The 54,451-nt window shown below is 73.1% G+C and carries 65 protein-coding genes, 1 tRNA gene, 1 pseudogene and 1 riboswitch (2 of these 68 cut by a window edge); of the genes and pseudogenes, 15 read left to right on the top strand and 52 right to left on the bottom strand.

Annotated elements, in window-relative coordinates; all coding sequences use genetic code 11:
- The 3 genes in view from dnaG to AC2H4J_RS10045 are tightly spaced (at most 9 nt apart) and all read right to left on the bottom strand, a layout consistent with a single transcriptional unit that may run on beyond the window.
- Positions 1-972, bottom strand: partial view of a DNA primase gene (gene dnaG, locus AC2H4J_RS10055; RefSeq protein ID WP_487464721.1) — the 5' portion only. 912 nt of this gene lie to the left of the window's left edge; only the first 972 of its 1,884 coding nucleotides appear in the window; the start codon lies at positions 970-972; its stop codon lies off the left edge, out of view.
- Positions 972-1,478 (bottom strand): hypothetical protein, encoded by a 507-nt coding sequence (locus AC2H4J_RS10050; protein ID WP_487464720.1) that lies wholly within the window; start codon positions 1,476-1,478, stop codon positions 972-974. The genes dnaG and AC2H4J_RS10050 overlap by 1 nt, the downstream gene beginning before the upstream one ends.
- Positions 1,479-1,487: 9 nt before the next feature.
- The gene (locus tag AC2H4J_RS10045) at positions 1,488-2,117 is read right to left on the bottom strand and encodes a YdcF family protein (RefSeq protein ID WP_487464719.1); all 630 of its coding nucleotides are present in this window, start codon (positions 2,115-2,117) and stop codon (positions 1,488-1,490) included.
- A gap of 134 nt (positions 2,118-2,251) precedes the next feature.
- On the opposite strand from AC2H4J_RS10045, the gene AC2H4J_RS10040 reads away from it, so the two are divergent.
- Entirely contained in the window at positions 2,252-2,632 is a 381-nt protein-coding gene (locus AC2H4J_RS10040) for a RidA family protein (RefSeq protein ID WP_487464718.1), read from the top strand.
- Positions 2,633-2,634: 2 nt separating this feature from the next.
- Here the strand turns inward: AC2H4J_RS10040 and AC2H4J_RS10035 are convergent, their stop codons facing one another.
- The 10 genes from AC2H4J_RS10035 to AC2H4J_RS09990 all read right to left on the bottom strand — a co-directional run bounded on the left by AC2H4J_RS10035 (position 2,635) and on the right by AC2H4J_RS09990 (position 11,793).
- Positions 2,635-2,967, bottom strand: coding sequence for a hypothetical protein (locus AC2H4J_RS10035; protein WP_487464717.1), 333 nt, complete (start codon positions 2,965-2,967; stop codon positions 2,635-2,637).
- A 42-nt stretch (positions 2,968-3,009) separates the two neighbouring features.
- On the bottom strand, positions 3,010-5,709 hold the full coding sequence (gene ppdK, locus AC2H4J_RS10030; RefSeq protein WP_487464716.1) for a pyruvate, phosphate dikinase: 2,700 nt from the start codon (positions 5,707-5,709) through the stop codon (positions 3,010-3,012).
- Positions 5,710-5,893: 184 nt separating this feature from the next.
- On the bottom strand, positions 5,894-6,349 hold the full coding sequence (locus AC2H4J_RS10025) for a hypothetical protein (RefSeq protein ID WP_487464715.1): 456 nt from the start codon (positions 6,347-6,349) through the stop codon (positions 5,894-5,896).
- On the bottom strand, positions 6,346-7,506 hold the full coding sequence (gene dusB / locus AC2H4J_RS10020; RefSeq protein WP_487464714.1) for a tRNA dihydrouridine synthase DusB: 1,161 nt from the start codon (positions 7,504-7,506) through the stop codon (positions 6,346-6,348). The genes AC2H4J_RS10025 and dusB overlap by 4 nt, the downstream gene beginning before the upstream one ends.
- Positions 7,507-7,580: 74 nt before the next feature.
- The gene (locus tag AC2H4J_RS10015; RefSeq protein WP_487464713.1) at positions 7,581-8,189 is read right to left on the bottom strand and encodes a response regulator transcription factor; all 609 of its coding nucleotides are present in this window, start codon (positions 8,187-8,189) and stop codon (positions 7,581-7,583) included.
- Complete coding sequence (locus tag AC2H4J_RS10010; protein WP_487464712.1) at positions 8,186-8,914, bottom strand: sensor histidine kinase; 729 nt, start codon at positions 8,912-8,914, stop codon at positions 8,186-8,188. Before AC2H4J_RS10010 ends, AC2H4J_RS10015 begins: the two co-directional genes overlap by 4 nt.
- A complete protein-coding gene (locus AC2H4J_RS10005; RefSeq protein WP_487464711.1) occupies positions 8,818-9,372 on the bottom strand; it encodes a hypothetical protein in 555 nt (184 codons plus the stop codon). The genes AC2H4J_RS10010 and AC2H4J_RS10005 overlap by 97 nt, the downstream gene beginning before the upstream one ends.
- 71 nt (positions 9,373-9,443) lie before the next feature.
- Entirely contained in the window at positions 9,444-10,217 is a 774-nt protein-coding gene (locus tag AC2H4J_RS10000) for an ABC transporter permease (RefSeq protein ID WP_487464710.1), read from the bottom strand.
- Entirely contained in the window at positions 10,214-11,155 is a 942-nt protein-coding gene (locus AC2H4J_RS09995; protein ID WP_487464709.1) for an ABC transporter ATP-binding protein, read from the bottom strand. Before AC2H4J_RS09995 ends, AC2H4J_RS10000 begins: the two co-directional genes overlap by 4 nt.
- Before the next feature lie 68 nt (positions 11,156-11,223).
- Entirely contained in the window at positions 11,224-11,793 is a 570-nt protein-coding gene (locus AC2H4J_RS09990; protein ID WP_487464708.1) for an SRPBCC family protein, read from the bottom strand.
- A 111-nt stretch (positions 11,794-11,904) separates the two neighbouring features.
- Here AC2H4J_RS09990 and AC2H4J_RS09985 point away from each other — a divergent pair, with 111 nt between their 5' ends.
- Positions 11,905-12,780 (top strand): hypothetical protein, encoded by an 876-nt coding sequence (locus tag AC2H4J_RS09985; RefSeq protein WP_487464707.1) that lies wholly within the window; start codon positions 11,905-11,907, stop codon positions 12,778-12,780.
- Here the strand turns inward: AC2H4J_RS09985 and AC2H4J_RS09980 are convergent.
- The 6 genes from AC2H4J_RS09980 to AC2H4J_RS09955 form a co-directional block, all read right to left on the bottom strand.
- Positions 12,750-14,153, bottom strand: a complete 1,404-nt coding sequence (locus AC2H4J_RS09980; protein WP_487464706.1) for a glycine--tRNA ligase — start codon at positions 14,151-14,153, stop codon at positions 12,750-12,752. The genes AC2H4J_RS09985 and AC2H4J_RS09980 overlap by 31 nt on opposite strands.
- A gap of 86 nt (positions 14,154-14,239) precedes the next feature.
- The gene (locus AC2H4J_RS09975; RefSeq protein WP_487464705.1) at positions 14,240-14,920 is read right to left on the bottom strand and encodes an NADPH-dependent F420 reductase; all 681 of its coding nucleotides are present in this window, start codon (positions 14,918-14,920) and stop codon (positions 14,240-14,242) included.
- Positions 14,921-14,963: 43 nt separating this feature from the next.
- Positions 14,964-15,308, bottom strand: coding sequence for a hypothetical protein (locus AC2H4J_RS09970; RefSeq protein ID WP_487464704.1), 345 nt, complete (start codon positions 15,306-15,308; stop codon positions 14,964-14,966).
- A gap of 77 nt (positions 15,309-15,385) precedes the next feature.
- The gene (locus AC2H4J_RS09965; RefSeq protein WP_487464703.1) at positions 15,386-15,742 is read right to left on the bottom strand and encodes an HNH endonuclease; all 357 of its coding nucleotides are present in this window, start codon (positions 15,740-15,742) and stop codon (positions 15,386-15,388) included.
- Positions 15,743-15,862: 120 nt separating this feature from the next.
- Complete coding sequence (locus tag AC2H4J_RS09960; RefSeq protein WP_487464702.1) at positions 15,863-16,249, bottom strand: low affinity iron permease family protein; 387 nt, start codon at positions 16,247-16,249, stop codon at positions 15,863-15,865.
- A gap of 91 nt (positions 16,250-16,340) precedes the next feature.
- The gene (locus AC2H4J_RS09955) at positions 16,341-16,658 is read right to left on the bottom strand and encodes an antibiotic biosynthesis monooxygenase family protein (RefSeq protein WP_487464701.1); all 318 of its coding nucleotides are present in this window, start codon (positions 16,656-16,658) and stop codon (positions 16,341-16,343) included.
- 80 nt (positions 16,659-16,738) lie between these two features.
- Here AC2H4J_RS09955 and AC2H4J_RS09950 point away from each other — a divergent pair, with 80 nt between their 5' ends.
- Positions 16,739-17,167, top strand: coding sequence for a Fur family transcriptional regulator (locus tag AC2H4J_RS09950; protein WP_487464700.1), 429 nt, complete (start codon positions 16,739-16,741; stop codon positions 17,165-17,167).
- Here AC2H4J_RS09950 and AC2H4J_RS09945 read toward each other — a convergent pair.
- The 15 genes from AC2H4J_RS09945 to hrcA form a co-directional block, all read right to left on the bottom strand.
- Positions 17,128-17,799, bottom strand: a complete 672-nt coding sequence (locus tag AC2H4J_RS09945) for a hypothetical protein (RefSeq protein WP_487464699.1) — start codon at positions 17,797-17,799, stop codon at positions 17,128-17,130. The genes AC2H4J_RS09950 and AC2H4J_RS09945 overlap by 40 nt on opposite strands.
- A gap of 102 nt (positions 17,800-17,901) precedes the next feature.
- Complete coding sequence (locus AC2H4J_RS09940; RefSeq protein ID WP_487464698.1) at positions 17,902-18,666, bottom strand: isoprenyl transferase; 765 nt, start codon at positions 18,664-18,666, stop codon at positions 17,902-17,904.
- Positions 18,663-19,409, bottom strand: a complete 747-nt coding sequence (recO, locus tag AC2H4J_RS09935; protein WP_487464697.1) for a DNA repair protein RecO — start codon at positions 19,407-19,409, stop codon at positions 18,663-18,665. The genes AC2H4J_RS09940 and recO overlap by 4 nt, the downstream gene beginning before the upstream one ends.
- Positions 19,406-20,323 carry a GTPase Era gene (era, locus tag AC2H4J_RS09930; RefSeq protein WP_487464696.1) on the bottom strand — a complete coding sequence of 306 codons (918 nt, stop codon included), beginning with the start codon at positions 20,321-20,323 and terminating at the stop codon, positions 19,406-19,408. The genes recO and era overlap by 4 nt, the downstream gene beginning before the upstream one ends.
- 62 nt (positions 20,324-20,385) lie before the next feature.
- Positions 20,386-20,832, bottom strand: coding sequence for a VOC family protein (locus tag AC2H4J_RS09925; protein WP_487464695.1), 447 nt, complete (start codon positions 20,830-20,832; stop codon positions 20,386-20,388).
- Positions 20,829-21,356, bottom strand: a complete 528-nt coding sequence (locus tag AC2H4J_RS09920; protein ID WP_487464694.1) for a nucleotidyltransferase domain-containing protein — start codon at positions 21,354-21,356, stop codon at positions 20,829-20,831. The genes AC2H4J_RS09925 and AC2H4J_RS09920 overlap by 4 nt, the downstream gene beginning before the upstream one ends.
- Positions 21,357-21,401: 45 nt before the next feature.
- On the bottom strand, positions 21,402-21,734 hold the full coding sequence (locus tag AC2H4J_RS09915; protein WP_487464693.1) for a cytidine deaminase: 333 nt from the start codon (positions 21,732-21,734) through the stop codon (positions 21,402-21,404).
- A gap of 6 nt (positions 21,735-21,740) precedes the next feature.
- The gene (locus AC2H4J_RS09910) at positions 21,741-23,099 is read right to left on the bottom strand and encodes a hemolysin family protein (RefSeq protein ID WP_487464692.1); all 1,359 of its coding nucleotides are present in this window, start codon (positions 23,097-23,099) and stop codon (positions 21,741-21,743) included.
- The gene (ybeY, locus tag AC2H4J_RS09905) at positions 23,096-23,599 is read right to left on the bottom strand and encodes an rRNA maturation RNase YbeY (protein ID WP_487464691.1); all 504 of its coding nucleotides are present in this window, start codon (positions 23,597-23,599) and stop codon (positions 23,096-23,098) included. The genes AC2H4J_RS09910 and ybeY overlap by 4 nt, the downstream gene beginning before the upstream one ends.
- Before the next feature lie 2 nt (positions 23,600-23,601).
- On the bottom strand, positions 23,602-24,582 hold the full coding sequence (locus AC2H4J_RS09900; RefSeq protein ID WP_487464690.1) for a PhoH family protein: 981 nt from the start codon (positions 24,580-24,582) through the stop codon (positions 23,602-23,604).
- 245 nt (positions 24,583-24,827) lie between these two features.
- Positions 24,828-25,649 (bottom strand): enoyl-CoA hydratase/isomerase family protein, encoded by an 822-nt coding sequence (locus AC2H4J_RS09895; protein WP_487464689.1) that lies wholly within the window; start codon positions 25,647-25,649, stop codon positions 24,828-24,830.
- Positions 25,650-25,692: 43 nt separating this feature from the next.
- Positions 25,693-26,052, bottom strand: a complete 360-nt coding sequence (locus AC2H4J_RS09890) for a histidine triad nucleotide-binding protein (RefSeq protein WP_487464688.1) — start codon at positions 26,050-26,052, stop codon at positions 25,693-25,695.
- Positions 26,053-26,218: 166 nt separating this feature from the next.
- Positions 26,219-26,980, bottom strand: coding sequence for a 16S rRNA (uracil(1498)-N(3))-methyltransferase (locus tag AC2H4J_RS09885; RefSeq protein ID WP_487464687.1), 762 nt, complete (start codon positions 26,978-26,980; stop codon positions 26,219-26,221).
- A 1-nt stretch (position 26,981) separates the two neighbouring features.
- Positions 26,982-28,115 carry a molecular chaperone DnaJ gene (dnaJ, locus tag AC2H4J_RS09880; RefSeq protein ID WP_487464686.1) on the bottom strand — a complete coding sequence of 378 codons (1,134 nt, stop codon included), beginning with the start codon at positions 28,113-28,115 and terminating at the stop codon, positions 26,982-26,984.
- A 15-nt stretch (positions 28,116-28,130) separates the two neighbouring features.
- Positions 28,131-29,153, bottom strand: a complete 1,023-nt coding sequence (gene hrcA, locus AC2H4J_RS09875; protein WP_487464685.1) for a heat-inducible transcriptional repressor HrcA — start codon at positions 29,151-29,153, stop codon at positions 28,131-28,133.
- 238 nt (positions 29,154-29,391) lie between these two features.
- Here hrcA and AC2H4J_RS09870 point away from each other — a divergent pair, with 238 nt between their 5' ends.
- Positions 29,392-29,769, top strand: a complete 378-nt coding sequence (locus AC2H4J_RS09870; RefSeq protein WP_487464895.1) for a type II toxin-antitoxin system VapB family antitoxin — start codon at positions 29,392-29,394, stop codon at positions 29,767-29,769.
- On the opposite strand, the gene AC2H4J_RS09865 is transcribed toward AC2H4J_RS09870, so the two are convergent.
- From AC2H4J_RS09865 to hemW, 5 genes and pseudogenes are all read right to left on the bottom strand, one after another.
- Positions 29,766-30,233 (bottom strand): YdeI/OmpD-associated family protein, encoded by a 468-nt coding sequence (locus tag AC2H4J_RS09865; RefSeq protein WP_487464684.1) that lies wholly within the window; start codon positions 30,231-30,233, stop codon positions 29,766-29,768. The genes AC2H4J_RS09870 and AC2H4J_RS09865 overlap by 4 nt on opposite strands.
- 47 nt (positions 30,234-30,280) lie before the next feature.
- A complete protein-coding gene (locus AC2H4J_RS09860) occupies positions 30,281-30,586 on the bottom strand; it encodes a TraR/DksA family transcriptional regulator (protein WP_487464683.1) in 306 nt (101 codons plus the stop codon).
- Positions 30,587-30,934: 348 nt separating this feature from the next.
- Positions 30,935-31,390: pseudogene (locus tag AC2H4J_RS09855) on the bottom strand (oxygenase MpaB family protein); the annotation flags it as partial.
- Between the two features lie 15 nt (positions 31,391-31,405).
- A complete protein-coding gene (locus AC2H4J_RS09850) occupies positions 31,406-31,690 on the bottom strand; it encodes a hypothetical protein (RefSeq protein ID WP_487464682.1) in 285 nt (94 codons plus the stop codon).
- A gap of 88 nt (positions 31,691-31,778) precedes the next feature.
- Entirely contained in the window at positions 31,779-32,999 is a 1,221-nt protein-coding gene (gene hemW, locus AC2H4J_RS09845) for a radical SAM family heme chaperone HemW (RefSeq protein ID WP_487464681.1), read from the bottom strand.
- 126 nt (positions 33,000-33,125) lie between these two features.
- Here hemW and AC2H4J_RS09840 point away from each other — a divergent pair, with 126 nt between their 5' ends.
- Positions 33,126-33,893 (top strand): enoyl-CoA hydratase-related protein, encoded by a 768-nt coding sequence (locus AC2H4J_RS09840; protein WP_487464680.1) that lies wholly within the window; start codon positions 33,126-33,128, stop codon positions 33,891-33,893.
- Positions 33,894-34,109: 216 nt separating this feature from the next.
- On the opposite strand, the gene AC2H4J_RS09835 is transcribed toward AC2H4J_RS09840, so the two are convergent.
- Positions 34,110-34,763 (bottom strand): TetR family transcriptional regulator, encoded by a 654-nt coding sequence (locus AC2H4J_RS09835; RefSeq protein WP_487464679.1) that lies wholly within the window; start codon positions 34,761-34,763, stop codon positions 34,110-34,112.
- A gap of 59 nt (positions 34,764-34,822) precedes the next feature.
- On the opposite strand from AC2H4J_RS09835, the gene AC2H4J_RS09830 reads away from it, so the two are divergent.
- Complete coding sequence (locus AC2H4J_RS09830; protein WP_487464678.1) at positions 34,823-35,128, top strand: hypothetical protein; 306 nt, start codon at positions 34,823-34,825, stop codon at positions 35,126-35,128.
- 42 nt (positions 35,129-35,170) lie between these two features.
- Positions 35,171-35,332: a hypothetical protein gene (locus AC2H4J_RS09825; protein WP_487464677.1), complete on the top strand. Its 162-nt coding sequence runs from the start codon at positions 35,171-35,173 to the stop codon at positions 35,330-35,332.
- Between the two features lie 6 nt (positions 35,333-35,338).
- On the opposite strand, the gene selB is transcribed toward AC2H4J_RS09825, so the two are convergent.
- The 3 genes from selB to AC2H4J_RS09810 all read right to left on the bottom strand — a co-directional run bounded on the left by selB (position 35,339) and on the right by AC2H4J_RS09810 (position 38,516).
- Positions 35,339-37,084, bottom strand: a complete 1,746-nt coding sequence (selB, locus tag AC2H4J_RS09820; RefSeq protein WP_487464676.1) for a selenocysteine-specific translation elongation factor — start codon at positions 37,082-37,084, stop codon at positions 35,339-35,341.
- Positions 37,075-38,391: an L-seryl-tRNA(Sec) selenium transferase gene (gene selA, locus AC2H4J_RS09815; protein ID WP_487464675.1), complete on the bottom strand. Its 1,317-nt coding sequence runs from the start codon at positions 38,389-38,391 to the stop codon at positions 37,075-37,077. Before selA ends, selB begins: the two co-directional genes overlap by 10 nt.
- Before the next feature lie 29 nt (positions 38,392-38,420).
- Positions 38,421-38,516, bottom strand: a tRNA-OTHER gene (locus AC2H4J_RS09810).
- A 62-nt stretch (positions 38,517-38,578) separates the two neighbouring features.
- Between AC2H4J_RS09810 and AC2H4J_RS09805 the strand changes: the two genes are divergently transcribed.
- The 6 genes from AC2H4J_RS09805 (at position 38,579) to AC2H4J_RS09780 (ending at position 42,530) form a co-directional block, all read left to right on the top strand.
- Positions 38,579-39,163: a helix-turn-helix transcriptional regulator gene (locus AC2H4J_RS09805; protein WP_487464674.1), complete on the top strand. Its 585-nt coding sequence runs from the start codon at positions 38,579-38,581 to the stop codon at positions 39,161-39,163.
- 22 nt (positions 39,164-39,185) lie between these two features.
- Positions 39,186-40,193, top strand: coding sequence for a selenide, water dikinase SelD (selD, locus tag AC2H4J_RS09800; protein ID WP_487464673.1), 1,008 nt, complete (start codon positions 39,186-39,188; stop codon positions 40,191-40,193).
- A 48-nt stretch (positions 40,194-40,241) separates the two neighbouring features.
- Positions 40,242-41,207: a zinc-binding dehydrogenase gene (locus AC2H4J_RS09795; protein WP_487464672.1), complete on the top strand. Its 966-nt coding sequence runs from the start codon at positions 40,242-40,244 to the stop codon at positions 41,205-41,207.
- The gene (locus AC2H4J_RS09790) at positions 41,204-41,665 is read left to right on the top strand and encodes a YbaK/EbsC family protein (RefSeq protein WP_487464671.1); all 462 of its coding nucleotides are present in this window, start codon (positions 41,204-41,206) and stop codon (positions 41,663-41,665) included. Before AC2H4J_RS09795 ends, AC2H4J_RS09790 begins: the two co-directional genes overlap by 4 nt.
- 76 nt (positions 41,666-41,741) lie before the next feature.
- A complete protein-coding gene (locus AC2H4J_RS09785) occupies positions 41,742-41,975 on the top strand; it encodes a helix-turn-helix domain-containing protein (protein ID WP_487464670.1) in 234 nt (77 codons plus the stop codon).
- Positions 41,976-41,978: 3 nt separating this feature from the next.
- Positions 41,979-42,530: a Clp protease N-terminal domain-containing protein gene (locus tag AC2H4J_RS09780; RefSeq protein WP_487464669.1), complete on the top strand. Its 552-nt coding sequence runs from the start codon at positions 41,979-41,981 to the stop codon at positions 42,528-42,530.
- On the opposite strand, the gene AC2H4J_RS09775 is transcribed toward AC2H4J_RS09780, so the two are convergent.
- From AC2H4J_RS09775 to lepA, 5 genes are all read right to left on the bottom strand, one after another.
- Positions 42,531-42,878 carry a DMT family transporter gene (locus AC2H4J_RS09775; RefSeq protein ID WP_487464668.1) on the bottom strand — a complete coding sequence of 116 codons (348 nt, stop codon included), beginning with the start codon at positions 42,876-42,878 and terminating at the stop codon, positions 42,531-42,533.
- A riboswitch (guanidine-III (ykkC-III) riboswitch) is annotated at positions 42,857-42,921 on the bottom strand. (Overlaps the previous gene by 22 nt.)
- 9 nt (positions 42,922-42,930) lie before the next feature.
- Positions 42,931-44,697: an MFS transporter gene (locus tag AC2H4J_RS09770; RefSeq protein ID WP_487464667.1), complete on the bottom strand. Its 1,767-nt coding sequence runs from the start codon at positions 44,695-44,697 to the stop codon at positions 42,931-42,933.
- On the bottom strand, positions 44,666-45,367 hold the full coding sequence (locus AC2H4J_RS09765) for an LppX_LprAFG lipoprotein (protein ID WP_487464666.1): 702 nt from the start codon (positions 45,365-45,367) through the stop codon (positions 44,666-44,668). Before AC2H4J_RS09765 ends, AC2H4J_RS09770 begins: the two co-directional genes overlap by 32 nt.
- A 67-nt stretch (positions 45,368-45,434) precedes the next feature.
- A complete protein-coding gene (locus AC2H4J_RS09760; RefSeq protein WP_487464665.1) occupies positions 45,435-46,091 on the bottom strand; it encodes an MOSC domain-containing protein in 657 nt (218 codons plus the stop codon).
- On the bottom strand, positions 46,088-47,932 hold the full coding sequence (lepA, locus tag AC2H4J_RS09755) for a translation elongation factor 4 (RefSeq protein ID WP_487464664.1): 1,845 nt from the start codon (positions 47,930-47,932) through the stop codon (positions 46,088-46,090). Before lepA ends, AC2H4J_RS09760 begins: the two co-directional genes overlap by 4 nt.
- Before the next feature lie 87 nt (positions 47,933-48,019).
- On the opposite strand from lepA, the gene AC2H4J_RS09750 reads away from it, so the two are divergent.
- Positions 48,020-49,612 (top strand): hypothetical protein, encoded by a 1,593-nt coding sequence (locus AC2H4J_RS09750; protein WP_487464663.1) that lies wholly within the window; start codon positions 48,020-48,022, stop codon positions 49,610-49,612.
- A 137-nt stretch (positions 49,613-49,749) separates the two neighbouring features.
- Positions 49,750-50,010 (top strand): 30S ribosomal protein S20, encoded by a 261-nt coding sequence (gene rpsT, locus AC2H4J_RS09745; RefSeq protein ID WP_487464662.1) that lies wholly within the window; start codon positions 49,750-49,752, stop codon positions 50,008-50,010.
- Between the two features lie 99 nt (positions 50,011-50,109).
- Here the strand turns inward: rpsT and holA are convergent, their stop codons facing one another.
- The 4 genes from holA to AC2H4J_RS09725 all read right to left on the bottom strand — a co-directional run.
- Complete coding sequence (gene holA, locus AC2H4J_RS09740; protein ID WP_487464661.1) at positions 50,110-51,111, bottom strand: DNA polymerase III subunit delta; 1,002 nt, start codon at positions 51,109-51,111, stop codon at positions 50,110-50,112.
- A gap of 4 nt (positions 51,112-51,115) precedes the next feature.
- Entirely contained in the window at positions 51,116-53,479 is a 2,364-nt protein-coding gene (locus AC2H4J_RS09735; RefSeq protein ID WP_487464660.1) for a ComEC/Rec2 family competence protein, read from the bottom strand.
- Entirely contained in the window at positions 53,476-54,222 is a 747-nt protein-coding gene (locus AC2H4J_RS09730; RefSeq protein WP_487464659.1) for a helix-hairpin-helix domain-containing protein, read from the bottom strand. Before AC2H4J_RS09730 ends, AC2H4J_RS09735 begins: the two co-directional genes overlap by 4 nt.
- A gap of 215 nt (positions 54,223-54,437) precedes the next feature.
- Positions 54,438-54,451: the 3' end of a DegV family protein gene (locus tag AC2H4J_RS09725; protein WP_487464658.1), read on the bottom strand. Its footprint extends 853 nt past the window's final position; the window shows 14 of its 867 coding nt (coding positions 854-867); its start codon lies beyond the right edge, outside the window; it ends in the stop codon at positions 54,438-54,440.

Raw genomic sequence — 54,451 nt, 5'->3', positions numbered from 1 at the left:
GGTGTAGACGACCTCGCCGCGGAACTCGTCCTGGTCCATGAGCAGCCGCCGCAGCACGCTGATGTGCTCGCCGCCGAAGGCGGTGCCGCAGGAGGCGACGGCGGTGGTGACGCCGGCGAGGTGGCAGGCCATCACGTCGGTGTAGCCCTCGACGACGACGGCCTGGTGCTTGCGCGCGATGTCCCGCTTGGCCCGCTCGATGCCGTAGAGCACCGTCGACTTCTTGTAGAGCGGGGTCTCCGGGGTGTTCAGGTACTTCGGGCCCGGGTCGTCGTCCATCAGCTTGCGGGCGCCGAAGCCGATGACGTCACCGGTGATGTCGCGGATCGGCCAGACCAGCCGCCGGTGGAAACGGTCGATCAGCGTGCCGCGGGAGGACTCCTTGGCCAGCCCCCCGGTGACCAGCTCGGCCTGGGTGAATCCCTTGCCGCGCAGGTGGCGGGTCAGCGCATCCCAGCCGGCCGGCGCGAAACCGCAGCCGAAGTCGATCGCCACCTGCCGGTCGAAACCGCGCTCGGCGAGGAACTGTCGGGCCGGGGCCGCCTCGGGCGTGCCGAGCTGCTCGACGAAGAACGCCGCCGCCGCCGCGTTGGCCGCGACGAGCCGGGCCCGCTGGCCGACGTTCGCGCGATCAGGGGCGCCGGTCGCCCGGCCGCTGTCGTCCTCGTAGTGCAGCTCGACGTTCGCCCGTCCCGCCAGCAGTTCCACCGACTCGGAGAACGACAGGTGGTCGATCTGCTGGATGAAAGAGATGACGTCGCCACCCATCCCGCAGCCGAAGCAGTGCCAGAGCCCGCGCGACGGGGTCACCTGGAACGACGGTGACTTCTCGTCGTGGAACGGGCACAGCCCCTTGAGGCTGCCGCCACCCGCGCGCTTGAGCTGCAGATGCTCGCCGACGATCTCGTCGATCTTCGACCGCTCGCGCACCAGCGCGATGTCGGCGGCCCGGATCCGTCCCCGCGGCGGCATCAGCTGGCCCCCGCGATGGTCGCCGCCGCGACGCCACCGGCGACGGCGGCCTTGCGGCGGCTCAGCACGAGCTCGACCCAGAGCAGGAAGACCTGCTGGTGCAGCGGCAGGGCGTCGTCCGCCGTCAGCGTGGGACGGGGTGACCAGCGTCCTGTCGAGCCGCTCTCGGCGAGCTGCTTTCCCCCGCTGAGGTAGCGGTGGGTGCCGCGCCAGATCGAGGCGTTCTGCATCTCGACCTGCCGCCCCTCGAGGTCGAGGGTCCAGGTGCCCTTCCAGAGCGACGCCGTTCGCGCCCGCAACCGCGCGGCGTCCGCGGGTTCGGCCGACCACCGGCCGAGCAGTTCACCCTTCCGCTTGGTGAACACCCACTCGCGGTCACCCACGTGCGCCGTCGCCGCCTCTTTCCAGTTCGAGGCTCGCAGCACCGCCACGACCGATCCGTCGCGGAGCACCGGCAGTTCCCCCTTCGGGTACCCGAGCGTGCCGGCCTTGCCGAGTTCGAGCACGATCCCCCCTCAGCCGATCCCCGGCGCGCCGGCAACGCTCGCGCCCGTCGCGCGATACAGCAGATAGGCAGCAGTCTCCCGCAGGATGTAGCGGAACTGGGTGGCGCGGGTCTGCACGGCCGGGCCCTGCCTCGTCGGCGAGCTGGTCGCTGCCAGGCCGGAGTCCTCCGCCATGCGCTGGGCGCGCATCGCGTGCCAGGGGTCCGTGACCAGGACGGCGCTGTGCCAGCCCCGCTGATCGAACGCGCTGGACACCGCCCGCATGCTCTCCAGCGTGTCCACGCCCTCCGGCACGGCCAGCAGGGCGTCGCGCGGGATGCCGGAGCTCGCCAGGTAGTCACGGCCTGCCTCGGCCTCGGTGAACTGATCGCCGCTCTTCTTGCCGCCGACGGTCACGATGACGGGTGCGACGCCTGCCTCGTACAGCTTCCTCGCGTGCTCCAGGCGCGCCGCGAAGATCGACGACGGGACGCCGTTGTACTGCGCCGACCCGAGCACCACGATCGCGTCGGACGACGGCCGCGAGTCCTGCCGGGCGTTCCACCAGATCGCGAGCGCGGTGGACGTGACCAGCAGCAGGAGCGCCAGGACGGCCGCCCCGGCCACCCGGTTCATCAGGCTCCCGAGGCGCACTCCCACAGGTCATGGGTACCACGTCGTGCTGACGCCCCGCCGACCCCTGGGGACAGGGCGCGAACGAACCGCTCCCGCGTGCGGGGACGGCGGAGGAGGCTGCCGCCCACCGTCCCGAGGACCAGCGGAAGGAACCCTCCATGGACCGTCACGTGGTCACCGGCGCGGAGCTGCCGCCCTCGATCGGCCCCTACTCGCACGCCGTCCGAGCCGGTGGGTTCGTCTTCGTCTCCGGGCAGCCCGGCGTGGACCCGGCGACGGGCGCCGTCGCCGAGTCCTTCGGCGGCCAGGCCCGTCAGGCGTTCGCGAACCTGGCGACGGTTCTGCGGGTCGCCGGCAGCCGACCCGACCTCGTCGTCAGCACCACGGTGCTCGTCGCCGACCAGGCCGACTTCCCCGAGCTGAACACCCTGTTCGCCGGCTTCTTCCCCACCGACCCGCCGGCCCGGATGACCATGCAGGTGCCGCTCCCCCGCGGGTTGCTGATCTCCATCGGGTGCACGGCGGTCGACGCGAGCTGAGGTCACAGCTGCAGGATCGTGGCGGAGAACAGGTAGGCCGCCGCCACCCCTTCCGGGTCGTGCAGATCCGCGGGATCGTCCCTCGTCGTCCGGGAACGGGCCCGGACGGCGGCGCCCGGGTCCTTCGCCACCAGATCGACGCACAGCCCGTCGACGACCGCGGCGGCGTCGTGGTCGTCCAGCCCGTCGAGGGCCAGACCGTTGTAGAGCAGGGTCGCGACCTCGGTGAACACCTCGCGGGCCATCTCGAGGTCGACGTCGGGCCGGTTCCTGGCCACCTCCTCGGCGGTTGCCAGGAACCGGTCGAACGGCGGGCTGAACGCACCGGGCGGCATGCCGCGAGCCTCGCGGTGCGCCCGGACCGCGGCAAGCGGATTTCAGCCGGCGGCGCGCTCCCCGCCGAGCGCGGCCCGGCCGGCCTCCAGCCGCGCGACCGGCACGCGGAACGGTGAACAGGACACGTAGTCCAGACCGACCTCGTGGAAGAAGTGCACCGAGTCCGGGTCGCCGCCGTGCTCGCCGCAGATGCCGAGCTTGAGGTCCGGCTTGGCCGCCCGGCCGCCCTCGACCGCGATCTCCACGAGCCGGCCGACGCCGGGCAGATCCAGCGACTCGAACGGCGAGATGCCGAAGATGCCCTTGTCCAGGTACTGGTGGAAGAACGCCGCCTCGACGTCGTCCCGCGAGAAACCCCACGTCATCTGGGTCAGGTCGTTGGTGCCGAAGGAGAAGAAGTCGGCCGCTCCGGCGATCTCGCCCGCGGTCATCACCGCGCGCGGCACCTCGATCATCGTGCCGATGGTGGCCGGGACGTCGACCCCCTCGGCCTCGGCGACCTCGGCGAGCACCTTCTCGGTCTCCTCGCGGATCGCCTCGAGCTCCTGTACGGCGCCGACCAGCGGGATCATGATCTCCGGGTGCGGGTCGCCGCCGGCCTTCTTGCGCTCAGCCGCCGCCTCGGCGATCGCTCGCACCTGCATGGTGAACAGGCCGGGAACCACGAGCCCCAGCCGAACACCGCGGAGGCCCAGCATCGGGTTCTCCTCGTGCATCGCCTGCACCGCCGCGAGCAGCCGGAGCGTCCCCTCGTCGTGCTCCCCGCGCTCCTCCGCGATCGCCACCCGCACCGAGAGGTCGGTCAGGTCGGGCAGGAACTCGTGCAGCGGCGGGTCGAGCAGCCGGATCGTCGTCGGCAGGCCGTCCATCGCCTCGAAGATCTCGAGGAAGTCCTGCTTCTGCAGCGGCTCCAGCTGGTCGAGCGCGGCGTTCCGCTCGTCGGCGTTCTCGGCGAGGATCAGCGTCTCCACCAGCTGCCGCCGGTCGCCCAGGAACATGTGCTCGGTGCGGCACAACCCGATCCCCTGGGCACCGAACCGCCGGGCGCGCGCCGAGTCGTCGGGGGTGTCGGCATTGGCGCGCACGCCCAGCCGCCGCTTCTCGTCGGCGTGGCTGAGGATCCGGTGCACGCTGCGCACCAGGTCGTCGGCCTCGTCGGAGTCGGGCGCGATCTCGCCCTCGAAGTAGCGGACGACGGCCGGCGCCTCCACCGGCACCTCGCCCAGCCACACCCGGCCGGTCGAGCCGTCGATGGAGATGACGTCGCCCTCGCCGACCACCGTGCCGTCGGGTGCCCTGAACTGCTTCTTCTTCGTGTCGACCTGCAGCTCCTCGGCGCCGCACACGCAGGTCTTGCCCATCCCGCGAGCGACGACCGCGGCGTGCGAGGTCTTGCCGCCGCGGCTGGTGAGCACGCCCTCCGCGGCGATCATCCCGGACAGGTCGTCGGGGTTGGTCTCCCGGCGGACCAGCACGACCTTCTCGCCCCTGTTCGCCCACTCCACCGCGGTCTCCGACGAGAACACCGCCTTGCCGACGGCCGCGCCGGGCGAGGCGTTCATGCCCTGGGTGAGCTGCTTGGCGTCGCCGCTCTCGCCGAAGCGCGGGAACATCAGCTGGGCGAGCTGGTCGCCGGTGACCCGCCGCACGGCCTCGTCCATGTCGATGAGGCCCTCGTCGACCAGCTGGGTGGCGATGACGAACGCGGCACCCGCCGTCCGCTTGCCCACGCGGGTCTGCAGCATCCAGAGCTTGTTGCGCTCGATGGTGAACTCGATGTCGCACAGGTCGCGGTAGTGCGACTCGAGCGTCGACATCGTCTCCATGAGCTCGGCGTACGCGCCCCGGTCGATGTTCTCGAGGTCCGCCAGCGGCACGGTGTTGCGGATGCCGGCGACGACGTCCTCGCCCTGGGCGTTCTGCAGGTAGTCGCCGTAGACGCCCTGCGCACCGCTGCCCGGGTCACGGGTGAACGCGACGCCGGTGCCGGAGTCCTCGCCCAGGTTGCCGAAGACCATCGAGCAGACGTTGACCGCGGTGCCGGCGTCGCTCGGGATGCGCTCGCGGCGGCGGTAGATGATCGCACGGTCGGAGTTCCACGAGTCGAAGACGGCGTTGATCGCCATGTCCATCTGCTCGCGCGGATCCATGGGGAAGTCCGAGCCGGTCTGCTCCTTGACGATCGCCTTGAATCGGCCGACCACGTCCTCGAGGTGCGCGGCGTCGAGGTCGAGGTCGAGGTCGGTGCCCTGCTCGCGCTTCACCTCGTCCAGAGCGTGCTCGAACAGTTCGCCGTCGATGTCGAGCACGGTCTTGCCGAACATCTGGATCAAGCGGCGGTAGGAGTCCCAGGCGAACCGCTCGCTGCCGGCCTGCTGCGCCAGCCCCTTCACCGACTGGTCGTTGAGCCCGACGTTCAGGACGGTCTCCATCATCCCGGGCATCGACGCGGCCGCGCCCGAGCGGACCGACACGAGAAGCGGGTCCTCAGGGTCACCCAGCGTCTTGCCCATGGCCTTCTCCAGCGCGGCCAGGTGCTCGCTGACCTGGGCGTTGAGCTCCGGCGGCGTGCCGCCGTGCTCCAGGTAGTACCGGCAGGTGTCCGTGGTGATCGTGAAACCCGGCGGCACCGGCAGGCCCAGGTTGGTCATCTCGGCGAGATTGGCGCCCTTGCCGCCGAGCAGGTCCTTCTGCTCCTTGTTGCCCTCGCTGAAGTCGTAGACCCACTTCTGATCAGCCATCGGGCACCTCCGCGCTCGTCTGTCTCCGGCGAACGCGTCACCGTGGAACGACGACGCGGGTCGACAAGACGTCCTAAACGTCCCATCCATTCTGTGCCGTCGATCGTGGCGGACGGAGGGGCCGAACGCGAGAGGAGTCGCAGTGACTCAGCTCACCACTCGATCGGAGAACCACCCGATCGGCTCAATCGACACCGCAGATGTGCGGGCCGCCGGAGTTGATCACCGTCATCGTCGTCCGCGATCCGTCGTTCCACGCGACCGAGACCCGCTGCGCCGGGGCGCCGTGGAGCTCGGCGTCCGACGTGCCGACCACGGAGCCCGTCCCGTCACCGAGGTAGCGGCCGGCGATGTCGCCGGGTGCCAGATCCGCCCGCTCCTGATCGCACAGCAGCGAGTAGGCCGTGTCGGTGTCGCCCTTGTGCAGCGCGGCCAGGAACACCTGCACCGCCTGGCGCGACTGGTCGCCGGCCGAGCCCTTGACCAGCGGCAGGAGCACGACCATGAGGACGGCGACCACGACGGTGGCGCCGAAGATCAGGACGACGAACTTCCCCGATCGGCGGGGCGAGCCGGTGTGCAGCGGCTCCGGACCGTCGTCGTAGAGGAACGGGCCGTTCACTGCTGGACCGCCGCTCATCCGCCGCTCACATCCAGTTCGGCGCCCGCGGGCGGGCGCGGGTCGTCACGGTCGGCCAGCCAGCCCTCGGGCAGGGCCACCGGCCGCGCAGTGCTCGTCCGGCCACGCGGGGCACCGAGGACGGCGACCGGGTACGGCTGGTCGGGGATGCCCGCGAGCATGCCGGCGAGCTCGTCCAGGCTGCTCACCATCGCCAGCGCCCGGCGGACGTCGGAGCCGACCGAGAAGCCCTTGAGGTACCAGGCCACGTGCTTGCGGAAGTCGGTGCATCCGTGCAGCTCGCCCAGCTCCGCGCTGAGCAGCTCGGCGTGCCGGTGCATGATCGCCGCGACCTCGCGGAGGGTGGGCAGGATGCGGCGACTCTCCCCGGCGAAGGCGGCGGCGAGGTCGCCGAACAGCCACGGCCGGCCGAGGCAGCCCCGGCCGATGACCACGCCCGCGCAGCCGGTGTCGGCGACCATGCGCAGCGCGTCGTCGGCCTCCCAGATGTCGCCGTTGCCGAGCACCGGGATGTCGACCGCCTCGACCAGGCGGGCGATCGGCGACCAGTCGGCGGTGCCGCTGTAGAGCTGGTCAGCGGTGCGGCCGTGCAGGGTGATGGCGGCGGCGCCCTCGTCCTGCGCGATGCGGCCGGCGTCGAGGTACGTGACGTGGTCGACGTCGATGCCGATGCGGGTCTTGACGGTCACCGGCACGTCTCCGGCGGCGCGGACGGCGGCGCGCACGATGTCGCGGAACAGCACCCGGCGCCACGGCAGCGCCGACCCGCCGCCCTTGCGCGTCACCTTCGGCACCGGGCAGCCGAAGTTCAGGTCGATGTGCGCCGGGCGCGTGCCCGCGACGTTCTCGTCGACCAGCATCGCCACGGCCCGGCCCACGGTCGTCGGGTCGACGCCGTACAGCTGGACGGAGAACGCGTCCTTCTCGTCGGCGGTCGCACGCACCATGCGGAGCGTCTTCTCGTTGCGCTCGACCAGGGCGCGGGTAGTGATCATCTCGCAGACGTAGAGGCCGGCGCCGAACTCGCGGCACAGGGTGCGGAACGCCGGGTTGGTGATGCCGGCCATCGGGGCGAGAACCACCGCGGGATCGACCGCGAGCGGGCCGAGCTTCAGCGGCGGCAGGGCCGTCGTCGTCGGCTCGAGCGTGCTGGTCACGACACCCAGGGTAGGCGGCGCCGTCCGGGCGACGGTTTGTGCACTAACCGTCGCGGCAGTCAGTGCACAAACCGTCAGAGCAGCCAGCCCTGCTGCTCGGCGGTACGGACGGCCTCGGTGCGGTTGCGCGCGCCGGTCTTGCCGATCGCCGCCGACAGGTGGTTGCGCACCGTGCCCTCCGACAGGTGCAGGGCCGCGGCGACGTCGGCCACCGTGCCGCGCTCGCGAGCCGCCCGCAGGACCTCGGTCTCGCGCGCGGTCAGGGGGCTGGCGCCCGACACCAGCGATTCCTCGGCGAGCGCCGGGTCGAGCACCCGCAGCCCCGCGTGCACCCGCCGCACGGCCTCGGCGAGCTGCCGGGCCGGGGTGTCCTTCACCACGAAGCCGCTCGCGCCCGCCTCGACGGCCCGGCGCAGGTACCCCGGCCGGCCGAACGTCGTCACCACGAGCGCCCGGCACGTCGGCACCGCCCTGCGCAGCGCCGCGGTGGCGGCGATCCCGTCCAGTCCCGGCATCTCCACGTCGATCAGGACGACGTCCGCGCGGCCGCGCAGCGCCGCCTCGACCACCTCGTCGCCCCGGCCGACCTCCCCGACCACCTCGAGGTCGGACTCCAGGTCGAGCAGGGCGGCCAGCGCGCCGCGGACCAGGGCCTGGTCGTCGGCCACCAGCAGCCGGATCACGGCGCCGTCCCGACGACGACCCGCAGCAGGAACCCGCCCTCCGGCGCGCGCCCGACCACCAACCGGCCGCCGGTCTTCTCGGCGCGGGCCCGCAGACCGGCCAGCCCGTTCCCCGCATCGGAGGGGCCGGGCCCGCGGCCGTCGTCGCGGACCTCGACGCAGTCCGCGGTCAGCTGGATGCCGCACCAGGTGGCGCCCGAGTGCCGGACGACGTTGGTGACGCGCTCCCGCAACGCCCAGGCGAACAGCTCGCGGTGTCGGGCGGGGACGACGTCCACGGCACCGGGGAGATCGACCCGGATCCCCGCGGCGGCCAGCGCCGAGCGCGCGGCCGCCAGCTCGCCGGTGAGGGACACCTCCCGGGTGCCGGACACCGTCGCACGCACGTCGGCCAGCGCCTCGCGGGCCAGCCGCTCGACGTCGGTGACCTCGCCGCGCACGCGGTCGACCGCGGGATCGGGCGGCAGCGTCTCCAGCAGTCGGCCGGCGAGTTCCGCCTTCACGGTGATCACCGTCAGCGAGTGGCCGAGGATGTCGTGCACGTCGCGGCCCATCCGTTCCCGCTCCTGGGTCACGGCGAGGTCGACCAGCTGCTCACGGGCGCGGGCCAGCTGGGCGTTGCGCTCGATCACCTGGCCGATCCCGAAGGCCGCGAAGCAGCCGAGCAGCAACTGCGGGACGAAGCCGTCGTTCGGTGTCCAGCCGGGCAGGACGCGGGGCAGCACGAGGACGAGTCCGGCCAGGACGGCGACGACCGCTGCCGCATGCCGCGGCGGAAGGTGATGGCCGCCGCGACACCGACGTAGACCAGTCCGGCCAGCGAGGTGTCGCCCCCGGCGGGTGCGACCAGCGCGAGCAGCGCCACCCCGGCCAGGAGGACGGCGAGCACCGACCGCGCGTTGGGTGGCCGTCCGACGTGCACGCGACGGTTCCGCCACCAGGCGAAGAACCAGAGGAACCCGGCGGAGAACGCGAGGAGAGCGGCCACACCGAGCACCCGGAGCGGCACAGGGGTGGACGTCGCCGTCCACACCTTGCGCAGTGGCTGCACCAGGTAGACCAGCCAGATCCCGGCGAACAGCCAGCCGAGCCGGCCCGGCGGGTGCTCCGGCTCCCAGGAGGCGCGGCGCTCGCCGGAGGGCACCGCCCGCTCCCGGGCGGTGCCCTCCGTCGTGGTGCTCATGCCGAGCAGTCTGGCCCCCTTGCAGGGGTCCGCCGCGAGCTTGCGAGTGGTGGGGGGCAAGGGGTCCTCTTTCAGACCCGGGCGGTGTCGCGACGGAACCGCCAGACCGCGCCGGCCGCGAAGACGAGCGTCCAGACGACGACGTTGGCGATGGCGGTGGTGTTCACCGGGTCGGCCGTCAGAGGCGCCCGCGCGAGCACCCCGACGCCGTACGCGGGCGTGAACTTCGCGATGTCCTGGAAGGTCTGCCCCAGGACGGACAACGGCACGAACAGGCCGCCGAAGAAGGCGAGCAGCGCCAGCACCGGACCGAGGATCTGCATGACGTTCTCCGACGGCAGCAGGTACCCCATGAACAGCCCGAATGCGGCGAACACCAGAGCGCCCACCCACGCCACGAGGGCCGAGACGACCCACACCCAGCCGTCCATCCGTGCCCCACCGAGCGCGCCGACGCCGTACACGATCGCGACGGAGAGACCACCCAGCACCATGGCGGTGATGATCTTCACCAGCACGTAGGCGACCGGGTTGAGCGGAGTGAGCCGCAGCTGCCGCGACCAGCCCACCGCCCGCTCCAGGCCGACCGAGGCGCCCCCCGCCGTCGTCGCGATCATCGCGCCGTAGACGGCGAGACTGATCATCACGTAGGCGGTCACGTTGCCGCGGCCGACCTGCTCGGTGGTGTGCCCGGTTCCGAAGGCCCAGAAGAACAGCGGCGGGATGATGAGTGTGAAGATCACCGTCCGGCGGTTGCGGAGGAGGCGGCGGATCTCCAGCCGCAGGAACGTCGGGGAGAAGCCGCCCAGGGCAGGGACCCGGCGGTCGGGGACGGTCGTGGTCATCGGTTGTCTCCGGTCAGGGCGAGGAACGCGTCCTCGAGTCCGCGCGAGGTGATCTGCAGGTCGTGCGCCGGGGTGGCGCCGAGCAGGTGCCGGGCGACGGCGTCGGAGTCGGCGGCGGCGATCAGCACGGTGTCACCGCGCAGCTCGACGTCCTCGACCCCGAGCAGGGCCCGCAGCCGGTCGGCGTCCGCGGGACCGATGCCGTCCCACGTGGCGCTGATCCGCCGGCCCGAGGACATCGCGCGGATCTCCGACGACGTCCCGTCGGCCACCACCCGGCCGCGGCTGACCAGGACCACCCGGTCGGCGTAGGCGTCGGCCTCCTCCAGGTAGTGGGTCGCGAACAGCACCGTCCGGCCGCGCTCGGCGTCGGCGCGGATGGCGGTCCAGAAGTCGCGCCGTCCCTCGACGTCCATACCGGTGGTCGGCTCGTCGAGGATCAGGAGCTCCGGCTCGGGCAGCAGTGCCATGGCGAACCGCAGCCGCTGCTGCTGGCCGCCGGAGCACTTGCCGACCCGCCGGTCGCCGATCTCGGCGATGCCGGCACGCTCGAGCACCTCGGCCACCGGCCGGGTGTGCGCGAAGAGCGCCGCGGTCAGTTCCAGCGTCTCCCGGACGGTCAGCTCCTTGAGCAGGCCGCCGGTCTGCATGACGGCGGACACGAGGCCGTGGGCGACGGCGGTGCGCGGCGCACGCCCGTAGACCTCGACGCTGCCGATGTCGGGCTGCGAGAGGCCGAGGACCATGTCGATGGTCGTCGTCTTGCCGGCACCGTTCGGACCGAGGAACGCGACGATCTCGCCCGGCTCGATGGTCAGGTCGAGGCCGTCGACGGCGATGACCGGGCCGAAGCGCTTCGTCAGCCCGCGGAGGGCGATGGCCGGGGTCCGGTCGGAAAGGTCCACGGAGCTGTCCGTGTCCGGGTAGGTCTGCGCCATGTCGTGAGCATCGACCGAGTCGGCCTCGGCCGACTCGGTCGCGCATCACGACCTGCCCGTGACAACCGTCACCCGTGCGCCGTGAGCGCGGGCTTCCGACGCGGCAGCACCCGCCGGAAGGTCGGCCCGGGAGGAGCCGGGATCTGCGCGCGCTGAGCCGCCGTGCTCGCGCGCGCGCGGCGCAGCTCCAGCTTCAGGCTCTCCTCGCCGCGCGCCATGGCCCAGCGGTGGTTGGCCTCGAACGCGGGGCGCAGCAGCCAGCCGAGCCGTCGGAGCAGCGGCTTCCCGGCACTGACTCGCCAGTCGTAGGTGATCACGACCTCCGGTCCGTCCTGCACGAACGTCCACCGGCCCGTTCCGTTGAGGTCCCCGGCGGCCGACAGCGCGAAGCCCTCGTCGGTGAACGGCTCGGTGATGGTCAGCGTCCACCTGAGCGTGTAGGGCAGCCAGCCCGTGGTGTGCAGGTCGGTCACGCTGCCGACCCCGTCGGCGTCCCCTTCCTCGCGCGACACGACCTCCAGATAGACCGCCGGCCACCAGCGCGGCAGCGTCCGGCCGTCGCGGAGCACCGCCTTCACCTCGGCGATCGTGCCGGGGACCCGCCACACCGTGACGAACGCGTAGTCGCTGCTGGTCATCTCGAGCCGCCTCTTCCCGCCCGCCCCCAGGAGGGGCCGAGAACCAGGTCCTCGGCTTCTGGTGGTGGTGCCCGGACGGCAGTACGGTCCCGCAGGCGGCGGAGGAATGCCATGGCTTCACGCGCTGCGGATCAGCTGAAGGACGACCGCGTCCTGACGACGACCCGAGTCGTCTCGGCGGTGATCATTCCGTTCCTGGTGCTCGCGTTCGTGGTGCTCGACGGCTGGCCCCGCGACACCGCGCGGCTGTTCGCCTGGCCGATCAAGCCACCGCTGACGGCGATGGTCCTCGGTTCGGTGTACCTCGGCGGCGCCTACTTCTTCGCGCGCGCCGTCCGGGCCACTCGGTGGCACACGATCAAGGGCGGGTTCCCGCCGGTCGCGACGTTCGCGACGCTGATGGGGATCGCCACGATCCTGCATTGGGAGAAGTTCACCCACTCGCACGTGGCCTTCTGGCTGTGGGCCGGCCTCTACTTCACGACACCGTTCCTCATCGCCGGTGTCTGGATCGTGAACCGCCGGTTCGAGGACCGCACGGCCGATGACGAGGTGCTCGTGCCCGAGCCGATGGCGCGGGTCATCGGCGCCATCGGCGTCCTCGCGGCAGCGATGAGCGCCTTCCTCTTCCTCTTCCCGCAGGCGGCGATCGACGTCTGGCCGTGGGCGCTGACCCCGCTGACCGCGCGGGTGATGGGCGCCATCTTCGCGTTGGGGCTGGCAGCGGTGGGTGCGTTCACCGAGCGCCGCTGGAGCGCCTACCGGCTACTGGTGCAGGTGGAGATGGTCATGCTCACCCTGATCCTGGTGAGCGGGATCCGAGGGGCGGCCGACTGGGATCCGTCGAATGTTCTGACCTGGCTGTTCGCGGCGGGGTTCGCCGGGGTGCTCGCCGCCTCCGTCGTCCTCTACCTGCGGATGGTGCGACTCGCCCGCCCGACGACGCCGGCGGATGTTCAGCAGCCGGGGAGGCGGGCGGCGAGGTAGGCCTCCACCGCGTCCAGTCCCACGCGCTCCTGGCTCATCGTGTCCCGCTCCCGGACCGTCACGGCCTGGTCGTCGAGGGTGTCGAAGTCGACGGTGAGGCAGAAGGGCGTCCCGACCTCGTCCTGGCGCCGGTACCGCCGTCCGATGGCGCCGGCGTCGTCGAAGTCGACGTTCCAGTTCCGCCGCAGAGCGGCGGCCAGGTCCTTGGCCTTCGGCGAGAGGTCCGCGTTGCGCGACAGCGGCAGGACGGCGACCTTCACCGGCGCGAGCCGCGGGTCGAGCCGAAGCACCGTGCGGGTGTCGACGCCGCCCTTCGCGTTCGGCGCCTCGTCCTCGGTGTAGGCCTCGACGAGGAACGCCATGAGCGAGCGGGTCAGACCGGCCGCCGGCTCGATGACGTACGGCGTCCAGCGGGTGTTGTTCGCCTGGTCGAAGAAGGTCAGGTCGTTGCCCGAGTGCTCCGAGTGGGTCTTCAGGTCGAAGTCGGTGCGGTTGGCGATGCCCTCGAGCTCACCCCACTCCGAGCCCTGGAAGCCGAACCGGTACTCGATGTCGACGGTGCGCGTCGAGTAGTGGGACAGCTTCTCCTTCGGGTGCTCGTAGTGCCGCAGGTTGTCCGGGGAGATGCCGAGGTCGGTGTACCAGCGGGTGCGCTCGTCGATCCAGTACTGGTGCCACTGCTCGTCGGTGCCCGGCTCGACGAAGAACTCCATCTCCATCTGCTCGAACTCGCGGGTGCGGAAGATGAAGTTCCCCGGGGTGATCTCGTTGCGGAACGACTTGCCGATCTGGCCGATGCCGAACGGCGGCTTCTTGCGCGCGGCGCCCATCACGTTGGCGAAGTTCACGAAGATGCCCTGCGCGGTCTCCGGGCGCAGGTAGTGCAGGCCGGACTCGTCCTCGACCGGGCCGAGGTAGGTCTTGAGCATCATGTTGAAGTCGCGCGGCTCGGTCCACGCGCCCTTCGTGCCGCAGTTGGGGCAGGAGATGTCGGCCAGCCCGTTCTCCGGCGCCCGGCCCTTGCGCTCCTGGAACTCCTCCTCGAGGTGGTCGGCCCGGAAGCGCTTGTGGCAGCTCTGACACTCGGTCAGCGGGTCGGTGAAGACGCCGACGTGGCCCGAGGCGACCCAGACCTGGCGCGGCAGGATGACCGAGGAGTCCAGCCCGACGATGTCGTCCCGGCTCTGGACGACGGTCCGCCACCACTGCTTCTTGATGTTCTCCTTGAGCTCGACGCCCAGGGGCCCGTAGTCCCACGCGGAGCGGGTGCCGCCGTAGATCTCACCCGACGGGAACACGAAACCCCGGCGCTTGCAGAGGTTCACGACCTTGTCGAGGCGGGCGGGGTCGTGCTTGGTGGTGCTCTCGCTCACGGCGGGGATGCTCCATCCGGCTGGCGGTCGGCGGGGGTTGACCTGCCCACGGTAGTTGGGTGGTGGGCAGGGTCGGACGGGGCGGTCTACGGCCGGGCGGCGGCGACCACCCTCTCCTTCAGCTGCTGGGCCGTCGCACGATGGGCGGGGCCGGGGAAGGTCGCCCCCGGCGCGACGTAGGGCTGCCCGTACGCCGGGGTGTCCGGCTGGAAGCGCCAGCCCTCCGCCAGCGGGCCGGCGTCGTAGGCGTCGTACCCGATCGAGTCGAGGAACTCCGTCACCGTCCGCTTGGCCGCGGCGTCGTCCCCGGCAATCGCGAGCGCGGAGCGTTCGGGGTCCCCCGCGGGACGGGCCAGCTCCGCCAGGTGACCGAAGAAGATGTTGTTGAACGCCTTCACCACGTGCGACTCCGGCAGGTGCTGCTGCAACAGCTCGCTGCTCGTGGTCGACCCGTCGTCGAGCGCGGCGATCGCGCCGTCGCGCTGCGGGTAGTAGTTGTTCGTGTCGATGACGACCTTGCCGCGCAGCGGCTCGACCGGAACCTCGCGGTAGGCCTTCAACGGGATCGTCACCACCACGATCTCGCCGGCCGCCGCCGCCTCGGCCGGGGTGGCCGCCCGGGCCCGCGGGCCGAGCTGCGCGACGAGGTCGCTGAGGGTCTCCGGGCCGCGGCTGTTGCTGAGCACCACCTCGTGGCCCCCGTCGACGGCCAGCCGGGCCACCGTGCTGCCGATGTGTCCGCTGCCGATGAGTCCGATCGTCGTCATGTCCTGGGCAAGCCGCGGCAGGCGGTGCTGATTCCCCGGACGCTCAGGCACCCCGGAGCAGCAGCACCCACCAGACGCCGGACACGGCGATCACGAGCACGGGAAGCAGAGCCAGCACGACCCAGGGCCAGCGGCGGGCAGAGCGAGGTGTCCGCCCCACGGTCGGCTTCGGCCGGCCGACCGCCGCCTCCGGCGACGCGAAGGCGATGGTGCGTTCGCGCGACCGACCGAACGGGGGGCTGAGCTGGTCGGTCGGCTGATCGACCGTCGAGGTCTCCGCAACGGTCTGCCGCCGCAGACGCGGCAGCGCCGCCCATCGCATGTCCCGCGTGGGGTCGGCAGCGGCGGACGGCGTGCCCGCCTGGTTCTGCGGTGGCGAATCGGTCATGGCGGCGTGTGTCTCCCCGAGGGTCGTCGCCGGCGGGGCCGACGGATTCTCCGGGTTGTGCCCGCATCGGCCGCCCGCTACGCCTCCGCGGCGGCCTGCACGGCGAGCGCCGTCCGGATCTGGACGTGACGGGCGAGGAAGGCGCGCTCGTCCAGCCGCTTGCGCCGAAGCCAGCCGGTGACCTCGTCGTTGCACTTGCTCGCGTTGCAGGAGCGGCAGGCCGGCGCGATGTTGTCGAGCGTGTAGCGGCCGCCGCGGGAGATCGGCAGCACGCAGTCACGCTGCAGCGGCGTCCCGGTCGCGCCGCAGTACGCGCAGCCGCCCCACGCCGCCTGGAGCGCCGCCCACTGATGCGGCGTCAGGTCGTGCTCGACGCGGTCCATCCGGCGCTTGCGCTTGCGCGCGTGGCGCGCGCCCACGGTTCGGCTGACCACCCGGGCAGCGTAGGGCCGGGCGCCTCGAATCCGTCGCCGCCCCGCCCGGCCGCGTGCCCTGGTGCGGTACCGGCGGCCGAACTCCCCCACGACCCGCGGGCGCGGCGAAGAACCGCGGTTCTAGTCGGACTTCTGCATGGAAGCCTGCTGTTCGATGCGCTGGCGCTGCCGCTCGAGCTCGCCCTCGCCCTCGTTCTCCGCGTCGTACAGCTTCAGATTGCCCACCTGGAGTTCGCGCATCAGCGCATCGAGCTTGACGTGGATCGCGGCCGTGTCCCTGTTCTGGGTGTTCTGGATGATGAACACCATCAGGAAGGTGACGATCGTCGTCCCGGTGTTGATGATCAGCTGCCAGGTGTCGGAGAAACCGAGAAGGGGGCCGCTGAGCCCCCAGGCGATCAGGACCACCAGGGCCGCGATGAAGACCCACGCATGACCGAGGACCTTCGACGTTCGTGTGGTGAACCGAGTGAAGATGCCCGGTTCCTGTTCGGCTCCCGTTCCCATCTCTCCGCCTCCTCGCAGGCCGTCTACCTGCCAGTGAGCACCTTCGCGCCGACCTGCGCAAACGCTGTCAGTCCATCGGCGCGACAGTCCCTCAGCGTGCCGATGCCGCCGGCACGTCCCCTGGTCGTCCGTCGTCGAGCGGCACGTAGACGCCGGGCTCGTCGAGGGCGTGCACCCAGACGGGCGCCCCGGTGATCTTCACGTCCGCGTTCGACAGCGCCCGCCGGTAGGAGCCCACGCCGTCCCAGCGGGTCACCAGCGCCCACAGGTCGGGGTCGTCCGCGGCGCGACCGAGGTCGCCGCCAAGGAATCCCGGTCGGCCCCCGAGCGCGGCCAGCAGCGCCGGCACGGCCGCGGCCAGCGCCGCCGCGTCGTCCCCTGTTGCGCGGAACCGCGTCACCGCGAACACGTCGTCCTCCCCTGCCTGCTCCGATCCGGAGCCCAGACGTTGCCATGCTGGTGTCAGGGCCCGCCTGTCACCATGGACGCATGGCCCGCACCACCCGTCAGCGCGAAGCCGTTCGAGCGGTCTTCCAGGACCTCGACGGCTTCCACAGCGCCCAGGAGGTGCACCAGCGGCTGCGGGAGGGTGGCGACGCGGTCGGGTTGTCGACCGTGTACCGGGCGGTGCAGTCGCTGGCGGACGACGGCGAGCTCGACTCGATCCGCACGGATTCCGGCGAGGCGCTCTACCGCCGCTGCAGCCCCCAGCACCATCACCACCTGGTCTGCCGGATCTGCGGCCTGACCGTCGAGGTGGCCGGGCCGGCGGTGGAGCAGTGGGCCGACCGGGTCGCCGGCGAGCACGGCTTCGCCGACATCAGTCACACGCTGGAGATCTTCGGCACCTGCGCCGCATGCCGGTCGGCCGCCGCTGATCAGATGAAGTCGCAGACCGTCCCGTCCGACCGCACGTAGACCAGCAGCAGGAACTCCTCGCCGTCGTCGAGCTGCAGCGTGAACGACGCGATGTCGCTGTCGGAGTCCTGGTTGTAGATGATGCTGTCGAACGTCCCGTCGCTGACGCCGTGGCCGCTCAGGGTGTGCTCGAGGAAGTAGCTGCCCAGGGTCGAGGCGGGGTCGTCGCCGGCCGCGGCGTCGGTCGCCGACTGCTGCACCTCGGCGCAGGAGAGGTCGTAGGCCGTCTGGTAGTCGCCGTCGGCCATCGCCTGCACCCAGGCCAGGGCGACCTGGTCGGATCCGGCGAACCGTGCCTGCTCCCCGCTGTTCCGGTCCGCGACCTGGGCGCCACCGGGGAGCTCGCCGTGCGCGGCCGGACCCGGACTCGGCGCGGTGGCGGACGCGGTCGCCGCGGTCGTGTTCGTCGCTGCGCCGGTGAGGTCGGTCTTCCCGTCGCCACGCAGCAGCAGGACCAGCAGGATGCCGATCCCGGACAGCAGCACGGCCCCGCTGACGATGAGCCACGGCAGCAGCTCGGGCTTCTTCGGTGGCGGCGGAGGCGGAGCGGCGGGTCCGGAGCCCGGCGGCCCGTAGCCGTACGGAGGCCCGTACGGGAACTGCCCGCGCGACCCGTACGGCGGCTGGCTCATGGCGTCTCCCGCGGTCTCGGCCGGCGACATCGGGCGGTGCCCGCACCGTAGTGAGGTTCCCCCGTCCCGGATATCTCCCCGAACGCCCGCGGACGGTCTCCGTCAGGCGCTGCCGAACCGCCGCTGCCGCGAGGCGTACTCCTCGCACGCCGCCCACAGGTGCCGGCGGTCGAAGTCGGGCCAGAGGGTGTCGAGGAAGACGAACTCGGCGTAGGCCGACTGCCACAGCAGGAAGTTGCTGGTGCGGTTCTCGCCCGAGCTGCGCACGAACAGGTCGACGTCGGGCATGTCGGGCTCGTCGAGGAACCGGGCGACGGTCTTCTCGTCGATCTTGTCCGGGTTGAGCCGCCCGGCGGCGACCTCGCGACCGATCGCGGCGGCGGCGTCGGCGATCTCGGCCCGGCCGCCGTAGTTCACGCACATGGTGAGCGTGAGGACGTCGTTGTCGCGGGTCAGCTCCTCGGCGATCTCCAGCTCGTTGATGACGCTGCGCCACAAGCGCGGACGACGGCCGGCCCACCGCACCCGCACGCCCAGCTCGTGCATCTCGTCGCGGCGGCGGCGGATCACGTCGCGGTTGAAGCCCATGAGGAACCGCACCTCGTCGGGGCTGCGCCGCCAGTTCTCGGTGGAGAAGGCGTACGCGCTGATCTGCCTGATACCGAGCTCGATGGCGCCCTCGACGCAGTCGAACAACGAGGACTCCCCCGCCTCGTGCCCCGCCGTCCGGGGCAGCCCGCGCTGCTTGGCCCAGCGGCCGTTGCCGTCCATGACGATGGCGACGTGCCCGGGCACCTTGTCGGCGGGGATCTCCGGTGGCCGCGCACCGGACGGGTGCGGGTTCGGCGCCTTCACTTCTCTCTTCACGAGCGGTCCACCAACGCCAACGACCGAAGGCCGCGCTCGAGGTGCCACTGCAGCAGCGCGGCCACCAGACCGCTGCCCTCGCGCCGGTTGGTGCCCTGACTCGCCTCGGCGCGGTCCCAGTCACCGGTCAGCAGCGCGTCGAGCAGCTCGATGGTCACCGGGCTGGGCATCGACGAGCCGGTCGGCCGGCACGCCGGGCAGACCATGCCGCCGGCTGGCACGGAGAAGTGCCGGTGCGGGCCCTCCTCGCCGCAGCGTGCGCAGCCGGACAGCGCCGGTTCCCAGCCGGCCACCGACATCGCCCGCAGCAGGAACGCGTCGAGGACGAGCCCGGCCGGGTGCGACCGGTCGGCGAGCGACCGCAGCGCCCCGATCACCAGCAGGAAGAGCCGCAGCGAGGGCTCCTTCTCCTCCGACGTCAACCGGTCGGCGGTCTCCAGGACGGCGGTGCCGGCGGTGTAGCAGGGGTAGTCGTCGACGACGTCGTTGCCGTAGGACCGGATGGACTCCGCCTGGTTCACGATGTCGAGGTTGCGCCCGGTGTAGAACTGCAGGTCGACGTGGCTGAACGGCTCGAGCCGCGACCCGAACTTGCTCTTGGTGCGGCGCACGCCCTTCGCCACCGCGCGCACCTTGCCGTGCCGCCGGGTGAGCACGGTGACGATCCGGTCGGCCTCCCCCAGCTTCTGGGTGCGCAGCACGATGCCCTCGTCGCGGTAGAGGGACTTCGGGGTCGTACTCAATAGCCCAGCCGATTCAGCTTCTTCGGGTCGTCCTGCCACTCGCCGAGCACCGTGACGTGCAGCTCCAGGTGCACCCGCGCACCGAGCAGCGTCTCCATGCCCTGCCGGGCCTCCGTGCCGATCTGCTTGATGATCGAGCCGCCCTTGCCCAGCAGCATCGGCTTCTGGCTGTTCCGCTCGACGTGCAGCAGCGCGTGCACCTCGACCAGTTCGCCGTCCTTGCGCTTCGGGTCGGGACGACGGGTCAGCTCCTCCACCGTGACGGCCAGGGAGTGCGGCACCTCCTGGCGCACCTTCTCCAGAGCGGCCTCGCGGATCAGCTCGGCGATCTGCCGCTCGGTGTCCTCGTCCGTCGTCTGCTCTTCGGGATACAGCGGCGGGCCCTCCGGGAGCAGCCTGATCAGCAGGTCCTCGAGCAGCTCGACCTGGTCGCCGGCGACCGCGCTGACAGGCACGACCTCCGCGGCGTCGACCAGCCGGCTCGCGGCGATCAGCTGCTCGGTGATCTGCTTCTTGGAGGCGGCGTCGGTCTTGGTGACCACCAGGACGATCGGCGCCTTGACCTCGCGCAGCTGGCGGGCGATGAATGCGTCGCCGGTGCCGACGGGCTGGTCGGCCGGGATGCAGAACACGATGACGTCGACGTCGGAGAGGGTGTCGCGGACGACGTCGTTGAGTCGCTTGCCCAGCAGCCTCTTGGGCTTGTGCAGCCCCGGGGTGTCGACCAGGACGATCTGGCCCGCGGGCTTGTGCACCACGCCGCGGATGGCGTGCCGGGTGGTCTGCGGGCGGTTGCTGACGATGCCGACCTTCTCGCCGACCAGCGCGTTGGTCAGCGTCGTCTTGCCGGCGTTGGGGCGGCCCACCAGGGCGACGAAGCCGCTGCGGTGCGGCGACTGCTCAGGAAGGCTCACCCCGCCAGTCTCCCACCGCCTGCCGACCGAATCGCCGCACCAGGTGCCGGCCGGCCGTCCCGTCAGCGGTCGAGTCCGGCCGCCCGTCGCGCGGCCACGACGACCGGGTTGTCGGGCGCCGCCCAGGCGACCTCCCAGAAGTTGTCCTCCGGGTCGGCGAAGTAGGCATCGCGCCCCTCGAAGAACTCCGCGTCCACCGGGGCCTTCGTGATCCGGGCGCCTGCGCGGACCGCCCGCTCGACCAGCCGGTCGACGTCCTCCGGTGTGTCGACGGTGATGATGATGCTGAACCGGATTCCTCCCTGGCCGCCCTCCGGCGCAGCGCCGCTGTCGGCACCGAGCTTCTCGAGGGGGAACAGGGCGAGGACCGCGCCGCGCAGTTCGAAGGCGACGAAGTCGTCGGAGTCGAACGCCATCGGCCAGCCCAGCTCGGCGTAGAACCGCCGCTGCCGGTCGTAGTCTCTGACCCCCAGCGTGATCGTGTTCGCCAACGGCGCGCCGGGCGTCACGTCGCACCTCCGGTGCGGAGGGAGGCCAGGACCTCGACATCGGCTCGGTCCTTGCCGGCACTCAGCGGGTCGAGCCGGGGACCGGACTTGTCCTCCAGCAGAGCGGTCAGACCGACGACGCGGGCCACCACACCGGCAACCTCGGCCTCGTCGTCGCCGAACGACCCGGCCGGCCAGTCGCCCCTGCCCTCCCGGAGCGGCGTGTACACCGTCCCCCCGTCGTCCCGTTCGAGGAGGGCCAGTTCGAGCCGGACGTCGCCTCGCTCGTAGCCGGTGTAGCCGTCCTCGTCCGGCTCGGGGGCGTGGCTCCAGCCGTCGCCCTCGAGCAGCGCCCGGACCCGGTCCATGTCCGCGGCCCAGACGGAGACGTCGACGTCCGCGTGATCCCGGGTCACACGTCGGGCGTGGAAGTCGACCGCCCAGCCGCCGAACAACCAGTAGTCGATGCCCTGGTCGGTGAGGGCCCCGTGCAACCAGCCGATGGTCCGGAGCTGGGCCGCCGCACCCGCGCGCATGACGGACATGGTCGCCCCACCGTGCCCGGACCACCAGGGGAGGTCGCGCGGGCGTCAGACCGTGGTGCGGAGGCTCCCCTCGGGTCCCGCCAGGTGGACCGGCGCGGACGGCGTCAGATCGCGGACGGCGGCGAGCCCGTCGGCCTCCACCTCCTCGGACGCCGACACGATGGCCGCCGCCTCGAGCCCCTCGACCCCGCTGGACACGGCGGCGGCCACCGCGGCCTGCAGCGCCGACAGCTTCAGCGAGGGCAGGTCGACCGACGCCGCGAGGTAGGTGCGGCCGTCGGTGTCGCGGACGGCGGCTCCCTCGGCGGCGCCTGTGCGGCCGCGGGCCGATCGGGCGAGCGTGACGAGCTTGGCGTCCTCGGGCTGCAGGTCAGACACGGGTCCTCAGCCTTCCACGGGCGTGGGGACGTCCGCGCGGGTGGCCCCCCGCCCGTTCGAGGCTCGGGGCTCCTCGGCGTCGTCGTCCTCCGAGGGGGGCTCGACTCGGCAGACCAGCATGGTGTCGATGCGGTTGCGCCGACCGCCGGTGCTCTCCGCGACCAGCCGGAGGCCGCCGATCTCCGCGGCGGCACCCTCGATCGGCACCCGGCCCAGCGCCCGGGCGAGCAGGCCGCCCACCGTCTCGACGTCGTCGTCCTCGGGCAGTTCGACGTCGAACAGCTCCGCCAGGTCCTCGACCGGCAGGCGGGCGGTGACCCGCATCGAGCCGTCCGGCAGCTCCTCGACCGGTGGCCGCTGGAAGCCGTCGTGCTCGTCGGCGATCTCCCCCACGATCTCCTCGAGGATGTCCTCGATGGTGACCAGCCCGGCGAAGCCGCCGTACTCGTCGACCACGATCGCGATGTGGATGCGCTGGGCCTGCATGTCGCGCAGCAGCTCGTCGACCGGCTTGGACTCCGGGACGAACGTCGGGGTGCGCATGAGCTCCTCGACGCGGGGCCCGCGCTGGTCGGAGCTGTTCTGCGACCGGCGGACGAGGTCCTTGAGGTAGACCACCCCGACGACGTCGTCGACGTTCTCGCCGATCACCGGCAGCCGGCTGAACCCGCTGCGCAGCGCGAGGGCGAGGGCCTGTCGCACGGTCTTGGTGCGCTCGATCCACACGACGTCGGTGCGCGGCACCATGACCTCGCGGGCGATGGTGTCGCCCAGCTCGAAGACCGAATGGATCATCTGGCGCTCGCCGGACTCCACCACACCGCGCTCCTCGGCCATGTCGACCAGCTCGCGCAGCTCCACCTCGGAGGAGAACGGACCGTCCCGGAAGCCGCGACCCGGCGTGATCATGTTGCCGATCAGGATCAGCAGGGTGGCCACCGGACCCAGCACCCGTCCCAGCAGCCGGACGACGCCCGCCGTCGCGAGCGCGATGCCGTAGGCGTGCTGCCGGCCCAGCGTGCGCGGGCCGACGCCGACGAGGACGTAGCTGACCACGATCATCCCGCCGGCAGCGGTGAGCACTGTCTTCCAGCCGCTGCCCCAGAGGTCGTAGAAGAGCACCGTCACGATGACGGCGGCGAGCGTCTCGCAGACGATCCGCAGCAGGAGCAGCAGCGCGACGTGCCGGGCCCGCTCGGCCACTACCTCTTCCAGTGCGGCGGCGCGCTTGACGCCCTCGCGGCGCATCTCCTCGACGCGCGCCTTGGACACCCGCTGCAGCCCGGCGTCCAGGGCGGCGAAGAAGGCACCGAGAGGGACGAGGAGGATCGCGATCACGAGCAGGGTGATCGCCGAGGAACTCATCGCGGACCGGGCTCCCTGGTCGCCGGCTCGCCCGTCACCGGCTCGCGCGGCGCCGACCGCCAGCCCTCGATGAGTTTCTGCTGGAGACCGAACATCTCCTTCTCCTCATCGGGGTCCATGTGGTCGTACCCGAGCAGGTGCAACACGCCGTGCGTGGCCAGCAGGACCAGTTCGTCGTCCATGGAGTGACCGGCGGCCCGCGCCTGCCGCACGGCGACGGCTGGGCAGAGGACGACGTCGCCGAGCAGGGCGGGCCCCGGGTCGGGGTCGTCGGGCCGGCCGGTGTCGAGCTCGTCCATGGGGAAGGCGAGGACGTCGGTCGGGCCCTTCTCGCCCATCCAGCGCTCGTGCAGGCTGCTCATGTACTCGACGTCGACGCACAGCACCGACAGCTCGGCCATCGGGTTGACCTGCATCTCGCCCAGCACGTAGCGGCAGACGGCCGCGAGCTCGGACTCGTCGACGGCGATCTCGGACTCGTTGGCGACCTCGACGGGCACGGTCAGCTCCCCTGACGGCGCGGTCGGGACGCCCGGACCGGGGCGCCGCCCGGTCGGGCGGGCGCGGGCTGCCGGGAGGCGTCGAACCGCTCGTAGGCGTCGACGATGTCGCTCACGAGGCGGTGCCGGACGACGTCCGAGCTCGTCAGCGTGGCGAAATGCACGTCGTCGATGCCGTCGAGGATCTCCCGGACGACCCGCAATCCACTCTGCTGGCCACCGGGCAGGTCCACCTGGGTGATGTCGCCGGTGACGACCATCTTCGAGCCGAACCCGAGCCGGGTCAGGAACATCTTCATCTGCTCGGCGGTAGTGTTCTGCGCCTCGTCGAGGATCACGAACGAATCGTTGATCGACCGGCCACGCATGAAGGCCAGGGGCGCGACCTCGATCGTGCCGGCGGCCATCAGTCGAGGAATCGACTCCGGGTCGACCATGTCGTGCAGCGCGTCGTACAGCGGCCGCAGGTAGGGGTCGATCTTCTCGCTCAGCGTTCCCGGCAGGTAGCCGAGGCGCTCGCCGGCCTCGACCGCCGGGCGGGTCAGGATGATCCGGTTGACCTGCTTGGTCTGCAGCGCCTGCACGGCCTTGGCCATGGCCAGGTAGGTCTTGCCGGTACCGGCCGGCCCGATGCCGAAGACGATCGTATTGGCGTCGATCGCGTCGACGTAGCGCTTCTGGTTTAGCGTCTTCGGCCGGATCGTGCGGCCGCGGCGGCTAATGATGTCGAGGCTCAGCACGTCGGCCGGCCGTTCGGAGCCGCCGCTCTTGAGCATCGCGATGACCCGGCGGACCGAGTCCGGCCGCAGCTCCTGGCGGGTGCCGAGCAGGGCGATCAGCTCGTCGAAGACGCGGACGGCGAACGCGTTGTCGGCCGGCTGCCCGGTGACGGCGATCTCGTTGCCGCGGACGTGGATGTCGGCCTCGACCTCGGCCTCGACCAGGCGGAGGAGCTCGTCGGCCGAGCCGAGGAGGGCGACCATCGAGACGGAATCGGGAACGGTGATGGTGGTCCGGACGGCCGCGGGTGTGCCGGAGGCCGCGTCCTGAGCCGCAGCGCGCGCCGAGGCCTCTCGGGACGCGCTGCCATCAGCTGCGGGGACGCCTGGGGCGGTGTCGGGCAAGAACCCTCGACCCTGCCTTCCTGAACTGACTTTTCGATCGGACTAGCGGACCGCCCGAGTCTACCCGCGCAGGCCGACGCGAATCGCCGCTTCGCCCGTCCGGGTCAACGTCCCGTGTAGGTCGCCTTGCCCGGGCCGTCGGCCAGGAACGACGCCACCGCGCCGCGCAGATCCGAGGTGCCGAACAGCGATCCGGACACCTCCGGCACCAGGACGTCGGCGGCGCGGGCCCCCTCGCGCACCGACGTGGCGACCAGCCGCTTGGTCGCCGCGTGCGCGACCGTCGGGCCGGCGGCGACCCGGTGGGAGTACGCGCGGGCCGCCTCGGCGAAGCCGTCGTCGGCGAGTACCCGGTTGACGACGTTCCACCGCTCGAGAACGGCCGCCGGGTACAGCTCGCCGGTGAAGATCAGCTCGCGGGCGCGCGCCGGCCCCGCCCGCTCGGCCAGCCGCTGCGGGCCGCCCATCGATGGCGTGAGGCCGACCACGATCTCCACCAACCCGAACGTCGCCTTCTCGGCGGCCAGCAGGATGTCGCAGCACAGCGCCAGCTCGAATGCGGCGGTCAACGTGAGCCCGTGCGCGGCGAACACGGTGGGCACCGGCAGGTCCTCGAAGGTCTGGGCCACCCGCAGCAGCCGGGTCCAGAGGTCGGCGCCCTGGCGGACCGGCTCCGGACCCTCGGCGATCGCCTGGAAGAAGCCGACGTCGACCCCGCCGGAGACCACCTTGCCGCGGGCCTCGATCAGCACCGCCCGCGCCCGCCCAAGGTAGTCGGGGTCGGTGAGCGCGACCAGCTCGGCGGCCACGTTCTCCAGCGCGTTGAACGTCGGCGGGTCGAACAGGTTCAGCGGTGGGTTGTCCAGCACGACGACGGCGACGTCGCCGTCCCGCTCGATCCGGACGGGCGCGTTCGTGTCGGTCACCTGTGCATCCTGACAGGGGCCCCTCGGCCTGTGGACGTCCCGGTCAGCCGGGCGGCCACTCCATCCGGCGGCCGCCGAGCACGTGGAAGTGCACGTGGTGCACCGACTGGCCGGCCTGCGGCCCGGTGTTGGTGACCAGGCGGTAGCCGGGCTCCGTGCCGCCGTCGGACACCAGGCCCTCCTGCAGCGCCACCGCCTGCGCGCCCGTGACGACCTCGCCCAGCAGGCCGGGATCGGCGGCGGCCAGCTCTGCCGCGGTGGCGTGGTGGTCCTTCGGGATCACCAGCACGTGCGTCGGCGCCTGGGGGTTGATGTCGCGGAAGGCGAGGATCCGGTCGGTCTGGTGGACGACGTCGGCCGGGATCTCCCCGGCGACCATGCGGCAGAACAGGCACGAGGACACGTGCGGAGCCTAGGCAGACGAGGATGGTCCCTGCATTCCGCGGCGCGGGGTCCGGAGGATTCCCGGCGCGGAATGCGAACTCACTCGTCGCAGCACAAGCGGGCACATGGCGGTGGTGCGGTCCGGAGGACCGGGATGTGGTGGTGCAGCCCGGACGGCTGCAATGTCAGACCCAGCGCGTCTTCATCGAGAGTGCGGCCAGGGCCGCGGCGCCGGCGGTCGACGTCCGCAGCACCTCCGCGCCCAGCCGCACGGCCTGCGCGCCGGCGGCGCGGAAGGCAACCACCTCGCCGTCGGTGAGCCCGCCCTCGGGGCCGACCACGACGGCAATGGTGCCCGCGCGCGGGATGTCCAGCTCCGCGAGCGGACGGCGCGCCCGCTCGTGCAGGACGACGGCGAGGTCGGTGTCGGCGAGCAGCCCGCAGACCTCGCGGGTCGTCATCGGCTCGGTCACCTCGGGCAGCCGCGGACGGCGCGACTGCTTGCTCGCGGCCCGCGCCACGGCGCGCCACCTGGCGACGCCCTTCTCGATCCGGTCGTCGCGCCACCGCGTGACACAGCGGGACGCCGTCCAGGGCACGATCCGGTCGACGCCGAGCTCGGTGGCCAGGTCGACGGCGAGCGGGCCGCGGTCGCCCTTCGGCAGGGCCTGGACCAGCACGAACTCCGGCGTGGGCTCGGGCACCTCGAAGCGCGCCGACACCGCCACCCGCAGTCCGTCGGACCCGGCGGAGAGCACCGACCCCGCCGCGACCGTGCCCTGCCCGTCCCCGACCCGCACCTGCTCGCCGGGCGCGAGGCGCAGCACCTCGACCGCGTGCCGGCCCTCGTCGCCGGCGACGAGCAGCTCGTCGGCCTCCGGGAGGACGTCGAGGAGGAACAGCGGGGCGCCGTCGAGCTCGGGGACGCCGGCCCCTGGGGTCGACACGTCAGCGGCCGTTGAACGCGTCGCGGACCTTGGAGAACAAGCCACCCTGCGCCTGGCGGTGCGACTCCGGCTGGTCCTCCCCGCGCAGCGCGGCGAGCTCGCGCAGCAGCTTCTCCTGCTCGGGGTCCAGGCGCGTGGGGGTCGAGACCTCGACGTGCACGAGCAGGTTGCCGCGGCCGGTGCCCCGCAGCCGGGGCGCGCCGTGGGCGCGCAGGGTGAGGACGCTGCCGGACTGCGTGCCGGGCCGGATGTCGAGGTCCTCCTCGCCGTCCAGCGTCTTGAGGCTGAGCGTCGTGCCGAGCGCGGCGGACGTCATCGGGAGCGTGACCCGGCAGTGCAGGTCCTCGCCGTCCCGGGTGAACACGTCGTGCGGGCGTTCGTGGATCTCCACGTACAGGTCACCGGCCGGGCCGCCGCCGGGGCCGACCTCGCCCTGCCCGGTCAGCCGGATCCGCATGCCGTCCTCGACGCCGGCGGGCACCTTCACCGAGATGGTGCGGCGCGAGCGGACCCGCCCGTCGCCGGCGCATTCCGGGCACGGGTCGGGGATGACCTGACCGGTGCCGGCGCAGGTCGGGCAGACCCGGCTGGAGACGACCTGGCCGAGGAAGCCGCGCTGCACGCTCTGCACCTCGCCGCGGCCCGAACAGGTGGTGCAGGTGGTCGGGTGGGTGCCGGGCGCGGTGCCCGCTCCGGTGCAGACGGTGCAGAGGACGGCGGTGTCGACGGTGATGTCCTTGGTGACGCCGAAGACCGTCTCGTCGAGCTCCAGCTCGATGGGGATGAGCGCGTCCCGGCCGGCGCGGGTGCGGCTGCGCGGCCCGCGCGTCGCCGCCCCGCCGAAGAACGCGTCCATGATGTCGCCCAGCCCGCCGAAGCCGGCGCCGCCGAACCCGCCGGCCCCGCCACCGCCGCCGGCGTCGAACGGGTCGCCGCCGAGGTCGACGATGCGGCGCTTCTCCGGGTCGGTCAGCGCCTCGTAGGCGCGGGTTACCTCCTGGAAGCGCTCCTTGGCCCCGGGGTCGGGGTTGACGTCGGGGTGCAGGTCGCGGGCCATCTTTCGATAAGCGCGCTTGATGTCGCTGTCACTGGCATCGCGGGCCACGCCCAGCACGCCGAAGTAGTCGGTCGCCATCGAGATGTCTTCGCCTCAGCTCTCGGCCAGCAGGTGGCCGACGTAGCGGGCCACGGCGCGAACCGCGGCCATGTTTCCTGGATAGTCCATGCGGGTGGGGCCGACGATGCCGAGACCACCGAGGGGGCGGTCGGCGCGGCCGTAGCCGACCGACACGAACGAGGCGCCGGTGAGGGCCTCGTGGGCGTTCTCCTCGCCGATCCGCACCAGCACCGTGCTCGCGTCCACCTGAGCCATCAACCGCAGAACCACGACCTGTTCTTCCAACGCCTCCAGGAGCGGCCGCATCGTGCCCGGGAAGTCGAGCGCGTTGCCGCGCGCGAGGTTCGCCGTGCCGCCGATGACCAGCCGGTCCTCGCTGGGCTCCACCAGCGTCTCCAGCAGCGTCGCGCTGACCGTGGCGACCAGACCGCGCAGGTGCTGCGGAGCGGTCTCCACCAGATCAGGCACCTTGTCGCCGGCGTCGACGAGCTTGACGCCGTTGAAGGCCGAGTTGAGCAGGGTGCGCAGCTCCGCGACGGCCTCGGCGTCCACGTCGACCGGACAGTCGACGACCCGCTGCTCGACCCGGCCGGTGTCGGTGATCAGCACCAGCATCAGCCGGGCGGCCGCCACCTGCACCACCTCGAGGTGGCGGACGGCGCTGCGCGAGAGCGTCGGGTACTGCACGACGGCCACCTGGCGGGTGAGCTGCGCGAGCAGCCGCACGCTGCGCCTCAGGACGTCGTGCAGGTCGACCGCGCCGTCGAGGAACCGCTCGATCGCCCGCCGCTCGGCCATCGACAGCGGCTTGACCGCGGACAGCTTGTCGACGAACAGGCGGTAGCCCTTGTCGGTGGGCACCCGGCCGGCGCTCGTGTGCGGCTGGGTGATGTAGCCCTGCTCCTCCAGCACCGCCATGTCGTTGCGGATGGTGGCCGGGGAGACGCCGAGGTCGTGCCGCTCGGCGAGGGCCTTGCTGCCGACCGGGTCGTTGCTCGAGACGTAGTCCTGCACGATGGCCCGGAGCACCTCCAGGCGGCGTTCGTCGTGCGCCACGGTGACACCTCCCCGTACCGGTCGACGTGCCGTGCGACTCCCCTCGGGCGATCGCCCGAGAACTGGCACTCGCACGGACAGAGTGCCAGGCAAGCCTACCTCCGCCGCCACGCTCCGTCGCGCGGCTCGCGGCGGATCACACCCCCCGGCCAGGGCCGGGGCGCGGCCCGGGGACGGCGGTTAGGGTGGGCCGGGTCGGCGCCCCGCCACCCGGGGGCAGAGAGCGGAGGTCGGTTCCCTGATCTTCAAAGCGGTACGTGACGGCAAGCCCTATCCCGACCACGGCTTGTCCACCCGGGACTGGGCGATGATCCCGCCCCGCCAGGTGCGGATGGACACGCTGACGACGACGAAGAAGGAACTGGCGCTCGACGCACTGCTCGCCGACGACTCCACCTTCTACGGCGACCTGTTCCCGCACGCCGTCCAGTGGCACGGCGACCTCTACCTCGAGGACGGGCTGCACCGCGCCCTGCGGGCCGCCCTCCAGCAGCGCAACGTCATCCACGTGCGCGTGCTCGACCTCGACGCCCTCACCCCGGTGCAGGCGTCGTCCGGCCCCGCGACCGCGTCGATCCCGGCGCAGCCGCCGGTGCCGAACCCCCGCCGTCTCTAGCGCTGCTTGCCCTCCCGGAAGAGCGCGACGGCCTTCTCGATCCGCCGCTGACGCGTCTCGGCCGTCTTCGCGCCGTTGACGGTGTCGACGTGGTAGCGCTGCAGGCTGTTGGACAGACCAGCGAAGAAGGCGCCGGTGCCGTCGGCCGCCGCGAGCGCCGCGGCGAAGTCGGCCGGGACGTCGACCTCGCGAGGGGTGTCGGCGACGGTCAGCGTCACGCGGATCGGGTCGCCGCCCTTCAGGCCCGTGGCGGCGCGGACGGCAGCACTGATGCCGATCAGGTGCTGGCCGCCCATGACCGCCGCGGTGGACCGGTACTCATAGCCGTTGACGTCGACCAGCACCGGCGGACGCTTGCCGGCACCCAGCTGCTCGATGACCTCGGGCGGCACGACGATCCCGGTGTTGTTGCCGCTCGCCGCCACGGTCGTCTCGAAGCTCGCGCGCCTGGGCTCGGTCACCATGGCCCCATCCTGCCCGGTCGTCGTGCGGCTGGAGCCAGCTCGTGCGCTCAGCGCGGGGCGGTGCAGGAGACGCAGCGGCCGGCGAACGGACGCAGCTGCAGCCGCTCCTCCGGGATCGCCGCGCCACACTCCGTGCAGATGCCGTAGGTGCCGGCGTCGATCCGGGCGAGGGCCGCGTCGATCTCGGCGATCGTCTGCTGCAGGTCGGCGCTGCGGCGCTGCGCGACGGGGTCGGGCACGGACTGGGCGCACTCGGCCAGCGCCGCCTCGCGCTGCTGGACGCACTCGGCCCGGTGGGTCTCCAGCAGGGTGCGGAACCGGTCGGGGGTGGTGGTGTCGACCGTGGTGGTCATGAGGTCTCCTCGGGAGAAACGCAGGATGACGCGGTCACCGGTGGTGGCGCGTCAGGAGAGGGGCGGCGGACTCCGGGGGGAGTCAGGCCGGCTGAGGCGGGGCCCTGTCCTGGCTGCGACGGAGGACGTCGAGTCCTCGCAGGCCGCGGGCGCGGCGGTTCATCGCCAGCGCCAGGAGCATGCCGCCGGAAAGGGCGGATGCGGCTATCCGGGAACCCGGCGGGAAGCTGGGGGCAGCCGTCGATACGTGCATCGCGCCCACCTCCTGCTCCACACCGGCGTCGTTGCCGGGAACGAGGACCATAGCCCCTGGAAGCGAAACTGCCACGTCCCTTTCGGGTGAGCGCCTCAGATTTTCGCGGCCGCTCCAGCACCGGCGCCTGCTCGCGGGGGCGGCACCGGGCAACCGGCCGGGAACGTGCCGAGGTCCTCGACCCGGTACCCCTCTGGATAGCTGCGGACCTGCGGGAGCTGCCGCGCGGAGAAGGGCTCGGTGCGCGCCGGCAGGAACCGGACGACCCGCCCCCGCGCCCGCAGCGCGCCCCGGACCAGGCTCCTCGTCACCTGGGATGGCCGCGGGAAGGCGAAGGCGTCGAGCAGCGAGCCGTCCATGGTCGCGTAGGAGATGCGCCGCACCACGGCGGCCGGCAGCCGGTCGTTCGGCGGGAACGCCGCGAGCAGCTCGAGGGTCGCCTCCGCGACGGTGCGGCCGCCGGGGTCGAAGCCCAAGTGGTCCCGCTCGTAGGCGTCGAGCAGCCGCGCGAAGGCCTGCCACGTCGCCGGGATGTCCCGGATACCCATGCGGCGCCCGAGGTCGCGCTAGTAGTTCGCGCTCGCGACCCGTTCGACGTCGGTCATCCGGCGCCACCCGTAACGGTCGAGCCAGCGGATCGGCGTCACCACGAACGTGGCCAGGACGTACCGGAGGTCGTCGTTGCTGATGTCGTAGGAGCTGTGCATCTGGTTCATCCGGCGGATCGCCGTCCGGCCCTGGTCGCTGGCCATCCCGTGCTCGAGGACGGCGATGCTGGGGACCGCGTAGGTGCGGAACAGCGCGAAGCTCAGCGCCTGGTTGAGATCCCAGGGGAACTCGTGCGTGCCCATGAGCCGTGGAAGGACCCCGTCCTCCCCACCCTTCGCACGCTCAGGGCGGTGCCCGGGACGGGGCCTGGTCCCATGCCGCTCAGCGTCGTCAATCGGTCAAGTCCCGGATGACGGCGTCGGCGAGCAGGCGACCGCGGTCGGTGAGGACGGCGCGACCTGCCTCGTGCGCCCCCGGCTCGAGCAGGCCCTCGTCCACGGCGTCGCGGGCCCGAGTCCGACCGGTCGGCGACAGCGCGGCCAGCGGCAGGCCCTCGCGCAGCCGGAGGCCGAGCATGATCGTCTCCATCGCGCGGTCGGCGTCGTCGAGGAGTTCGGCGTCCTGGGCGGGGCTCTGCCCGGCCGCCAGGCGGTCGGCGTAGGCGGCCGGATGCTTGACGTTCCACCAGCGCAGCCCGCCGACGTGGCTGTGCGCGCCGGGTCCGACGCCCCACCAGTTGGCGTTCGCCCAGTACAGCTCGTTGTGGCGGCAGCGGGCGGCCTCCGAGGTGGCCCAGTTCGACACCTCGTACCAGTCGAAGCCGCCACCGCGGAGGGTGGCGTCGGCGGCCTCGTAGCGGTCGGCGAGCACGTCGTCGTCGGGCATCGGGAGCTCGCCGCGGGAGATCCGGCGGGCCAGCCGGGTGCCGTCCTCGACGATCAGCGCGTAGGCGGACACGTGGTCGACCGGGCTGGCCAGGACGGCGGCGAGCGAGGCGGCCCAGTCGTCGTCGGTCTCCCCCGGCGCGCCGTAGATCAGGTCGAGGTTCACGTGCTCGAAACCGGCGGCGCGGGCCTCGTGCGCGGCCTCGACGGCGCGCCCCGGAGTGTGCCGGCGGTCGAGGACGGCGAGGACGTGCTCGGCGGCCGACTGCATGCCCAGGCTGATCCGGGTGAAGCCGCCCTCGCGCAGCCGGGCCAGCGACGCCGGCGTCACCGACTCGGGGTTGGCCTCGGTCGTCACCTCGACGTCGTCGGCCACCGGGAAGAGGTCGCGCGCGGCCGCGAGGACGGCGGCCAGGTCGTCGGCGGGCAGCAGCGTGGGGGTGCCGCCGCCGACGAAGACGGTCGAGATCGTGGGCAGGTCGGGGCCGAGGGTCTGCGCGGCCCGGCGCAGCTCGGCGATCGCGGTGCCGGCGTACTCGGCGCGGTTGGCGCCGGGGCCGAGCTCGTCGGAGGTGTAGGTGTTGAAGTCGCAGTAGCCGCAGCGGGTCGCGCAGAAGGGCACGTGCACGTAGAGCCCGAACGGGGTGCCCGCCAGGCCCTCGCGCGCGCTGTCGGGCAGCTCGAGGGTGCGGGCCGCGGTCTCCAGCAGCGGCAGGACGGTGTTCATCTGCTCCCAGTGTGCCGCGCCGGTGCCAGCGTCCGGCAGGATGCCGGACGTGACCGAGCTTGCGAGGGCACGAGAAGACACAGCACCCCAGGTCGCCGGGCCGACGAGCGCCAGCGAGGAGGCTTCGTGACCTCCGACGACGTCGTCCGGGTCGAGGTGGCGCGCGGCGTCGCGACCCTCACCCTCGACTCCCCCGCCAACCGCAACGCGCTGTCCCGGGCCGTGCGCGGCCGGCTCCGCCAGGCGCTCGCCGACGCCCTGGCCGACGACGCCGTGCGCGTCATCGTGCTCGACCACACCGGCCGGGTGTTCTGCTCCGGCATGGACCTCTCCGAGGCCGCGGGCGGCGGCGCCCAGGAGCAGGGGGTCCGCGAGTTCCCCGAGCTGCTCGAGTCGATCTGGAACTCGCCCAAGCCGGTGGTCGCCGTCGTCCGTGGGCCGGCGCGGGCCGGCGGCGTGGGCCTGCTGTCCGCCTGCGACGTGGTCGTCGCGGCGGAGTCGGCCACCTTCGCGTTCTCCGAGGTGCGACTCGGCATCGTGCCGGCCGTCATCTCCGCCGTCGTGCTGCCGCGGATGGTCCCGCACGTCGCGCACCGGCTGATGCTCACCGGCAACGTGTTCGACGCCGCCCAGGCGGCGACCGGCGGGCTGGTGGACCTGGTGGTCCCGGACGCCGACGTCGACGGCGAGGTGCGCGCCCAGCTGGTGGAGCTGACCGCGGGCGCACCCACCGCGCTGGCCGAGACGAAGCGGCTGCTGCGGGCGGGGACCGAGCTGCACTTCGACGAGCTGCTGGAGCTCTCCGCCCGGTACTTCGCCAGCGAGGAGGGCCAGGAGGGCATCGCGTCGTTCCGCGAGAAGCGCCCCGCCCGCTGGGTGCCGACGGACGACTGATCCGGCCCTCGGACGTAGGCGCTCTCCGGAGAGTCGAGCTCTGCTCCGTCCTCGTGAGCAGAGCTCGACCTTCCCGGTACCTGGTCCGCGTCGGACCGTCAGAGCACGTCCGAGGCGATCATCTGGCCCAGCTGGCGGATGTCGGCATTCCCCGTGAGCGTGAGCCGGACCGAGGAGGTCTGCTCCGTGCTGTCCGGGACGTGCGGTGACGTCGCGTCAGGCCAGGAGGAGCCGGGTCCAGGCGTCGGCCAGCCAGCTGCCGAACCGCTCGGCCGACCAGCCGCGCTCCCCCACCAGCAGCGCCCGGTACTCGGCGGCGTTCATGCTCCACACGATGTCGGCGACCTCGCCGTCGGTGAGGTCCGGTCGCACCTCGCCCGTCGCGCGCAGGTCGGCGGCGAACAGGCGCATGTTGGCCGCCCGGCGGCCATCGATCTCCGTCCGCAGCGCCGCGCACTCCGGATCGGTGCGGGCCGCCTCGGCCAGCGCGAGGTGCACGGGAGCCATCCGCACGCCGATCTCGGCGACCGCGGCGGCGTAGCGGGCGATCTTCTCCCCGGCTGAGGCTGCGGCCCGGACCTGTCGGACGTAGTCCCGCTCCAGAGCGGGCACCTCGTCATCGGTCCCCGAGAGCGCGGACTCCAGCAACTGCCGCAGGATCACGGGCTTGCGGCCGACCGCCGCGTAGAGCGTGTCGACGGCGACGGCCGCACGGGCAGCGATCGAGGCCACGCTGGTGGGCGCGTACCCCTGCTCGGCGAAGAGCTCGCGCGCAGCGGAGAGCACGGCGCGCTTGGTGGCCGCCGCCTGCTCCGCCCGCAGCGCGGACGTGTATCGCCGGCGGCCGGTGGTCTTGACGTCCTCCGCCACGAGGGCCACGCTACCAGAATCCGTCCGAAGCTGGTTCGGACCGATTAGGGAGACCGGCCATGGTCTACGCCTTCACGCAGGACGTCCCGATCGACACCGACATGTACGCCCGCATCACCGAGGCGATGGGCGACGAGCCGATGGACGGGCTGCTGCTGCATCTGTGCGTCCGCAACCCCGACGGCGGCCTGCGCTACATCGACGTCTGGGAGTCCGAGCAGCAGTGCGCCCGGGCGTTCGACGAGCGGGTGCACCCGGCCGTCGATGTCGCCTTCGGCGGTCACCGGCCCCCGGTCGAGCCCACGGTGCACCGGCTCGACGTGGTCGAGGCCCGCGGATCGGCCCTCGCCGGCGTCCGCGCCTGACCGGGCCTTGCCACCCGATCAGCCGATACGCATGCTCGGCACGTGACCGATGCCGAGAACCGCGAGCGCTTCCGCCGGCTGCCCGACGCGGTGCGCCTCGAGGACACCGTGGAGACCGTCGACGTGGATGCGCCCCATCCGCTGTCCGACGAGCACGAGGAACGGGCGCGGATGCTCCGCGACGTGGGCGCCGCGGGCATCTGAGGCCGCTCAGCGCAGCCGACGGGTGTTGTCGTCCAGCCGGACGGTGACGCCCTGGCCGTCGAGCCACTCCATCAACGGGACGGCGACCCGGCGGCTCGTGCCCCACGCCTGCCGGGCCTGGCTGACGCTGAACGGCTGCGGGAGGTCCACCAGCCGCGCCCGCGCCTGCGCCCCGACGTCGGGCGCGAGACAGACGCCGTCCGCGATCCGCACGAGCTGACCGCTGCGCACCGCCGCCGCGAGCTCGCGGGGGCCGAGGCCGGCGGCCACCAGCTCGGGCGCCTCCGGCGCGGCGAACGGATCGGCGGCCAACCGGGCACGGACCGCGTCGACGGCGCGCTGCACCTCCGGCGGCAGGGCGGCCGTCTCGTCGACGACCCGGCCGTCCCGCAGCCGGAAGGGCGGCCGCACGACGGCGGGGAGCAGGTCGACGTCGGGCAGCTCCAGCGCCCGGCGCAGCACCTCGGCCGGCGGTCCCGGCTCCAACGGCCGCAGCTGCCGGTAGCGGCCGACCACCTGGGGCACCCGGACGGCGAGCTCGTCGGCCAGCCCTGCGGCCAGCAGCCACGGCCCCTGCACGGTGGCATCGGCGGGCACCGGCCAGCCCATCGCGGCGAACTCCTCCGTGCGCACGGTCCGCCGTCGCGCGAGCTCGGCCGAGGCTGCGGCGGGGCCGGCCGGGCGGTCGGCGAGCTCCGCGGCCCGCCGGCGGGCGGCGCCGCGTCGGCGCAGCTCCGGCGGGTCGACGTCCCGGACGTCCGCGCCCAGCACCCGGCGGCTGCCGGGATCGCGCAGCAGCAGCCGGTCGCCGATCCGCAAGGGCAGGGCCGCGGCCAACCTCAACCGCACGACCGCGCCGTCCAGCGGACGCAGCCGGGCGCCGACCGTGGCCGAGCCGACGTGCACGACCGCCTCGGCGGGCAGCCGCTCCTCGGGCAGGGCGGTGAGCACGACGTCGACGACGTCCGTTCCCCGGAACGCACCCGGCGTCAGCAGAGCGTCCCCGCGGGACAGCTCCTCGACGGCGACTCCGCGCAGGTTCAGGGCCACCCTGGCCGTGGCGACCGCCCGGTCGACCGGCTCGCCGAGCGACTGCACGCCCCGCACCCCCACCTCGCGGTCGCCGAGCCCCAGCCGATCGCCCGCCGCCACGGCGCCCGCGGCGAGCGTGCCGGTGACGACCGTCCCGGCGCCGCGGATGGTGAACGCCCGGTCGATCCAGAGCCGCACCGGCGCGGCGGGGTCGGGTGCGGGGAGGTCGCCGAGGAGCGTCTCCAGCGCGGTGAGCAGCGCGGGCATGCCCTCGCCCGTGCGCGCGCTGACGGCCACGGCCGGGACGACGCCCATCGACGTCGCGGCCAGCCGTTCGCGCATGTCGGCGAGCACCGGCGCCGGGTCGGCCAGGTCGGCCTTCGTGACCGCGAGCAGGGCGTGCCGGACGCCGAGGGCATCCAGGACGGCAACGTGCTCGGCCGTCTGGGCCGACCACCCGTCGTCCGCCGCGACGACGACCAGCGCCGCGGGCACCGACCCGACACCGGCGAGCATGTTGCCGACGAACCGCTCGTGCCCGGGGACGTCGACGACCGCGAGGCGGCGGCCCGAGGGCAGCGTCGTCCAGGCGAAGCCGAGGTCGATGGTGAGCCCGCGACGGTGCTCCTCGGCCCAGCGGTCGGGCTCCATGCCGGTGAGCGCGCGGACGAGCGCCGACTTGCCGTGATCGACGTGACCCGCGGTGGCGATCACGTCCACCGGCGGGCCACCTCGATCACGGCGGCGGCGACGGCGTCGTCGGCGGACGGCGGCAGGCTGCGCAGGTTCAGCAGCGTGCGATCGCCCTCGACGTACCCGACGACCGGCGGGCAGCCGAGTCGCAGCGGGTCGGCGAAGGACGGCGGGAGTGACACGGCCGCGCTGGGCAGCGGGTGTTCGGGGGCCCCTCCCCCGCCGACGCGGGCCTCCGCGTCGACGGCGACCGCGTCCAGGCCGGCGGCGGCGAACCGCTCGGCCAGCGTCCGGGCCCGGGCCCGCAGGTCCGCCACCTCGGCGGCGAGCATCTCCTGGACCGGCGGGACCGGCCCGCGCACCGTGGCCTCGAGGGCCGCGAGCGTCGTCTTGTCGACCCGCAGCGCCCGGTAGAGGGGATGCCGGCGCAACCTCTGGACGAGATCCGCGCGGCCGAGGACCAGCCCCGCCTGCGGACCGCCGAGCAGCTTGTCGCCGCTGGCGAGGACGAGATCGGCCCCCGCGGCGAGGGTGGACTGGAGGTCCGGCTCGTCGGGCAGCAGCCGATGGGGCCGGAGCAGGCCCGATCCCACGTCGGCGACCAGCGGGATCCGGCTGGCCGAGAGGGCGCCGGCCAGCTCGGCCACGCTCACCGCCCGGGCGAATCCGCGGACGACGAAGTTGGACGGGTGGATCTTCAGTACGGCCGCGGTCTCGTCGTGCAGCGCGTCGCGGTAGTCGTCGAGCGTGACGCGGTTGGTCGTGCCGACCTCGCGGATGCGGGCGCCGGTCGCGGTGAGGATCTCGTGGATGCGGAAGCCGTCGCCGATCTCGACCATCTCGCCCCGCGTCAGCACCAGCTCGCGATCCTGGCCGAGCGCGGTCGCGACGAGGAGCAGCGCCGCGGCGCAGTTGTTGACCACGAGCGCGGCCTCGGCGGCGGGTACGGCCGCGAGCAGGGCCCCGATCGCGCCCTCGCCCCGCGGACCGCGCCGGCCGGAGTCCAGGTCGAGCTCGACGTCGGTGGTGCCGCTCGCCGCCACGACCGCCTCGACCGCCGCCGGCGACAGCGGCGCGCGCCCGAGGTTGGTGTGCACGAGCACGCCCGTCGCGTTCAGCACCGGCTGCAGGCTGCTCGCCGTCCCCGGCAGCGCATCGAGGACGGCGGCAACGGCGTCCGGCGGCGCGAGCTCGCCGTCCCGGACCCGCTGCTGCACGCGCTGGACGACGTCCTTCAGCAGGCCGCGCCCCAGCCGCTCCCGGGCCCCGGTCAACCGCGGGTCGTCGAGCAACGTGTCGGTGCGCGGCACGTGCCGTCTCGGATCGGCGCTCATCGCTACGCAGCGTAGGCGCGCCGAAGTCTTGGCGGAGGCGGACGGGAATCGAACCCGCCTGACCGAGCTACTCGGCCACGTCGGCTTTAGAGGCCGCGGGGGTCACCAGACACCCTGACGCCTCCGCCGGAGACCATACGTGGGCCGCTCGCCGAAAACTGTCAGAGACCGCTGCCAGCATCCCCGCATGACCCGCACCGAGTCCCGCTCCCCCGGAACGCTGCCCCCGGTGACGTTGAGTCCCGAGGAGGCAGCGGCCATCGCCGTCGCCCTCGCCGCCCATCCGGAGGGTCCGTATGCCGAGGCCGGTCGCGGAGCGCTGGAGAAGGTGCTGGCCGCGCTCGAACCCGACGCGGGGCGGCGCTCCCAGCTGCTCGCGACGAGCCTCTGGGCCAGTGCGGAGGCCGGACGATCGGCCGAAATCCGGTCGGTGATCGAGGAGTCCGTGGCCCGGCACCGGGTGGTGGCCCTCCGCTACCGCGACGGGCAGGGGCGGCCGACCCGCCGGGAGGTCGAACCCCAGCTGATCGTGCGCAGCAGCGACCACGTCTTCCTGGTGGCGTGGTGCCGGGAGCGGGCGGCGCTGCGCTGGTTCCGGGCGGACCGGATCGAGGCCGTGGAGCCGACCGGCGAGACGGCCCCGCGGCGCGACCTGACCGGCCTCGGCGCGCCGCCGGCGAGCGCCCACCCCGCGGGCCGCGCCCTGAAGCGGACACCGTCCCCGGCTCCCGCACCACCGCGTCTGGTCGTTCTTCCCGGCGGCCGTGCGTAGAAGGGCGGCCTAGATTCGTGGCGTGACCACCGCACCCGCCCGCGTCCGGCTGACCCAGTACGCCCACGGCGGCGGCTGCGCGTGCAAGATCCCGCCCGGCGAGCTGGAGGCCGTGGTGTCGGGATTGACCGCCGGCGGTCCGGCGGCCCCGCACGCCGAGCTGGTGATCGGTCTGGACGACGGCGACGACGCTGCGGTCGTCCGCATCGCCGGGGGCCAGGGCGTCGTGCTGACGACGGACTTCTTCACACCCGTCGTCGACGACGCCTACACGTTCGGCCGGATCGCCGCCGCCAACGCGCTGTCCGACGTCTACGCCATGGGTGGCACCCCCGTGGTCGCGGTGAACCTGCTCGGCTGGCCCCGCGACGTGCTGCCCGCGGAGCTCGCCGCCGAGGTGCTGCGCGGCGGTCTCGAGGTGGCGCAGGAGGCCGGCTGCCACGTCGGCGGGGGGCATTCGATCGACGACCCCGAGCCCAAGTACGGGATGGCGGTCACCGGGCTGGTCGACATCGACCGGATCATCACCAACTCCGGCGCCGTGGCCGGCGCACCCTTGTCGCTGAGCAAGCCGCTCGGCGTCGGGGTGCTCAACAGCCGGATGAAGGCCACCGGCGAGGTCTCGGAGGAGGCGGTGGCGTCGATGACGGCGCTCAACCGCGAGGCCGGGCAGTCCGCGGTCCGGGCAGGCATCCGCGCCGGCACCGACGTCACGGGGTTCGGCCTGCTCGGGCACCTCTACAAGATGGCGCGGGCGAGCGGGGTCACCGCGTTGGTCGACGCCGCCGCCGTCCCCTATCTGGCCGGAGCGCGCCAGGCGCTGGCCGAGGGATTCGTCTCCGGCGGCACGCGGCGCAACCTCGACTGGGTGCGGCCGCACACCGACCTGTCGGCGGTGCCGGAGGACGAGGCGCTGCTGCTCGCGGATGCCCAGACGTCCGGTGGGCTGCTGCTGGCCGGGGAGATCCCGGGCGCCCCTGTGATCGGCGCGTTCGTGCCGCGTGGCGAGTACGTGGTCGTCGTCCGCTGACACCCCCGGCGATCAGCGCGCGCAACGTCGCTCGGCTAGCGTCCGATCATGCTCGCTGCCTTCGTCTCCACGCCCGCCCCGAAGGACCCGCTCTCCGTGCTGGAGGTGGGTGACCGCCCCGAGCCGGAGGCGCCCGACGGCTGGACGACGGTGCAGGTGAAGGCGGTCTCGCTCAATCACCACGACCTGTTCAGCCTGCAGGGCATCGGCCTGCCGCAGGAGCGGATGCCGATGATCCTCGGCACCGACGCCGCGGGTCTCGACGAGGACGGCAACGAGGTCGTCGTGCATGGCGTCGTCGCGACCCCCGACTGGACCGGCGACGAGACGCTCGACCCCAAGCGCACGCTGTTCTCCGAGCTGCACCAGGGCACGATGGCCGAGAAGGTCGTCGTCCCGAGGCGGAACCTGCTGCCCAAGCCGGCCGACCTGTCGTTCGCCGAGGCCGCCTGTCTGCCCACCGCCTGGCTGACCGCCTACCGGATGCTGTTCGTGAAGTCGGGCCTCCGGCCGGGGCAGACGGTGCTCGTGCAGGGCGCCAGCGGCGGGGTCGCCACCGCGCTGATCGTGCTCGGCCGCGCCGCCGGGTACCGGGTGTGGGTCACCGGGCGCACCGAGGAGAAGCGCACCGCGGCCCTGGCGCTGGGCGCCGAGCAGGCCTTCGAGTCCGGCGCCCGGCTGCCCGAGCGGGTCGACGGCGTCATGGAGACCGTCGGCGAGGCCACCTGGTCGCACAGCATCAAGTCGCTCAAGCCGGGCGGCGTGCTCGTCACCTCCGGCGCCACGACCGGCTTCAACCCCGGCGCCGAGCTCAACCGGGTCTTCTTCACCCAGCTCTCGGTGATCGGCTCGACCATGGGCACGAAGGCGGAGCTCGAATCGCTCATCCAGCTGTGCACCGTGACCGGTATCCGGCCGCAGATCGACGTGGAGCTGCCGCTGTCCGACGCCCGCGAGGGCTTCGAGCGGATGCTGGAGGGGCGCACGGCCGGAAAGATCGTCTTCACGCTGTGACGCCGGTCGAGCGGGTGGTCGCGGCACTCGACGCCGCGGGCGTCCCCACCGACGTGCGCCGGTTCGACGACCCGGTGCCGACGGCGGCAGCCGCCGCGGCGGCCCTCGGCTGTGACGTCGGGGCCATCGCGAACAGCCTGGTCTTCGACGCGGACGGCGCCCCGCTGCTGGTGCTCGCCAGCGGGGCGCACCGCGTCGACACCGGGAAGGTGGCCGCGCTGGTCGGAGCGGCCCGCGTGCGCCGGGCCACAGCGGACTTCGTGCTCGCCGCGACCGGGCAGGAGGTCGGTGGCGTGGCTCCGGTCGGCCATCCCGCCCCGCTGCGCACCGTCGTGGATGTCGACCTCGCCGGCTTTCCGGTGCTCTGGGCCGGCGCCGGCGACCACCACACGATGTTCTCGGCCACGTACGACGACCTGCTCCGGATCACCGCCGGCGAGGCGGCGGCCGTCGCCTGACGTCGCCGGCGAGGTCCGGCACCAGAGTTGTCAAAGCAGGTTGACAGGGTCGTCGAAGCAACCTAGGTTGACAGCCATGGCGGACACAGCACAGGTCGCCACCGCGGCCAGCAGCAAGGACCCGTCGGTCGGGCTCCAGGCGGTCCGATCCCTGCGGACCCTCGTCGAACGACTCGAGGCGCTGCAGGTGGACAACGCCCGGGACCAGGGCTGGACGTGGGAGCAGATCGCCCAGCAGCTCGGCGTCTCCCGGCAGGCGGTGCACAAGAAGTACGCAGCGGGCCGAGGCCTGCTCCGGCGGAAGGACTGAGGAATGTTCGAGCGGTTCACCGAGGCGGCTCGACAGGTCGTCGTCTCGTCCCAGGACGAAGCCCGGCAACTGCGCCACCACTTCATCGGCACCGAGCACCTGCTCCTCGGGCTGCTCGACCAGTCGGACTCCCCGACCTGCGCGGTGTTCGAGCGGCACGGGTTGACCCGGACCGTCGCCGTCGAGGTGTTGCGCCGGTTCTCCGGCCACGAGCAGCTCGACGCCGCAGCGCTCGGCACGGTCGGCATCGATCTCGACGCCGTCCGGGACAGCGTGGAGGCCGCGTTCGGACCGGGAGCACTCGACGTCCCGAGCCCGGACAAGGGTCGCGCAGTGACGGGCCACATCCCGTTCACCCGCCGGGCGAAGAAGGTGCTCGAACTCAGCCTGCGCGAAGCGGTCGCCCTCAAATCGGGCAGCATCGCCGACGGTCACATCGCGCTGGGCATCCTGCGGGACGGCGACGGCGTGGCCATGAAGATGCTCGCCGACCGCGGCATCGACACCGCTGCCCTGGCCGACGAGATCAGGAACACGCTGAAGGCCTCGGCGTGACTAGCTGACGACCTTCAGCCCGATCACGCAACCGATGATCCCCGCGAGCAGCAGCACCTTGACCACCGACGCCGACTCCGCCCCGGTCACCATCGCGTAGGCGACCGTCAGCACGGCGCCGATGCCCACCCACACCGCGTAGGAGGTGCCGACCGGCAACTCGCGCATGGCGATCGCGAGGCCGGCCATGCTCAGCGCCAGCGCCACAAGGAACACGACGCTCGGCACGAGCCGGCTGAGTCCCTCCGACCGGTCGAGCGCGGTGGCCCACACCGCCTCGAGGGCGCCGGACACGATCAACACCAGCCACGACATGACGGTCTCCCCTGGCGCCGTCTTGTCGCTCACCGGGTACGGCACCGCTCGTCCGGGGACCGCCGTCGGGTCCGGACCCACGGTCTCAAACCGGTCGCGTGGTCGGCAAACCGGACGGCGCCCGGTCGCGCAGCAACAGGAGAGCCGCCACCGCTGCCAGCCCGGCGGCGATCGCGGCGCCCGCGAAGACGGTGTGCAGCTGGGAGAGGATCGCCGCGCCGGTGGCCGCGTCGTACCGGGGACAGTCGGTCGGGCTGCTCGGGCACAGCTCGAACGGGCTGCCGATCGCCTCGACGGCGGCGGTGAACCGGCGCAGCGCGACCGCCGTCAGCAGCGACAGGCCGCACAGCATGCCGACCGTGCGCGCGACCACCGCCAGGGCACTCGCGCTGCCGTGCACGTCGGCACCGGTCACCCCCAGCAGGACGGCGTTCACCGGCGCGATCGCCAGCCCGAACCCGAACCCGGCGGCCAGCAGCACGGCGAACGACGCGGCGCCGTCCAGAGACCTCGCGTCCCACGTCGTCATGACGACGAAGGCGACGGCGGCCAGCGCCATCCCGCCCGAGGCGACCAGCCGCGGCGCCACCGCGCGGGCCAGCCAGCCGCCGGCGACCGCGCCGACCGGCACGGCGACCAGCAGCCGCAGCAGCACCAGCGCGGCGCCGAGCTGGTCGCCGGGTGTGGTGGTGCTGCGGGCGAACAGCGGGACGTCGACCAGCGCCGCGACCAGGGCGACCCCGACCAGCAGGTTGACCAGCAGCGCACCCCAGGCCCCGACCGGCCGGAGCGCGCGCAGCGGCAGGACCGGCTCGGCCGCGCGCCGCTCGTGCAGCACGAAGGCGACCGCGGCCACCAGAGCGAGCGGGACGAGGACCGGCCCGTGCGCCACGATCTGGGTCGCCGGGTCCGCGGCGGCGAACGCCCAGACCAGGCTGCCGAGCGCGACGACGACCAGCGCCGACCCGAGCACGTCGACCTCGGTGGCCAGCCGCGCGAGACCGCGCAGGGGCAGCACGGCTCCGGCCGGCCTCGTCAGGCTGCGGGCCACCAGCCCGGCGGCCGCCACCACCGTCACCAGGACCAGCGGGGTGGACAGCGCCACCGACGGGACGACGGGCACGTACAGCAGCCCGACGGTGACGTCGTCGGTGAGGGCGGACGGCGCGGCCAGCTGCAGCGCCAGCGCCAGGACGCTGATCGCCGCGAGCACCAGGCCGACCGGATCGGGGCGGCGTCCGCGCGCGGAGACGAGCATCCCGCCGGCGAGGCCGAGCCCGAGCAGCAGGTTGAGCCAGAAGATCGCCCGCCAGTCCGCGACCGCGAGCACGGCGGCGCCGGCCAGCGGGCCGAGCACCGCACCCGCCTCCTGCACGGCCCCGACGACGCCGAGCGGCAGCGCGCGGCGCTCGGGTGGCCAGCGGTCGGCGACCAGGGCGAGCGTCGCCGGCACGAGTCCGCCTGCGCCGATGCCCTGCAGGCCGCGTCCGAGCACGGCCGCACCGAGACCATGGGCGGTCGCCGTCAGCAGCGAGCCGAGAGCGAACAGGAGCAGGCAGCCGACGAGCACCGGCACGCGCCCGCGCAGGTCGGCGAGCCGCCCCAGCAGCGGCAGCGTGGCGGTGTACCCGAGCAGGAACCCGCCGATGATCGGCGTCGCCCGCTGCAGCTCGTCCAGTCCGACCCCGACCCCGGTGAGGATGTCGGGCAGCGCCAGGACGACGACGTAGGTGTCGGCGGCCGTGATGAGGACGGCGAGCGTGGCCAGGGCGACGACGGGCAGTCCCGGACGCTCGCGAGGCTGCGGGCCCGTCGCGGACTCAGCCGGTGGGCGGTGCGGTGATGTGGACATCGGCGCCGAAGTCGCTCAGTTCGAGGGTGAAGGTCGCGTCCTTACCGGCTTCGTAGAAGGGGCCGGTCAGCTCGGCGCGGCGCAGCTCGCCGGACTTGCTCACGATCGAGAACGTCGCCCGCACCGCGGTGCTGGGGTCCTTGCTGGTGAGGATCCGCTCGACCAGGTCGCCGGGCAGCTTCGCCGTGACCTCGCGGACCACCTCGCCGCCCACGCGCTTCTCGTCGCCGAGCTTCGCCGACTGCGACTTGGCGAGCAGCTGGGAGATGCCGGTGTCGGGGTCCAGGAGCGCGCCGGGATCGCCGAAGCCGAACTGCGCGGGGTCGACCACCGAGTACGCCGTCGTGAAGGGCAGCTGGGCGTAGACCGTGCCGCCGACCGAGATCACCTTCAGCTTCAGCGCCGATCCCAGTGCGTGCACCTCGAGCGTGCCGTCGAACGACGCCGGCCGGGCGATGTCCCCCTCCCCGCCGACCAGGACCGTGCCGGTGTTCGGGGCACCCGTGCTGTCCAGGACGAAGTGGGCGGTCTTCGTGTCGTCCAGGGTGCGCTTGGCGTGTGCGAGCAGCTGGGGCGCCGACTCGGAGGCCGAGCTCCCGCTGCACGCGGTCAGCGGGCCGGCGAGCAGGGCCAGCGCCACCAGCACGGCGCCTCTGCGGCGCAGGAACACGGCGACCTCCCCGTCCGACCGGGTCCGATCCCGGCATACCGCGGCGGACAGTAGCGCGGCCGACGGCTCAGGTCCGCGCGGCCAGCCGCTTCTCGATGCGCGCCGCGATCTTCGGCCGGTCCTTGACCGGCAGGAACTCCAGCGCCGGCGCGAGTTCGGGCAGCCGGGCGTTGTGGTTCATGACGATGCGGAACCCCTCGCCCACGGTGACCCCGTGCTCGGGCCGGAACACCACGTCGACCTCGTCGCCGGCGCCGACGTCACCGGTCTCGAGCACGCGAAGGTACGCGCCGGTGGCCCCGTGCGCGGCGAACCGCTTGACCAGGTCCGGCACGTCCCAGAAGCGGGCGAAGTTGGCGCACGGGATCCGCCAGGCGGTGACCTCGAACAGCGCCGTCCCGATGCGCCACTGCTCCCCGAGCAGCGCGCCGACCAGGTCGACGCCCTTCGTCCGCAGGTTCTCGCCGAACCGGCCCGCGGGCAGCTCGCGACCGAGTTCGGCGATCCAGAAGTCGGCGTCCTCCTGGGCGTAGGCGTACACCGCCTGCCCCTCGCCGCCGTGGTACTTGCGGTTCACGTGCACGTCGCCGTCCAGACCCAGTGCGTGGACGTCGACGCGGCCGGTCACCGGCCGCTTGTCGATGCCGGACCGGCTCGGGCGCTTGCCGGGCAGCGGGAGGAGGTCCACGCCGGAGACGCAGACCGCGGTGACGCGCCCCGTCACTTCTTGGACGCGGTGGACTCGTTCGTGGAGAGCGCGGCGACGAACGCCTCCTGGGGGACCTCGACGCGGCCGACCATCTTCATCCGCTTCTTGCCCTCCTTCTGCTTCTCCAGCAGCTTCCGCTTGCGGGTGATGTCACCGCCGTAGCACTTGGCGAGGACGTCCTTGCGGATGGCGCGCACGGTCTCGCGCGCGATCACCCGCGAGCCGACGGCGGCCTGGATGGGCACCTCGAACTGCTGCCGCGGGATCAGCTCGCGAAGCTTGCCGGCCATGAGGACGCCGTAGCTGTACGCCTTGTCCTTGTGCACGATGGCGCTGAAGGCGTCGACGGCCTCGCCCTGCAGCAGGATGTCCACCTTCACCAGCTGCGACTCCTGCTCGCCGGCCTCGGCGTAGTCGAGGCTGGCGTACCCGCGGGTGCGCGACTTCAGCGCGTCGAAGAAGTCGAAGATGATCTCGCCGAGCGGCAGCGTGTAGCGCAGCTCGACGCGGCTCTCGCTGAGGTAGTCCATGCCGCCGAGCTGGCCGCGGCGACTCTGGCAGAGTTCCATGATCGCGCCGGTGTAGTCACTGGGCGCGATGATCGTCGCGCTGACCACCGGCTCGTAGATCGTGGAGATCTTGCCGGCCGGCCAGTCGCTGGGGTTGGTCACGGTGACCTCGGAGCCGTCCTCCATGAGCACGCGGTAGACCACGTTGGGTGCGGTCGAGATGAGGCTGATCCCGGCCTCGCGCTCGAGGCGCTCGCGCACGATCTCCAGGTGCAGCAGGCCGAGGAAGCCGACGCGGAAACCGAACCCGAGCGCCGCCGACGTCTCGGGCTCGTACACGAGCGCGGCGTCGTTGAGCAGCAGCTTGTCCAGCGCCTCGCGCAGCAGCGGGTAGTCGCTGCCGTCGATCGGGTAGAGGCCGGAGTAGACCATCGGCTTCGGGTCGCGGTACCCGCCGATCGACTCGGCGGCCGGCCGGTGCTGCAGGGTGACGGTGTCGCCGACGCGGGACTGGCGGACATCCTTCACGCCGGTGATGAAGTAGCCGACCTCGCCGACGCCCAGGCTCTCGACGGGCTTGGGCTCGGGTGAGATGACGCCGATCTCGAGCAGCTCGTGGGTCGCGCCGGTCGACATCATCTTGATCTTGTCGCGGGCGGAGATCCGGCCGTCGACGACGCGGACGTAGGTGATGACGCCCCGGTAGATGTCGTAGACCGAGTCGAAGATCATCGCGCGAGCAGGACCGTCGTCCTTCCCCGTGGGTGCAGGAATCTCCGTGACGATTCGGTCGAGCAGCTCCGGCACACCCTCGCCGGTCTTGCCGCTGACCCGCAGGACGTCCTCGGGCTCGCAGCCAATGATGTGCGCGATCTCCGCGGCGTACTTCTCCGGCTGGGCGGCCGGCAGGTCGATCTTGTTGAGCACCGGGATGATCGTGAGGTCGTTCTCCAGTGCCAGGTACAGGTTGGCCAGCGTCTGCGCCTCGATGCCCTGGGCGGCGTCCACGAGCAGCACGGCCCCCTCGCAGGCGGCCAGCGAGCGGGAGACCTCGTAGGTGAAGTCGACGTGGCCCGGGGTGTCGATCATGTCGAGCACGTACTCGGTGCTCGTGTCGGCACCACTGCGCGGGGTCCACGGCAGCCGGACGTTCTGCGCCTTGATCGTGATCCCGCGCTCGCGCTCGATGTCCATGCGGTCGAGGTACTGGGCGCGCATGTTGCGGCCCTCGACGATGCCGGTGACCTCGAGCATCCGGTCGGCCAGCGTCGACTTGCCGTGGTCGATGTGGGCGATGATGCAGAAGTTCCGGATGAGGGCCGGATCGGTGTTGGCGGGAGTCGTCACAGTGCCGCCATCGTCCCACGCTCGGGCGTCAGGGACGGCGCTCGACCCCGGAGCGCGTCGACCGGCCGGTCAGGGAGGGGCGATTCCGTGGCCGTGACAGCACTCCGCCGCGGCTCGCCGGCGGGCACGGCCCGGTTCACGCCGACCTCGGTGGCGGCTCTGTGCGCCCTGGTCCTCGCGGTGCTGGTCGAGGTGGCGCCGGTGGTGGGCGGCGACCTGACCGCCCAGCAGTGGTGGGCGTCGTGGGCCACGACGAACGGGGCGCCGGTCGACCTGGGCTGGTACGGCGGGGTGCCGGTCGCCTCCTACAGCCTGCTGAGCCCGTGGGTCGCCGCGGCGCTCGGCCTGCCGCTGACCGGGATCGTCGGGACGGTGCTGGGCGCCACGTCCACCACGGCCCTGCTCGGCCGGCTCCGTCCGGCGCCCGGCCGGCTGACCGCCGCCGGCGTCGCGGCGGCCGCGACGTGGGCGGCCGACCAGTGGAGCGGGCGGACGACGTTCGGGCTCGGTGCCGCCCTCGCCGTGCTCGCCCTCGTGGTGGCCGGCGGACGGCGGCGGCCCGCGGCGGGTCCCCTCGGCGCGGTGCTGGCCGCGGTCGCGGGCGCGACGAGCCCGCTGGCGTCGGTGTTCCTGCTGGTGGCCGCCGGGGCCTGGTGGTGGAGCGCCGAGCGCGGGCGATCGCGGCCCGGGCCGGCGGAGCCGTGGTGGATCGCCCTCGGGGCCCTGGTGCCGGTCGCGGCGGCTCGGCTGCTGGGCGCGGTGAGCGGCCCCGAGCCGTCGAGCGCCCACCAGATGCTCGCGGCGCTGGCGGCCGCCGGGCTCGCGTGGGCGCTCGTGCCGCCGGCGCACCGGGTGCTGCGGTCGGGCGTGGCGCTCACCGCCGTGCTGCTCGTCCTCACGTGGGCGGTCAGCGATCCGGTCGGGTCGAACTCGGTGCGGCTGGTGCTGCTGTTCGCCGTCCCCGTGCTGGTCGCGGTCGCGCGCACGGAGCCGCCCGCGACGCTCCTCGCGGCGCTCGCCGTGCTCGTGCTCCTCCCGCCGATCCTGTTCGCCGACCTCGTCCCCCGGTCCGCGACCGCGATCTCCGAGCGCTCGCAGGCGCTGCTGGACCAGCTCCGCGAGCGCGGGCCGGTCGGGCGGATCGAGGTGGTCCCTCTGCATGGCCACGAGGAGAGCGCCGAGGTGGCGCCGACGGTCCCGTTGGCACGCGGATGGCTGCGGCAGCTCGACACGGGGCGCGACCCGCTCTTCTACGACGGTTCCCTCGACGCCACCGGGTACCTGCGCTGGCTGAGGGAGCGCGGCGTCTCCTACGTGGCGCTGCCGAGCGGCCGCCTCGACTGGCCCTCCGGCGCCGAGGCCCGATTGCTGCGCCGCGGCGTGCCCGGACTTCCCGAGGTGTGGGCGGACCGGTGGTGGCGGCTGTACGAGGTGCCCGGCGGTGGCGTCGTGACCGGCGCCGGCACGCTGGTCTCCAGCAGCCGGTCCCGCCTCGTCGTGGACGTGCCCCGTCCCGGGCGGGTGGACGTCGCCGTGTGGTGGTCCCGCTGGTCATCGGTGACGGGCCCGGGCGGCTGCGTGCGGCCGGGTTCACGCGACGGCTGGACGACACTGGTGGCCGCACGGCCCGGCCGATACGTGCTGACCAGCTCGTGGCGTCCCACCGGTCGGTGCGAGTGACCGGGGTTGCAGCGCCCGGGTTGGGCTGAGGCTGCCCGCGCTGGTATCTTGGGAGACCGGTCCGCCGGCGCGGTCTTTGCTGCTCTGCGCCCGGACGCACTGTCAGAGACATCCCCTTCAGACACCGAGGCTCACGCGTGGCGAACATCAAGTCCCAGATCAAGCGGATCCGTACCAACGAGAAGGCGCGTCAGCGCAACGTCGCGGTGCGCTCTGCCCTGAAGACGGCCGTCCGGCGCGTCCGCACCGCCGCCGAGGCCGGGGACGCCGCCGCCGCGGCCACCGCCTTCCAGGTTGCCGCCAAGCAGCTGGACAAGGCCGCCAGCAAGGGCGTCATCCACAAGAACCAGGCCGCCAACCGCAAGTCGGGTCTGGCCAAGCAGGTCGCCGGCCTCTGAGCCGTGCGCCGCGTCCTCGACGCGGCGGCTGAACGTGCACAGCGGAACGAGCCCCTCCCCTCGCGGGACGGGGCTCGTTCCGCGTTCTGGCCCGACGTGTCAGCGGCCGGCGTGCTGGCGCCCGCGACCGGTCTCCGAGCGGATGGTGACGATGCGGCGGACCGCGCGCTCGAGCGCGTAGTCGGCGCTGGCCGCGGCGCCCTTCACGTCCGCGTTGAGCTCGGCTGCGACCCCGATCGCCTGCTGCAGGCCGTCGATGCTCCACCCCCGCGACTGCGCCTGGGCCTTCTTCACCTTCCACGGCGGCAGCTTGAGGATCCGCGCGAGCTCACCGGGGTTGGTGGAGCTCAGCGACGCCACCCGTGCGGCGGTGCGGACCCCGTCGGCGATCGCGTCGGCGATCAGCACGTGCGCCACCCCCCGCTGCAGCGCCCAGCGCAGCATCTCGATCGAGCCGGCCCGGTCGCCCACCAGGACCCGTTCGGCGACGGTGAACCCGCTGACCTCGGCCTGCCCGTGGTGGAACCGGGCCACGGCGTCCGCGTCGACGGTGCCGCCGAAGTCGGAGACCAGCTGGCCCGCGGCCGCCGAGAGCTGGCGGAGGTCGGCTCCGACGGCGTCGACCAGCGCGCTGGCGGCGTCCGCGGTGATGCGGCCGCCGGCCTGGCGGACCTCGTTGCGGACGAACGCGATGCGGTCGCCGACCGAGCTCACCTTCGGGCACTCGTCGAGCGCGGCGCCCGCAGAGCGGAAGGCCTTGACCAGCGCCTCGTTGCGCTTGCCCCCGAAGTGGACGAGCACGAGCGTGAGGTCGGGATCGGGGTCCTTGGCGTAGCTGATCAGCGAATCGGCCAGCGCCCCGGCGCACTCCTGCACGCCGGTGACCACGACGAGCCGATGGCCACCGAACAGCGACGGCGCCAGGACGTCGGCCAGGTCGCCGATCGGCAGGCCGGCGGCGGCCAGCTCGTGCTCCTCGGCTCCTTCGTGGTGGGCGAGGACGGCCGTGCGGACGGCGGAGACCGCACGGGCGCGCAGCAGCTCCTCCTCCCCCATCACCACCCGGAGCCGCGAGGTGGGTTCCGCGGGGGTCGCCGTCACCCCGTCATCGTGTCACGCGGGAGCGACAGCACCGGACCCGCCGACGGCCACGCGCCGCCACTCCCCAGGACCCGGCGGATCCGACCACGGCGAGATCGCCCTCGCGGTCGGTGCGGTGGATCCGCATGCCGTCGTCGGCGAGCCACCGCAGCGTCCGCGGGGTGGGATGGCCGTAGGTGTTGTCCGCCCCCACCGAGATGAGCGCCACCTGCGCCCCGCTGGCGGCGAGGAAGGCCGGATCGGCGTCCCGGCTGCCGTGGTGCGGCACCTTGAGGACGTCCGCGCGCAGATCGACGCCGTCCCGGACCAGCCGCGCCTCGGCGTCGGCGCCCAGATCGCCGGTGAAGAGGACCCGAACGCCGTGCACCGTCAGCCGCGCGACCATCGACAGGTCGTTGGGCGCGGCCGCAGCCGTGGCCCGCGCGGGGTCGGGGGCGAGCACCTCGACGGTCACTGCACCGACCGTCCGCCGGTCGCCCGGGACCAGCACCGCCCGTGTCCCGCCGGCGCGCCGGACGAGCCGGTCGAGCGCGCCGACCCGGCCGTCGGCAGGCGACAGCGTGGCGGTCGCGACGACGCCGATGTCGCGGCCGGACATGGCCCCCACCAGGGCGCCGGCGTGGTCGGCGTCCAGGTGGGAGAGCAGGACCAGCGGCAGGGAGTCGATGCCGAGCCCGTCCAGGCACCGGTCGACCGCGCCGACGTCCGGGCCGGTGTCGACCAGCACCCCTGCCCCGGGTCCGGTGGGCAGGACGAGCGCGTCGCCCTGGCCGACGTCGCAGGCGACCACCACCGTGCCGTGCGGTGGCCAGCCCCGCACCGTCTGGCGGACCGGCCACCCGATCACGACGACCCCGACGACCGCCGCGACCGCCAGCGGGCGCAGCCGCGGGGCTCGCCACAGCGCGACGCCTCCGACCAGCAGCAGGGCGGCGAGCAGCACGGCGCCCGGAGTCCCGGCCGGCCAGGGTGCGATCGCATCCGGGAGGCCCGCCGCCCTTCCGGCGACGAACACCAGCCAGCGCGTCGGCCAGCCGGCCAACCAGACCAGGACGTCGGACGCCGGCGCGGCGATCGCGCCCAGGATCGTCGCGGCCAGGCCCAGGACGGTGGCCGGCGCCACCGCCGGAGCCACGAGCAGGTTGGCGGGCAGCGAGACCAGGCTGATCGCCCCGGACAGGGCGGCCACGATCGGCGCGGTCGCGAGACCGGCCGCCGCGCTGACCGCGACCGCGTCGGCGAGGACGGCCGGCCAGCCCCGGTCGCGGAGCCGTCGCGACCAGCCGGGCGCCAGCAAGACGATGGCCGCGGTCGCCACCACCGACAGGGCGAAGCCGGCATCACGGGCGAGCCCCGGATCATGGAGCAGGAGCCCGCACACCGCCGCGCCCAGGGCCGGGACGGCGGCTCGCGGTCTGCCCGAGGCCAGGGCCACGAGCGTGACCGCACCCATCGCGGCCGCCCGGACGACGCTCGGGCTCGGACCGGCGAGCACCACGAACCCGGCCAGCGCCGCCCCCGCGACCACGGCCTGGACCCGCCGATCGGCCACCCGCCGGCGCAGCGGCCACAGCACGCCCGTGACGACGATGGCGACGTTCGCCCCCGACACGGCCGTGAGGTGGGTGAGCCCCGCCCGCTTGAAGTCGCCGGCGAGCACCGGGTCCATGGCAGTCGTGTCGCCGGCCACCAACCCGGGCAGCAGCCCCGCGGGCTGCGGCGCGAGGACGCGCTCCGCCGACGCGGCGAGCCCGTCGCGCAGCGCACCGGCGAGGCGCTGAAGGAGACCTGCCGGGCCGACGACGATGGGCGGCCCACGGGCGGCGACGACCGCGACGACGTCGTCGCCCGGGCGCGGCATCGAGACGCCGACGCGCACCCTGAGCTGTTCCCCGGGGACCCGCCCCGCCCACTCCTCCCCGGCGGCGAACAGCAGGACGGAGGCGTCGATCCGCTGGGTGCGACGGCCGTCGAGAATCGTCGTCACCCGAGCATCCGCGACGAAGCGCGGGGCTCCTGGGCCGGGCAACCGGTGCGCCTGGGCGTCGAGCCGGAGGACGACAACCACGGCCCGTCCCGACTCGGCGGACGCCCGCAGCGGCGAGGCGTCCCGCGCGGCGCCGCGCACGGCGCCCATTCCCGCGGTCACCGCGAGCGCGGCGAGGACCCCGAGGACCACGCTCGCGGCGGCCACGGGCCGGTGCCGCGTCCGGGCGGCCACCGCCGCCGCCAGCGCGATCGCGCCACCGGCGCAGGCGCCGAGGTGCGGCGGCGACAGGTACGGCGTCACCAGGCAGGTGACCCACACCGTGCCGGCGACCGGCACGAGGCGGAGGTCCAGCCAGGTCCAGCGGTTCGGCGGACTCACACCGTCACCAGCTCGGCCAGCTCCGCGGCCCGGGCCGGCCCGATGCCCGGCACGTCGTCCAGCTGGTCGACGCTGCTGAAGGGCCGCTGAGCGCGGTGGTCGACGATGCGCTGCGCGAGGACCGGCCCCACCCCCGGCAATGCATCGAGTTCCGCCGCGGTCGCCGTGTTGAGGTTCAGCTTGCCGCCGGGAACCGCCGCGGGCCCGTCCGCTGCGCCACCGAGGAGGGCGCCGGGTGCTCCGACGACGATCTGCTGCCCGTCGGAGACGACGGCGGCCAGGTTGACCGACGCCGCATCGGCGGGCGGGACCAGCCCACCGGCCGACTCCACGGCGTCTGCGACGCGCGAGCCGGACGGCACGGTCACCAGTCCCGGGCGCGCCACCGCGCCGACGACGGACACGACCACCGTCGCGGAGGTGTCGGCGGCCTCACCCACGGTCGGTCGTGCCGGGGTGCGTGTCGCCACCAGGCTCGCGGCCGGAGCGTCGGGCACGGGGTCGACCCGCGGCCGGTCCAGCCAGGTCCAGGCCACGAGCACCAGGGCGGCGGCCAGCCCGGTGATCCAGAGCGAGCGGGATCCGAGTCGACCGGGATCCCAGCGGGCGGTGTGCGCGGGGGCGCGATGGCGGCCCAGACCGCCCGGGAGCGCCGGGTCGGACCCACTCATCGGCTCCGTCGCCGGCTCCTCGTCCCACTCCGCCGCCTCGGCGTACTCGTCGGCGTCGTCGTCCTCCGGCACCCAGCCCCGGGGCCGGGAGCTCTCCTCGAGCAGCAGCCGGAGGCGTGCGCGGATGACTCGGCGTCGTCGCTGCGGCGGGAGGAGAGGCGCACCGGACGGACGCTAGGGAGACGGCACCGCGTCCGGCGGGACCGCGACGGATCTGTGGACAGAGACCCCGCCTGTGGACGACACGAGGCCCCGGGCAGCCGTCGGGCGGCACAGTGACCGCCATGTCACTCCTGGGGCG

It is taken from the genome of Blastococcus sp. OS1-29 (assembly GCF_057628075.1).
The sequence above is the reverse complement of the archived record's forward strand: the minus strand, read 5'-3'. Positions and strand labels throughout refer to the sequence as shown.

Coding starts and splice junctions, on each gene's coding strand:
- AC2H4J_RS10040 (WP_487464718.1), top strand. CDS start 2,252: ATGGACCGTCACGTGGTCACCGGCGCGGAGCTGCCGCCCTCGATCGGC.
- AC2H4J_RS10035 (WP_487464717.1), bottom strand. CDS start 2,967: ATGCCGCCCGGTGCGTTCAGCCCGCCGTTCGACCGGTTCCTGGCAACC.
- ppdK (WP_487464716.1), bottom strand. CDS start 5,709: ATGGCTGATCAGAAGTGGGTCTACGACTTCAGCGAGGGCAACAAGGAG.
- AC2H4J_RS10025 (WP_487464715.1), bottom strand. CDS start 6,349: ATGAGCGGCGGTCCAGCAGTGAACGGCCCGTTCCTCTACGACGACGGT.
- AC2H4J_RS10005 (WP_487464711.1), bottom strand. CDS start 9,372: ATGAGCACCACGACGGAGGGCACCGCCCGGGAGCGGGCGGTGCCCTCC.
- AC2H4J_RS10000 (WP_487464710.1), bottom strand. CDS start 10,217: ATGACCACGACCGTCCCCGACCGCCGGGTCCCTGCCCTGGGCGGCTTC.
- AC2H4J_RS09995 (WP_487464709.1), bottom strand. CDS start 11,155: ATGGCGCAGACCTACCCGGACACGGACAGCTCCGTGGACCTTTCCGAC.
- AC2H4J_RS09990 (WP_487464708.1), bottom strand. CDS start 11,793: ATGACCAGCAGCGACTACGCGTTCGTCACGGTGTGGCGGGTCCCCGGC.
- AC2H4J_RS09985 (WP_487464707.1), top strand. CDS start 11,905: ATGGCTTCACGCGCTGCGGATCAGCTGAAGGACGACCGCGTCCTGACG.
- AC2H4J_RS09975 (WP_487464705.1), bottom strand. CDS start 14,920: ATGACGACGATCGGACTCATCGGCAGCGGACACATCGGCAGCACGGTG.
- AC2H4J_RS09970 (WP_487464704.1), bottom strand. CDS start 15,308: ATGACCGATTCGCCACCGCAGAACCAGGCGGGCACGCCGTCCGCCGCT.
- AC2H4J_RS09960 (WP_487464702.1), bottom strand. CDS start 16,249: ATGGGAACGGGAGCCGAACAGGAACCGGGCATCTTCACTCGGTTCACC.
- AC2H4J_RS09950 (WP_487464700.1), top strand. CDS start 16,739: ATGGCCCGCACCACCCGTCAGCGCGAAGCCGTTCGAGCGGTCTTCCAG.
- AC2H4J_RS09945 (WP_487464699.1), bottom strand. CDS start 17,799: ATGAGCCAGCCGCCGTACGGGTCGCGCGGGCAGTTCCCGTACGGGCCT.
- AC2H4J_RS09920 (WP_487464694.1), bottom strand. CDS start 21,356: ATGTCCGTCATGCGCGCGGGTGCGGCGGCCCAGCTCCGGACCATCGGC.
- AC2H4J_RS09910 (WP_487464692.1), bottom strand. CDS start 23,099: ATGAGTTCCTCGGCGATCACCCTGCTCGTGATCGCGATCCTCCTCGTC.
- AC2H4J_RS09900 (WP_487464690.1), bottom strand. CDS start 24,582: ATGGTCGCCCTCCTCGGCTCGGCCGACGAGCTCCTCCGCCTGGTCGAG.
- dnaJ (WP_487464686.1), bottom strand. CDS start 28,115: ATGGCGACCGACTACTTCGGCGTGCTGGGCGTGGCCCGCGATGCCAGT.
- AC2H4J_RS09865 (WP_487464684.1), bottom strand. CDS start 30,233: ATGGTGACCGAGCCCAGGCGCGCGAGCTTCGAGACGACCGTGGCGGCG.
- AC2H4J_RS09860 (WP_487464683.1), bottom strand. CDS start 30,586: ATGACCACCACGGTCGACACCACCACCCCCGACCGGTTCCGCACCCTG.
- AC2H4J_RS09850 (WP_487464682.1), bottom strand. CDS start 31,690: ATGGGCACGCACGAGTTCCCCTGGGATCTCAACCAGGCGCTGAGCTTC.
- hemW (WP_487464681.1), bottom strand. CDS start 32,999: ATGAACACCGTCCTGCCGCTGCTGGAGACCGCGGCCCGCACCCTCGAG.
- AC2H4J_RS09830 (WP_487464678.1), top strand. CDS start 34,823: ATGGTCTACGCCTTCACGCAGGACGTCCCGATCGACACCGACATGTAC.
- selA (WP_487464675.1), bottom strand. CDS start 38,391: ATGAGCGCCGATCCGAGACGGCACGTGCCGCGCACCGACACGTTGCTC.
- AC2H4J_RS09805 (WP_487464674.1), top strand. CDS start 38,579: ATGACCCGCACCGAGTCCCGCTCCCCCGGAACGCTGCCCCCGGTGACG.
- AC2H4J_RS09795 (WP_487464672.1), top strand. CDS start 40,242: ATGCTCGCTGCCTTCGTCTCCACGCCCGCCCCGAAGGACCCGCTCTCC.
- AC2H4J_RS09785 (WP_487464670.1), top strand. CDS start 41,742: ATGGCGGACACAGCACAGGTCGCCACCGCGGCCAGCAGCAAGGACCCG.
- AC2H4J_RS09780 (WP_487464669.1), top strand. CDS start 41,979: ATGTTCGAGCGGTTCACCGAGGCGGCTCGACAGGTCGTCGTCTCGTCC.
- AC2H4J_RS09770 (WP_487464667.1), bottom strand. CDS start 44,697: ATGTCCACATCACCGCACCGCCCACCGGCTGAGTCCGCGACGGGCCCG.